At 49.0% G+C, this 56,744-nt stretch carries 60 protein-coding genes, 1 pseudogene and 1 other annotated feature (1 of these 62 running past the window's edge); of the genes and pseudogenes, 30 read left to right on the top strand and 31 right to left on the bottom strand.

The window, feature by feature from the left end; genetic code table 11:
- Nucleotides 1-197 carry the beginning of a TetR/AcrR family transcriptional regulator gene (locus ACJHX7_RS16880; protein ID WP_000202113.1) on the bottom strand. 370 nt of this gene lie to the left of the window's left edge, so only the first 197 of its 567 coding nucleotides appear in the window; the start codon lies at nt 195-197; its stop codon lies beyond the left edge, outside the window.
- A gap of 477 nt (nt 198-674) precedes the next feature.
- Here ACJHX7_RS16880 and fabI point away from each other — a divergent pair, with 477 nt between their 5' ends.
- From fabI to rnb, 3 genes are all read left to right on the top strand, one after another.
- Nucleotides 675-1,463 carry an enoyl-ACP reductase FabI gene (fabI, locus tag ACJHX7_RS16875; protein WP_000506492.1) on the top strand — a complete coding sequence of 263 codons (789 nt, stop codon included), beginning with the start codon at nt 675-677 and terminating at the stop codon, nt 1,461-1,463.
- 143 nt (nt 1,464-1,606) lie between these two features.
- On the top strand, nt 1,607-2,734 hold the full coding sequence (locus tag ACJHX7_RS16870) for a carboxymuconolactone decarboxylase family protein (protein ID WP_012602331.1): 1,128 nt from the start codon (nt 1,607-1,609) through the stop codon (nt 2,732-2,734).
- Nucleotides 2,735-2,801: 67 nt separating this feature from the next.
- Complete coding sequence (gene rnb, locus ACJHX7_RS16865) at nt 2,802-4,736, top strand: exoribonuclease II (RefSeq protein WP_088170545.1); 1,935 nt, start codon at nt 2,802-2,804, stop codon at nt 4,734-4,736.
- Nucleotides 4,737-4,813: 77 nt separating this feature from the next.
- Here rnb and ACJHX7_RS16860 read toward each other — a convergent pair whose 3' ends face one another.
- Nucleotides 4,814-4,918 carry a hypothetical protein gene (locus ACJHX7_RS16860; protein WP_000221855.1) on the bottom strand — a complete coding sequence of 35 codons (105 nt, stop codon included), beginning with the start codon at nt 4,916-4,918 and terminating at the stop codon, nt 4,814-4,816.
- A 53-nt stretch (nt 4,919-4,971) separates the two neighbouring features.
- Here ACJHX7_RS16860 and pdeR point away from each other — a divergent pair, with 53 nt between their 5' ends.
- Nucleotides 4,972-6,957 carry a cyclic di-GMP phosphodiesterase gene (gene pdeR, locus ACJHX7_RS16855; RefSeq protein ID WP_061092957.1) on the top strand — a complete coding sequence of 662 codons (1,986 nt, stop codon included), beginning with the start codon at nt 4,972-4,974 and terminating at the stop codon, nt 6,955-6,957.
- On the opposite strand, the gene ymiD is transcribed toward pdeR, so the two are convergent.
- Nucleotides 6,939-7,067, bottom strand: coding sequence for a protein YmiD (gene ymiD, locus ACJHX7_RS16850; protein WP_023143869.1), 129 nt, complete (start codon nt 7,065-7,067; stop codon nt 6,939-6,941). The genes pdeR and ymiD overlap by 19 nt on opposite strands.
- Before the next feature lie 36 nt (nt 7,068-7,103).
- Between ymiD and yciZ the strand changes: the two genes are divergently transcribed.
- The 3 genes from yciZ to osmB all read left to right on the top strand — a co-directional run bounded on the left by yciZ (nt 7,104) and on the right by osmB (nt 8,603).
- A complete protein-coding gene (yciZ, locus tag ACJHX7_RS16845) occupies nt 7,104-7,277 on the top strand; it encodes a protein YciZ (RefSeq protein ID WP_001288368.1) in 174 nt (57 codons plus the stop codon).
- A gap of 89 nt (nt 7,278-7,366) precedes the next feature.
- The gene (locus tag ACJHX7_RS16840; RefSeq protein WP_001088621.1) at nt 7,367-8,116 is read left to right on the top strand and encodes a DNA-binding transcriptional regulator YciT; all 750 of its coding nucleotides are present in this window, start codon (nt 7,367-7,369) and stop codon (nt 8,114-8,116) included.
- A gap of 268 nt (nt 8,117-8,384) precedes the next feature.
- Nucleotides 8,385-8,603, top strand: a complete 219-nt coding sequence (gene osmB / locus ACJHX7_RS16835; RefSeq protein WP_000498251.1) for an osmotically-inducible lipoprotein OsmB — start codon at nt 8,385-8,387, stop codon at nt 8,601-8,603.
- A gap of 125 nt (nt 8,604-8,728) precedes the next feature.
- On the opposite strand, the gene yciH is transcribed toward osmB, so the two are convergent.
- From yciH to pgpB, 5 genes are all read right to left on the bottom strand, one after another.
- A complete protein-coding gene (gene yciH, locus ACJHX7_RS16830; protein ID WP_001353236.1) occupies nt 8,729-9,055 on the bottom strand; it encodes a stress response translation initiation inhibitor YciH in 327 nt (108 codons plus the stop codon).
- Complete coding sequence (gene pyrF / locus ACJHX7_RS16825) at nt 9,055-9,792, bottom strand: orotidine-5'-phosphate decarboxylase (RefSeq protein WP_024181815.1); 738 nt, start codon at nt 9,790-9,792, stop codon at nt 9,055-9,057. Before pyrF ends, yciH begins: the two co-directional genes overlap by 1 nt.
- A 191-nt stretch (nt 9,793-9,983) precedes the next feature.
- Nucleotides 9,984-11,153: a lipopolysaccharide assembly protein LapB gene (gene lapB, locus ACJHX7_RS16820; protein ID WP_000891338.1), complete on the bottom strand. Its 1,170-nt coding sequence runs from the start codon at nt 11,151-11,153 to the stop codon at nt 9,984-9,986.
- 6 nt (nt 11,154-11,159) lie between these two features.
- The gene (lapA, locus tag ACJHX7_RS16815; protein WP_000876284.1) at nt 11,160-11,468 is read right to left on the bottom strand and encodes a lipopolysaccharide assembly protein LapA; all 309 of its coding nucleotides are present in this window, start codon (nt 11,466-11,468) and stop codon (nt 11,160-11,162) included.
- Between the two features lie 148 nt (nt 11,469-11,616).
- A complete protein-coding gene (gene pgpB / locus ACJHX7_RS16810; RefSeq protein ID WP_094030120.1) occupies nt 11,617-12,381 on the bottom strand; it encodes a phosphatidylglycerophosphatase B in 765 nt (254 codons plus the stop codon).
- A gap of 169 nt (nt 12,382-12,550) precedes the next feature.
- On the opposite strand from pgpB, the gene ribA reads away from it, so the two are divergent.
- Nucleotides 12,551-13,141 (top strand): GTP cyclohydrolase II, encoded by a 591-nt coding sequence (gene ribA, locus ACJHX7_RS16805; protein ID WP_001176295.1) that lies wholly within the window; start codon nt 12,551-12,553, stop codon nt 13,139-13,141.
- A gap of 63 nt (nt 13,142-13,204) precedes the next feature.
- Here the strand turns inward: ribA and acnA are convergent, their stop codons facing one another.
- From acnA to topA, 6 genes are all read right to left on the bottom strand, one after another.
- Nucleotides 13,205-15,880, bottom strand: a complete 2,676-nt coding sequence (acnA, locus tag ACJHX7_RS16800; protein ID WP_094030121.1) for an aconitate hydratase AcnA — start codon at nt 15,878-15,880, stop codon at nt 13,205-13,207.
- Between the two features lie 163 nt (nt 15,881-16,043).
- The gene (gene ymiC, locus ACJHX7_RS16795) at nt 16,044-16,139 is read right to left on the bottom strand and encodes a small membrane protein YmiC (protein WP_001310756.1); all 96 of its coding nucleotides are present in this window, start codon (nt 16,137-16,139) and stop codon (nt 16,044-16,046) included.
- Nucleotides 16,140-16,252: 113 nt separating this feature from the next.
- A complete protein-coding gene (yciX, locus tag ACJHX7_RS16790; RefSeq protein ID WP_094030122.1) occupies nt 16,253-16,420 on the bottom strand; it encodes a protein YciX in 168 nt (55 codons plus the stop codon).
- Between the two features lie 2 nt (nt 16,421-16,422).
- A complete protein-coding gene (locus tag ACJHX7_RS16785) occupies nt 16,423-16,563 on the bottom strand; it encodes a YmiA family putative membrane protein (protein WP_001300896.1) in 141 nt (46 codons plus the stop codon).
- Nucleotides 16,564-16,881: 318 nt separating this feature from the next.
- On the bottom strand, nt 16,882-17,856 hold the full coding sequence (gene cysB, locus ACJHX7_RS16780) for an HTH-type transcriptional regulator CysB (RefSeq protein WP_000776252.1): 975 nt from the start codon (nt 17,854-17,856) through the stop codon (nt 16,882-16,884).
- Between the two features lie 209 nt (nt 17,857-18,065).
- On the bottom strand, nt 18,066-20,663 hold the full coding sequence (gene topA / locus ACJHX7_RS16775) for a type I DNA topoisomerase (protein ID WP_001361672.1): 2,598 nt from the start codon (nt 20,661-20,663) through the stop codon (nt 18,066-18,068).
- A 379-nt stretch (nt 20,664-21,042) separates the two neighbouring features.
- Here topA and ACJHX7_RS16770 point away from each other — a divergent pair, with 379 nt between their 5' ends.
- Nucleotides 21,043-21,294 (top strand): YciN family protein, encoded by a 252-nt coding sequence (locus ACJHX7_RS16770; RefSeq protein WP_001031530.1) that lies wholly within the window; start codon nt 21,043-21,045, stop codon nt 21,292-21,294.
- A 35-nt stretch (nt 21,295-21,329) separates the two neighbouring features.
- Here ACJHX7_RS16770 and sohB read toward each other — a convergent pair whose 3' ends face one another.
- A complete protein-coding gene (sohB, locus tag ACJHX7_RS16765; protein WP_000422045.1) occupies nt 21,330-22,379 on the bottom strand; it encodes a protease SohB in 1,050 nt (349 codons plus the stop codon).
- Nucleotides 22,380-22,598: 219 nt separating this feature from the next.
- Here sohB and ACJHX7_RS16760 point away from each other — a divergent pair, with 219 nt between their 5' ends.
- Together ACJHX7_RS16760 and cobO are read left to right on the top strand one after the other, a co-directional pair.
- Entirely contained in the window at nt 22,599-23,357 is a 759-nt protein-coding gene (locus tag ACJHX7_RS16760) for a YciK family oxidoreductase (protein WP_000559302.1), read from the top strand.
- A complete protein-coding gene (cobO, locus tag ACJHX7_RS16755; protein ID WP_001278895.1) occupies nt 23,354-23,944 on the top strand; it encodes a cob(I)yrinic acid a,c-diamide adenosyltransferase in 591 nt (196 codons plus the stop codon). The genes ACJHX7_RS16760 and cobO overlap by 4 nt, the downstream gene beginning before the upstream one ends.
- Nucleotides 23,945-24,000: 56 nt before the next feature.
- Here cobO and ACJHX7_RS16750 read toward each other — a convergent pair whose 3' ends face one another.
- From ACJHX7_RS16750 to rnm, 6 genes are all read right to left on the bottom strand, one after another.
- A complete protein-coding gene (locus tag ACJHX7_RS16750; RefSeq protein ID WP_001000715.1) occupies nt 24,001-24,309 on the bottom strand; it encodes a hypothetical protein in 309 nt (102 codons plus the stop codon).
- Nucleotides 24,310-24,318: 9 nt separating this feature from the next.
- Entirely contained in the window at nt 24,319-25,341 is a 1,023-nt protein-coding gene (locus tag ACJHX7_RS16745) for a hypothetical protein (RefSeq protein WP_000622020.1), read from the bottom strand.
- A 169-nt stretch (nt 25,342-25,510) separates the two neighbouring features.
- Nucleotides 25,511-26,386: a 23S rRNA pseudouridine(2605) synthase RluB gene (gene rluB, locus ACJHX7_RS16740; RefSeq protein WP_001291217.1), complete on the bottom strand. Its 876-nt coding sequence runs from the start codon at nt 26,384-26,386 to the stop codon at nt 25,511-25,513.
- Nucleotides 26,387-26,596: 210 nt separating this feature from the next.
- Nucleotides 26,597-28,492 (bottom strand): DUF2207 domain-containing protein, encoded by a 1,896-nt coding sequence (locus tag ACJHX7_RS16735; RefSeq protein WP_094030123.1) that lies wholly within the window; start codon nt 28,490-28,492, stop codon nt 26,597-26,599.
- A 27-nt stretch (nt 28,493-28,519) separates the two neighbouring features.
- Nucleotides 28,520-29,140, bottom strand: a complete 621-nt coding sequence (locus ACJHX7_RS16730) for an L-threonylcarbamoyladenylate synthase (RefSeq protein ID WP_001295575.1) — start codon at nt 29,138-29,140, stop codon at nt 28,520-28,522.
- Entirely contained in the window at nt 29,137-30,018 is an 882-nt protein-coding gene (gene rnm, locus ACJHX7_RS16725) for an RNase RNM (RefSeq protein WP_094030124.1), read from the bottom strand. The genes ACJHX7_RS16730 and rnm overlap by 4 nt, the downstream gene beginning before the upstream one ends.
- Nucleotides 30,019-30,155: 137 nt before the next feature.
- Here rnm and trpL point away from each other — a divergent pair, with 137 nt between their 5' ends.
- From trpL to ACJHX7_RS16680, 9 genes are all read left to right on the top strand, one after another.
- Complete coding sequence (gene trpL / locus ACJHX7_RS16720) at nt 30,156-30,200, top strand: trp operon leader peptide (RefSeq protein WP_001700591.1); 45 nt, start codon at nt 30,156-30,158, stop codon at nt 30,198-30,200.
- Nucleotides 30,177-30,270, top strand: a sequence feature (Trp leader region). Its footprint overlaps the gene before it by 24 nt.
- Nucleotides 30,271-30,291: 21 nt before the next feature.
- A complete protein-coding gene (gene trpE / locus ACJHX7_RS16715) occupies nt 30,292-31,854 on the top strand; it encodes an anthranilate synthase component I (RefSeq protein ID WP_094030125.1) in 1,563 nt (520 codons plus the stop codon).
- Nucleotides 31,854-33,449 (top strand): bifunctional anthranilate synthase glutamate amidotransferase component TrpG/anthranilate phosphoribosyltransferase TrpD, encoded by a 1,596-nt coding sequence (gene trpD / locus ACJHX7_RS16710; protein ID WP_000763524.1) that lies wholly within the window; start codon nt 31,854-31,856, stop codon nt 33,447-33,449. Before trpE ends, trpD begins: the two co-directional genes overlap by 1 nt.
- A complete protein-coding gene (gene trpCF, locus ACJHX7_RS16705) occupies nt 33,450-34,811 on the top strand; it encodes a bifunctional indole-3-glycerol-phosphate synthase TrpC/phosphoribosylanthranilate isomerase TrpF (protein ID WP_172837109.1) in 1,362 nt (453 codons plus the stop codon).
- An 11-nt stretch (nt 34,812-34,822) separates the two neighbouring features.
- Nucleotides 34,823-36,016, top strand: a complete 1,194-nt coding sequence (gene trpB / locus ACJHX7_RS16700) for a tryptophan synthase subunit beta (protein ID WP_000209520.1) — start codon at nt 34,823-34,825, stop codon at nt 36,014-36,016.
- A complete protein-coding gene (gene trpA, locus ACJHX7_RS16695; RefSeq protein ID WP_075331349.1) occupies nt 36,016-36,822 on the top strand; it encodes a tryptophan synthase subunit alpha in 807 nt (268 codons plus the stop codon). The genes trpB and trpA overlap by 1 nt, the downstream gene beginning before the upstream one ends.
- A gap of 380 nt (nt 36,823-37,202) precedes the next feature.
- The gene (locus tag ACJHX7_RS16690) at nt 37,203-37,382 is read left to right on the top strand and encodes a general stress protein (RefSeq protein ID WP_000807651.1); all 180 of its coding nucleotides are present in this window, start codon (nt 37,203-37,205) and stop codon (nt 37,380-37,382) included.
- 85 nt (nt 37,383-37,467) lie between these two features.
- Nucleotides 37,468-37,968 carry a ferritin-like domain-containing protein gene (locus ACJHX7_RS16685; RefSeq protein WP_001056491.1) on the top strand — a complete coding sequence of 167 codons (501 nt, stop codon included), beginning with the start codon at nt 37,468-37,470 and terminating at the stop codon, nt 37,966-37,968.
- Nucleotides 37,969-38,013: 45 nt separating this feature from the next.
- Complete coding sequence (locus ACJHX7_RS16680; RefSeq protein WP_094030126.1) at nt 38,014-38,520, top strand: ferritin-like domain-containing protein; 507 nt, start codon at nt 38,014-38,016, stop codon at nt 38,518-38,520.
- A 59-nt stretch (nt 38,521-38,579) separates the two neighbouring features.
- Here the strand turns inward: ACJHX7_RS16680 and ompW are convergent, their stop codons facing one another.
- The gene (ompW, locus tag ACJHX7_RS16675; RefSeq protein WP_000737226.1) at nt 38,580-39,218 is read right to left on the bottom strand and encodes an outer membrane protein OmpW; all 639 of its coding nucleotides are present in this window, start codon (nt 39,216-39,218) and stop codon (nt 38,580-38,582) included.
- A gap of 239 nt (nt 39,219-39,457) precedes the next feature.
- On the opposite strand from ompW, the pseudogene ACJHX7_RS16670 reads away from it, so the two are divergent.
- The 4 genes and pseudogenes from ACJHX7_RS16670 to yciA form a co-directional block, all read left to right on the top strand.
- Nucleotides 39,458-39,547 (top strand): annotated as a pseudogene (locus ACJHX7_RS16670) (YkgJ family cysteine cluster protein); the annotation flags it as partial.
- A gap of 27 nt (nt 39,548-39,574) precedes the next feature.
- Nucleotides 39,575-40,318 (top strand): YciC family protein, encoded by a 744-nt coding sequence (locus ACJHX7_RS16665; protein WP_000028546.1) that lies wholly within the window; start codon nt 39,575-39,577, stop codon nt 40,316-40,318.
- A gap of 29 nt (nt 40,319-40,347) precedes the next feature.
- Nucleotides 40,348-40,887: a septation protein A gene (locus tag ACJHX7_RS16660; protein WP_000808672.1), complete on the top strand. Its 540-nt coding sequence runs from the start codon at nt 40,348-40,350 to the stop codon at nt 40,885-40,887.
- Nucleotides 40,888-40,991: 104 nt separating this feature from the next.
- Nucleotides 40,992-41,390 carry an acyl-CoA thioester hydrolase YciA gene (gene yciA, locus ACJHX7_RS16655; protein ID WP_000108160.1) on the top strand — a complete coding sequence of 133 codons (399 nt, stop codon included), beginning with the start codon at nt 40,992-40,994 and terminating at the stop codon, nt 41,388-41,390.
- Between the two features lie 39 nt (nt 41,391-41,429).
- On the opposite strand, the gene tonB is transcribed toward yciA, so the two are convergent.
- The gene (gene tonB / locus ACJHX7_RS16650) at nt 41,430-42,149 is read right to left on the bottom strand and encodes a TonB system transport protein TonB (protein ID WP_000171276.1); all 720 of its coding nucleotides are present in this window, start codon (nt 42,147-42,149) and stop codon (nt 41,430-41,432) included.
- 223 nt (nt 42,150-42,372) lie between these two features.
- Here tonB and ACJHX7_RS16645 point away from each other — a divergent pair, with 223 nt between their 5' ends.
- Together ACJHX7_RS16645 and kch are read left to right on the top strand one after the other, a co-directional pair.
- Nucleotides 42,373-42,669: a YciI family protein gene (locus tag ACJHX7_RS16645; RefSeq protein ID WP_410231663.1), complete on the top strand. Its 297-nt coding sequence runs from the start codon at nt 42,373-42,375 to the stop codon at nt 42,667-42,669.
- Between the two features lie 299 nt (nt 42,670-42,968).
- The gene (gene kch / locus ACJHX7_RS16640) at nt 42,969-44,222 is read left to right on the top strand and encodes a voltage-gated potassium channel protein (protein WP_001330021.1); all 1,254 of its coding nucleotides are present in this window, start codon (nt 42,969-42,971) and stop codon (nt 44,220-44,222) included.
- Nucleotides 44,223-44,276: 54 nt separating this feature from the next.
- Here kch and ACJHX7_RS16635 read toward each other — a convergent pair whose 3' ends face one another.
- Nucleotides 44,277-44,450, bottom strand: a complete 174-nt coding sequence (locus tag ACJHX7_RS16635; protein WP_001309467.1) for a YciY family protein — start codon at nt 44,448-44,450, stop codon at nt 44,277-44,279.
- Nucleotides 44,451-44,592: 142 nt separating this feature from the next.
- On the opposite strand from ACJHX7_RS16635, the gene cls reads away from it, so the two are divergent.
- Together cls and ACJHX7_RS16625 are read left to right on the top strand one after the other, a co-directional pair.
- Complete coding sequence (gene cls, locus ACJHX7_RS16630) at nt 44,593-46,053, top strand: cardiolipin synthase (protein ID WP_000214516.1); 1,461 nt, start codon at nt 44,593-44,595, stop codon at nt 46,051-46,053.
- 34 nt (nt 46,054-46,087) lie between these two features.
- The gene (locus ACJHX7_RS16625) at nt 46,088-46,417 is read left to right on the top strand and encodes an HI1450 family dsDNA-mimic protein (RefSeq protein ID WP_000366959.1); all 330 of its coding nucleotides are present in this window, start codon (nt 46,088-46,090) and stop codon (nt 46,415-46,417) included.
- 52 nt (nt 46,418-46,469) lie between these two features.
- Here ACJHX7_RS16625 and oppF read toward each other — a convergent pair whose 3' ends face one another.
- From oppF to oppA, 5 genes are all read right to left on the bottom strand, one after another.
- Entirely contained in the window at nt 46,470-47,474 is a 1,005-nt protein-coding gene (gene oppF, locus ACJHX7_RS16620; RefSeq protein ID WP_000994905.1) for a murein tripeptide/oligopeptide ABC transporter ATP-binding protein OppF, read from the bottom strand.
- On the bottom strand, nt 47,471-48,484 hold the full coding sequence (gene oppD / locus ACJHX7_RS16615) for a murein tripeptide/oligopeptide ABC transporter ATP-binding protein OppD (RefSeq protein ID WP_000110931.1): 1,014 nt from the start codon (nt 48,482-48,484) through the stop codon (nt 47,471-47,473). The genes oppF and oppD overlap by 4 nt, the downstream gene beginning before the upstream one ends.
- Nucleotides 48,485-48,495: 11 nt before the next feature.
- A complete protein-coding gene (gene oppC, locus ACJHX7_RS16610) occupies nt 48,496-49,404 on the bottom strand; it encodes an oligopeptide ABC transporter permease OppC (protein ID WP_000979659.1) in 909 nt (302 codons plus the stop codon).
- A gap of 14 nt (nt 49,405-49,418) precedes the next feature.
- Nucleotides 49,419-50,339, bottom strand: coding sequence for an oligopeptide ABC transporter permease OppB (oppB, locus tag ACJHX7_RS16605; protein ID WP_089722445.1), 921 nt, complete (start codon nt 50,337-50,339; stop codon nt 49,419-49,421).
- Between the two features lie 85 nt (nt 50,340-50,424).
- On the bottom strand, nt 50,425-52,056 hold the full coding sequence (gene oppA / locus ACJHX7_RS16600; RefSeq protein WP_000182039.1) for an oligopeptide ABC transporter substrate-binding protein OppA: 1,632 nt from the start codon (nt 52,054-52,056) through the stop codon (nt 50,425-50,427).
- Between the two features lie 418 nt (nt 52,057-52,474).
- Here oppA and ACJHX7_RS16595 point away from each other — a divergent pair, with 418 nt between their 5' ends.
- Nucleotides 52,475-52,636, top strand: coding sequence for a hypothetical protein (locus ACJHX7_RS16595; protein WP_157908350.1), 162 nt, complete (start codon nt 52,475-52,477; stop codon nt 52,634-52,636).
- A gap of 157 nt (nt 52,637-52,793) precedes the next feature.
- Here the strand turns inward: ACJHX7_RS16595 and ychE (ACJHX7_RS16590) are convergent, their stop codons facing one another.
- Nucleotides 52,794-53,441, bottom strand: a complete 648-nt coding sequence (gene ychE, locus ACJHX7_RS16590) for an NAAT family transporter YchE (protein ID WP_000616773.1) — start codon at nt 53,439-53,441, stop codon at nt 52,794-52,796.
- A gap of 30 nt (nt 53,442-53,471) precedes the next feature.
- Nucleotides 53,472-53,525: a hypothetical protein gene (ychE, locus tag ACJHX7_RS16585; RefSeq protein WP_212735952.1), complete on the bottom strand. Its 54-nt coding sequence runs from the start codon at nt 53,523-53,525 to the stop codon at nt 53,472-53,474.
- Nucleotides 53,526-53,917: 392 nt separating this feature from the next.
- Between ychE (ACJHX7_RS16585) and adhE the strand changes: the two genes are divergently transcribed.
- Nucleotides 53,918-56,593, top strand: a complete 2,676-nt coding sequence (gene adhE, locus ACJHX7_RS16580) for a bifunctional acetaldehyde-CoA/alcohol dehydrogenase (RefSeq protein WP_000301651.1) — start codon at nt 53,918-53,920, stop codon at nt 56,591-56,593.
- The last annotated feature ends 151 nt before the right edge of the window (nt 56,594-56,744 follow it).

Genomic DNA, 56,744 nt, shown 5'->3' with positions numbered 1-56,744 from the left:
ATACGGCGAACCATCTCTTCAATAATGGCGTCTTTGTTGGCGAAGTAACGATATATCTGACCCACGCTAAGCTGAGCTTCGCTGGCAATTTGCGACATACTGGCGGCATGAAATCCGCAGCGACGAAAACACCGACGGGCGGCGTTAATGATTTCATCCTGACGCTGTTTGTGGCGTATCTCCAGCTTGCTGGTCATTTCTGTCTCCTGGCCTATCACTTGGTGAGAATGATCGTTCTCATTTTTGCTGATTATACGTTTCTCCAAAGTAATGGAAAGTATTTTTATCTTATTCATGGTGCATATTCTGATAATGAAGAGATTGTGGAGATTCTGTGAAGATAGTTGACAATATTAAGTTGGGGTCAATTCATCAGAAAGGCAGCGACTTGTTGTCGCCAGTTCTGTTTTCATCATCAAACTTATCGGAGCTAATACGAATAGTTTCATAGTCAGATTCTATAAGATATTTCCCCAACCTACCCCTTGCAGGCATCAAGAGTAGATAACGCAAAATGCTCTGTACCGCAGCTTCTCTCCGCTACAGAAAGCGCAACTATAGCCACCCACAGCCAGGTTGATTATAATAACCGTTTATCTGTTCGTACTGTTTACTAAAACGACGAATCGCCTGATTTTCAGGCACAACAAGCATCAACAATAAGGATTAAAGCTATGGGTTTTCTTTCCGGTAAGCGCATTCTGGTAACCGGTGTTGCCAGCAAACTGTCCATCGCCTACGGTATCGCTCAGGCGATGCACCGCGAAGGAGCTGAACTGGCATTCACCTACCAGAACGACAAACTGAAAGGCCGCGTAGAAGAATTTGCCGCTCAATTGGGTTCTGACATCGTTCTGCAGTGCGATGTTGCCGAAGATACCAGCATCGACACCATGTTCGCTGAACTGGGGAAAGTTTGGCCGAAATTTGACGGTTTCGTACACTCTATTGGTTTTGCACCTGGCGATCAGCTGGATGGTGACTATGTTAACGCCGTTACTCGTGAAGGCTTCAAAATTGCCCACGACATCAGCTCCTACAGCTTCGTTGCAATGGCAAAAGCTTGCCGCTCCATGCTGAATCCGGGTTCTGCCCTGCTGACCCTTTCCTACCTTGGCGCTGAGCGCGCTATCCCGAACTACAACGTTATGGGTCTGGCAAAAGCGTCTCTGGAAGCGAACGTGCGCTATATGGCGAACGCGATGGGTCCGGAAGGTGTGCGTGTTAACGCCATCTCTGCGGGTCCGATCCGTACTCTGGCGGCTTCCGGTATCAAAGACTTCCGCAAAATGCTGGCTCATTGCGAAGCCGTTACCCCGATTCGCCGTACCGTTACTATTGAAGATGTGGGTAACTCCGCGGCATTCCTGTGCTCCGATCTCTCTGCCGGTATCTCCGGTGAAGTGGTCCACGTTGACGGCGGTTTCAGCATCGCTGCAATGAACGAACTCGAACTGAAATAATCGTTCTGTTGGTAAAGATGGGCGGCGTTCTGCCGCCCGTTATCTCTGTTATACCTTTCTGATATTTGTTATCGCCGATCCGTCTTTCTCCCCTTCCCGCCTTGCGTCAGGATAACGATTTCCTTTACGACCAAGGAGCGCCCATGGAACAACGCCACATCACCGGCAAAAGCCACTGGTATCATGAAACGCAATCCAGTACTGCGGAGTATGACGTTCTGCCTCTGGTCCCGGAAGCCGCAAAGGTCAGCGATCCCTTTCTGCTCGACGTGATCCTTGATGAAGAAACGCTGGCACCCTTCCTTTCATGGCTGGTCCCTGCGCGCGTTCTTGCAGTAGAGTTGTTCCCTGACCAGCTTACCGTGACCCGTTCACAGACCTTCACCGCTTATGAACGCTTGTCGACGGCCCTGACGGTTGCTCAGGTTTGCGGCGTCCAACGGTTATGTAACTACTATTCGGCGCGACTTACGCCGCTCCCCGGGCCTGATTCCTCCAGGGAAAGTAATCATCGGTTAGCACAAATCACGCAATATGCCCGCCAACTGGCTAGCTCGCCTTCTATTATCGACAACCGATCGCGCCAGCATCTGAATGACGTCGGCCTAACTGCCTGGGACTGTGTAATCATTAACCAAATCATTGGTTTTATTGGCTTTCAGGCGCGGTCAATTGCGACATTTCAGGCTTATCTCGGGCATCCGGTACGCTGGTTACCCGGTCTGGAGATACAAAACTATGCCGACGCGTCACTGTTTGCTGATGAATCAATACGCTGGCGAAGCAGCTATGAGGTGGAAAAACTCCCTGAAGAGCACACAAAAAGTTCAACTGCAGAACTTTGCCAACTGGCCGAAACACTCTCTCTCCACCCTATTTCACTTTCCCTTCTCGAAAAGTTGCTAAACAGCACACGGGTCAATACACAGCCGGATAATCAGCTTGCGGCGTTGTTATGCGCGCGGATAAATGGCAGTCCTGCTTGTTTTGCCACCTGTATGGATTCATCAAATGAATATAAAAAAATCAGCGCCCTTCTGCGCAAGGGCGAAAATGAAATTAACCAATGGGCTGACCGTCATTCTGTTGAGCGCGCTACCGTTCAGGCGATACAATGGCTGACCCGAGCACCCGATCGCTTTAGCGCCGCCCAGTTCAGCCCATTACTCGAACACGAAAAATCATCAACGCAGATTATTAATCTGCTGGTATGGAGCGGGCTGTGTGGCTGGATAAATCGCTTAAAAATCGCGTTGGGTGAGACATATTAACCTTGCCGCGTCAGACAGATTCGCGTAAAACTGTCAGCCGCTCTAATGGCCACCAAAATAGACAATTATGTTTCAGGACAACCCGCTGCTAGCGCAGCTTAAACAGCAACTGCATTCCCAGACGCCACGCGCTGAAGGGGTGGTAAAAGCCACAGAAAAAGGCTTTGGCTTCCTGGAAGTCGACGCGCAAAAAAGTTATTTCATTCCGCCGCCGCAGATGAAAAAAGTCATGCATGGCGACCGAATTATCGCGGTGATCCACAGTGAAAAAGAACGTGAATCCGCAGAGCCAGAAGAACTGGTTGAACCGTTCCTGACTCGTTTCGTGGGTAAAGTTCAGGGCAAAAATGACCGTCTGGCCATCGTTCCTGATCATCCACTCTTAAAAGACGCCATTCCTTGCCGCGCAGCCCGTGGCCTGAACCACGAGTTTAAAGAAGGCGACTGGGCGGTTGCCGAAATGCGCCGTCATCCGCTGAAAGGCGATCGTTCTTTCTATGCTGAACTGACACAATACATCACTTTTGGTGACGATCACTTTGTACCGTGGTGGGTTACCCTTGCGCGCCATAATCTGGAAAAAGAAGCACCAGACGGCGTCGCTACCGAAATGCTCGATGAAGGTCTGGTTCGTGAAGATCTGACTGCGCTGGATTTTGTCACCATCGACAGTGCCAGCACAGAAGATATGGATGACGCCCTTTTCGCTAAGGCGTTGCCGGATGACAAACTTCAGCTGATTGTGGCGATTGCCGATCCAACCGCGTGGATTGCTGAAGGCAGCAAGCTGGACAAAGCCGCGAAAATTCGCGCATTCACCAACTATCTGCCTGGCTTCAACATCCCTATGCTGCCTCGCGAGCTTTCTGACGATCTCTGCTCACTGCGCGCCAATGAAGTCCGCCCGGTACTGGCATGCCGCATGACGCTCTCCGCTGATGGCACCATTGAAGATAATATCGAATTCTTTGCCGCCACCATCGAATCCAAAGCGAAGCTGGTGTATGACCAGGTTTCTGACTGGCTGGAAAATACCGGTGACTGGCAGCCTGAAAGCGAAGCAATTGCCGAACAAGTCCGTTTGCTAGCGCAAATTTGCCAACGCCGCGGCGAGTGGCGTCATAACCACGCACTGGTGTTTAAAGATCGCCCGGATTACCGCTTTATTCTCGGTGAAAAAGGTGAAGTGCTGGATATCGTCGCCGAGCCTCGTCGCATTGCCAACCGTATCGTCGAAGAAGCGATGATTGCCGCTAACATTTGTGCGGCCCGCGTACTGCGCGATAAGCTCGGTTTTGGCATCTATAACGTGCATATGGGCTTTGATCCGGCGAATGCCGACGCGCTGGCAGCGTTGCTGAAAACCCACGGTCTGCATGTCGATGCCGAAGAAGTGCTCACGCTGGACGGTTTCTGCAAACTGCGTCGTGAACTGGATGCGCAACCAACTGGTTTCCTCGACAGCCGCATTCGTCGCTTCCAGTCATTTGCTGAAATTAGCACTGAACCCGGTCCTCACTTTGGCCTCGGTCTGGAGGCATACGCCACCTGGACTTCGCCGATCCGTAAATATGGCGACATGATCAACCACCGTCTGCTGAAAGCGGTTATCAAAGGCGAAACTGCGACGCGTCCGCAGGATGAAATCACTGTCCAAATGGCCGAGCGTCGCCGTCTCAACCGAATGGCAGAACGTGATGTTGGCGACTGGTTATACGCACGCTTCCTGAAAGACAAAGCCGGGACCGACACCCGTTTCGCGGCGGAAATTGTCGATATCAGCCGTGGCGGCATGCGTGTGCGTTTGGTTGATAACGGCGCTATCGCCTTTATTCCAGCACCTTTCTTACACGCTGTGCGCGATGAACTGGTTTGCAGCCAGGAAAACGGCACTGTACAAATTAAAGGTGAAACGGCTTACAAAGTGACTGACGTTATTGACGTCACCATTGCCGAAGTCCGCATGGAAACCCGCAGCATTATTGTGCGCCCGGTCGCGTAATCTCCTTTCACGGCCCATTCCTCATGAATGGGCCGTTTATTTCCCCGCTCCACCTTCGTCATATCCCGGCAGTTTTTTTAACTGACTTTCGTTTGAAAACTGGCGTTTTTCCAAAACTGGATTACAAATAAATATATAAAAAAAACAATGCGTTTAGCCGCCGTTAATTTCATGTAAGTCATGTTGTTCCTTTTATTTAACCGCGGACTCCGCTGTTAACCGGAGGATATGCATCATGAAAACCGTTAGGGAGTCCACAACGTTGTACAACTTTCTCGGATCGCACAATCCATACTGGCGGTTAACGGAAAGCAGCGATGTTTTGCGCTTTTCTACCACCGAAACCACAGAACCTGATCGTACTTTGCAGTTATCTGCCGAACAGGCTGCTCGCATCAGGGAAATGACGGTCATCACCTCCAGCCTGATGATGAGTCTGACCGTCGATGAAAGCGATCTTTCTGTGCATCTGGTAGGACGAAAAATCAATAAACGGGAATGGGCTGGCAACGCGTCTGCATGGCATGACACACCAGCAGTTGCTCGTGATTTATCACACGGACTTTCCTTTGCTGAGCAGGTAGTTTCTGAAGCACATTCCGCAATAGTGATTCTCGACAGCCGGGGGAATATCCAACGCTTCAATCGGTTATGTGAAGATTACACTGGGTTGAAAGAACATGACGTCATTGGGCAAAGCGTGTTTAAACTGTTTATGAGCCGTCGTGAAGCTGCGGCATCCAGGCGCAATAACCGTGTATTTTTTCGAAGCGGCAATGCATATGAAGTCGAACTGTGGATACCAACACGTAAAGGCCAGCGGCTGTTTCTGTTTCGCAATAAATTTGTCCACAGCGGCAGTGGCAAAAACGAGATTTTTTTAATCTGTTCCGGCACCGACATTACCGAAGAGCGCCGCGCTCAGGAGCGACTGCGTATTCTGGCAAATACCGACAGTATCACCGGACTGCCGAATCGTAACGCAATGCAGGAGTTAATCGATCACGCTATTAATCATGCAGATAACAATAAAGTTGGGGTTGTGTATCTTGATTTGGATAATTTTAAAAAGGTCAACGACGCCTATGGGCATTTGTTTGGTGACCAGTTATTACGCGACGTGTCATTGGCTATTTTAAGCTGTCTCGAACATGACCAGGTGTTGGCGCGTCCAGGTGGCGATGAGTTTCTGGTACTGGCATCCAATACCTCACAAAGCGCGCTGGAAGCAATGGCATCACGAATTTTGACCCGCTTACGACTCCCCTTCCGCATTGGTTTAATTGAAGTTTATACCAGCTGTTCAGTGGGTATTTCACTCTCTCCCGAACATGGTTCGGACAGCGCGGCTATTATTCGTCACGCCGACACAGCAATGTACACAGCGAAGGAAGGCGGACGAGGACAATTTTGCGTTTTTACTCCAGAAATGAATCAGCGGGTATTTGAATATCTCTGGCTGGATACCAACTTGCGTAAAGCACTGGAAAACGATCAGTTGGTTATTCACTATCAACCGAAAATCACCTGGCGTGGCGAAGTGCGCAGTCTGGAAGCACTAGTACGTTGGCAGTCACCTGAACGTGGGTTGATTCCACCGTTGGACTTCATTTCCTACGCCGAAGAGTCAGGGCTAATTGTGCCTTTAGGCCGTTGGGTGATTCTCGATGTCGTACGCCAGGTGGCAAAGTGGCGGGATAAAGGTATTAACCTGCGAGTGGCGGTAAACATTTCTGCACGTCAGCTCGCCGATCAAACCATTTTCACCGCCCTGAAACAGGTTCTCCAGGAACTCAATTTTGAATACTGCCCTATTGATGTTGAACTGACGGAGAGCTGCCTGATTGAGAATGATGAACTTGCACTGTCTGTTATTCAACAATTTAGCCAACTAGGTGCGCAAGTGCATCTGGACGATTTTGGTACCGGCTACTCTTCACTTTCGCAACTGGCGCGCTTTCCGATCGATGCCATCAAACTTGACCAGGTTTTTGTTCGGGATATTCACAAACAGCCTGTCTCGCAGTCACTGGTCCGGGCGATCGTCGCTGTGGCACAGGCATTGAATCTTCAGGTGATCGCTGAAGGTGTGGAGAGTAAAAAGGAAGATGCTTTTTTAACCAAGAACGGGATCAATGAGCGGCAAGGATTTTTGTTTGCCAAACCGATGCCCGCCGTCGCCTTCGAACGCTGGTATAAACGCTATCTGAAGCGCGCATAAGTAGATGAATATATATACTTAGCGATATATTCCGTCATTATATATCGTATTACTGGATGATAATTAGCCGTTGCTGTTAAACACTTCTCTTTTAGCGGCAATTTTTGCATTATTCCTTTTCCACTTTTGCTATAAGGATGTCCTTGATGTCTGAATTTGATGCCCAGCGCGTTGCCGAACGTATTGATATTGTGTTAGATATCCTTGTGGCAGGCGATTACCACTCTGCGATCCATAATCTCGAGATACTTAAAGCAGAACTCTTGCGCCAGGTTGCTGAATCTACGCCAGACATCCCGAAGGCACCGTGGGAGATTTAACAATCGTGCCTTCAGGTTTTCCTATTTGAGGATGCCCGGCGCGTCAGTATTTTTTTATTTAGTATTATAACGTTATAAGAATTACAGCGATGAATTCCCGACAACAAACTATTCTACAGATGGTCATTGACCAGGGTCAGGTTAGCGTAACCGATCTGGCAAAAGCCACTGGAGTTTCTGAAGTTACCATTCGCCAGGATCTCAACACCCTCGAAAAACTGAGTTACCTCCGCCGTGCACATGGCTTTGCAGTATCGCTTGATAGTGATGACGTCGAAACTCGTATGATGAGCAACTATACGCTGAAGCGTGAACTCGCCGAGTTTGCCGCGTCACTGGTTCAACCGGGCGAAACCATCTTTATCGAAAATGGCAGCAGCAATGCCCTGCTCGCCCGGACTCTGGGCGAGCAGAAGAAAAATGTCACGATCATCACGGTCAGCAGCTACATCGCGCATTTGCTGAAAGACGCGCCTTGTGAAGTTATTTTGCTCGGTGGCGTGTACCAGAAAAAAAGCGAAAGTATGGTTGGTCCTTTGACACGCCAGTGCATCCAACAGGTGCATTTCAGCAAAGCATTTATTGGTATTGATGGCTGGCAACCTGAAACTGGGTTTACCGGTCGCGATATGATGCGTACCGATGTGGTCAATGCCGTGCTGGAAAAAGAGTGCGAGGCGATAGTCCTGACTGACAGCTCGAAATTTGGTGCTGTACATTCATACTCCATCGGCCCCGTTGAGCGATTCAATCGCGTGATTACCGATTCGAAAATACGCGCCAGCGATCTGATGCATCTTGAGCACAGTAAACTCACCGTTCACGTCGTTGACATTTAACCATTTCCCTTCTCTACGGATGATTTGCAGTTTGGCAAATCATCCGCTCTAAGATGATTCCTGGTTGATAATTAAGACTATTTACCTGTTATTAACACTCTCAAGATATAAAATTATTATCAGCGATATAACAGGAAGTCATTATCACCTGCGTGATATAACCCTGCGCGCGAGCGGATTTCACGGAATAATTTCACTAGGCTTATTCTTAGCTATTATAGTTATAGAGAGCTTACTTCCGTGAATCATAAATTCAGGAGAGAGTATTATGTTTGTAACGAGCAAAAAAATGACCGCGGCTGTTCTGGCAATTACCCTGGCAATGTCTCTGAGTGCCTGTTCTAACTGGTCTAAACGAGACCGTAACACCGCAATTGGCGCGGGCGCAGGTGCATTAGGCGGTGCAGTACTGACCGATGGCAGTACGTTGGGTACATTAGGTGGTGCAGCCATCGGTGGTGTTATTGGTCACCAGGTCGGTAAATAATCGTAAATAAATGTCGATTATCGACTCGCAATTATAATACGCTTGATTCTGTTCAGTACGAAATAACTGAATAATACACACAGTAAAATATTCGAAAGCCACGGATATATCCGTGGCTTTTTATGTTAGCCGCCGGCGAGTTTTACCTTCATCCCTTTCGCTTCAAGCAGTGATTTTAATAAATCACGCTTATCGCCCTGGATTTCAATAATTCCATCTTTAACTGCTCCGCCGCAGCCGCATTTTTTCTTCAGTTCCGCTGCCAGTTTCGTCAGTTCGGCATCATCGAGATCGACACCGGTAATCAGGCAAACGCCCTTACCTTTACGTCCACTGGTCTGACGCTGAATACGCACCACACCGTCGCCTTTAGGGCGTACAGGGGCCGCTTTTGGCTCATCAATACGTCCGGTTTCCGTTGAGTAGACCAGACGGCTGTTGGAATCACTCATCATGCACTCCGCTGTAAAGAGGCGTTGATCGCTTTCAGCGTCTGCGCTGGATCTACCGATTGCGTTACCGGGCGACCAATCACCATATAATCAACACCAGCCGCCAACGCCTGTTCTGGCGTCATAATGCGGCGCTGGTCACCTGCTTCACTCCCCTGCGGACGAATGCCCGGTGTAACCAGTTTGAACGCCTGACCGAATACCTGTTTAAAGCGCACAGCTTCCTGAGCAGAACACACCACACCATCAAGGCCACATTTTTGCGTCAGTGCCGCCAGACGTTCTGCATAATCTGCAGGTGACAGTGTCACGCCAAGATCGGCCAGGTCGCTGGCTTCCATGCTGGTCAACACTGTCACAGCAATCAAAAGCGGTGCATCTTTGCCAAACGGAACCAGTGCCTCACGCGCTGCGGTCATCATACGCGCCCCACCAGAGGCATGAACATTCACCATCCACACACCTAAGTCAGCTGCAGCAGCGACAGCGTGCGCTGCAGTGTTGGGAATATCGTGAAATTTCAGGTCGAGGAAGATATCAAAACCACGCTGTTGAAGTTCGCGTACAAATTGAGGTCCAAACAGCGTAAACATCTCTTTGCCGACTTTCAGACGACAATCGCGTGGGTCGATCTTGTCGACAAAGGCCAGAGCGGCATCACGATTATGATAATCAAGGGCAACAACCACAGGAGAATTCGTAACAGCGCGGGAAGAAGATGAAGCAGTTAACGTCATGACCAGACCTTCTTGATGATGGGCACCGGAAGTGGCGCGAAACAGGTAAACGGCGAGCATTCTACCCGTGGAAATAAAAAATTAACAGTTGCGATTTCTCCCCTGGCAGGCTTTTATGCGCCTGAGTTACCGGAGCACAATGGAACATCAACAATTAGTATGTTGTAACTAAAGTCGGATTTTTTTAAAAATTACAGGCCATCAAGACCGCGAATCGGTTTAATGGTTGACCAGGCCCGACAAGACGGACAATGCCAGTAGAGAGTGTATGCGGTAAAACCACATTTCTGGCAGCGATAACGAGGCTTACTCCGCACCTTCTCGCCAACCATGTCACGCAGCACCATCAGACTCTCTTTGGCACGCCCTTCTTCCGCTTCATTTAAGTGGTAATCCATTAGCTTATGGAACACACGCATGGTCGGATGACGCTGAAGCTGACGCGTAATATAGACCTGTGCGGCCTCACTACCGTCGCGCGCTTCGATGATGTCCGCAAGCATCAGTTCAGCATCGGCACCGGTGTTCTCTTCCACCGCGCGCTGCAGGAACTCTGCCCATTCGGCAGTTTTACCCAACTGCTGGTAGCAGGTTTGCAGCATTTCCAGCGTTTCGCTGACCAGTTCTCTGTCCTGGGATATCACGCGTTGCAGACTTTCGACGGCTTTGGCGTATTCTCCTTTCGCCATAAATACGCGTCCCATCATGATGGATACGCGGGCGCTGTTTTTATCTGCCGCCGCACCTTTTTTTAACAAGGCCATGGCACGATCGAGATCGTCGCTGGCCATATGCTGTAGGGCTAACTCGCAGTAGAAATGAGCAATTTCGACGCGCTGCTTATCTTTACCCAGCTTCACCAGGCGTTCGGCAACATCAATTGCTTTCTGCCACTCGCTGGTAGCCTGGTAGATTTGTAGCAACTGTTGCAGCGCGCCAATGCGGAAGTCAGTTTCATCGGTCAGTTGATTGAACATGTCTTCCGCGCGGTCGTATAACCCGGCGGCCATATAATCACGCCCCAGTTGTTGAATCGCCAACAGACGCTGTTCATAGGTCAGCGAGGCGCTTTCCATTAGGGTCTGATGGATGCGAATAGCGCGATCAACTTCGCCACGCGAACGGAACAGGTTTCCGAGCGTAAGGTGGGCTTCAACGGTACCCGTATCCTCTTTAAGCATATCGAGAAACAGGTCTACCGCTTTATCCTGTTGATTACTAAGCAGAAAGTTAACCCCCGCTACGTAATCACGCGACAAGCGGTTGGCTTCATCTTGCTTGTTTTGTTGCGCACTTCTGCGGCCCATATACCAGCCATAGGCAGCGGCTACAGGCAAAAGCAGAAACAACAACTCCAGCATAGAAAGTTATTCCTTCGCCGCTGACGAATGCGGCGCTACAGCCACGTCAGTCGCGGGTGAAAGCTGGTTTTCCAGTCGCTTTATTTTACGTTCAGCGCGCGCCAGGGAAACACGAACTCGCAGCCAGAACAGGCCGCAAATCAGCCAACCGATAGCAAACCCCGCAGCAAACAATACCGCCAGCAATGTGGAAATACGGTACTCCCCTTGCGCTAACAGATAATTAAACGTCACCTGTTGATCGTTCTGCGCACCTAACGTAACCGAAATCACGAAGATCGCTAACACCAGTAAGAAAATGAGTAAATATTTCACATTACTTCCCGTTATGTGGTTAGAGCGAATAAATTATGGTCAACTTACCGCAATAGCCCTTTAAAGTACCATTTTCGCGCCGTCTGCGAAATGGCATCCACGCGCATTGTTGATGATTTAAGGCCTAAATTCGGAAAATCAACCAGCGTTAACTTTCTTGTTCTCGTTGTGCAATTTCGCGATTTTCTTCCGCAGGTGGTGTTAATGGCCCACAAATTCGTTGCGCAAGCCACGTTGCCACCGCCACCAGCGCCCACGAAATCAACGTAGCTACCACCAGATCGCGTGGCCAATGCATCCCGAGCAGCAGGCGGCTTCCCATGACTCCCGTTGCCCAGACCAACAAGATAGCAATGGTAAACGTTCGCCGACGCGGCCACAGCAAACCAACGGCCAGCAGTGCCCAACTGGCAGCAAACATCGTGTGACCGGAAGGAAAGGCAAACCCCGTCTCTTTCTGCCAGTGTGAACGCAAATATTGTGGGATATTTTTCTCTTCAGCCAACTGTTCTTTCACCAGATTTCCGCGTTCTGCTCGCTTTAAAGTGTAGAACTCATCAACCGGAATATGATGTGTTTTTTCCAGCCAGATAACAAAAGGTCGTGGTTCCTGGACTTTGTCTTTGATCCAGGATTTAACGCCTTGTCCCACAAGAATTGCCGCCGCCAGAATGGCAAATAACATAATGGCAGCCTTAATGCGAAAACGCAGACACCAGAGAAACCAGCCGAATAAAATCAAATGTGTAATGACGCCCCAGGGCTGGGTGACAGTTTCAGTAACCCAAAAAGCCGCTTTTAGTAGCCAACTTTGTTCTCCAGGTTGCCAACGCCAGCCAGAAATCCATACGGCTACTGGCATAACAAGCAATAGTGCAGTTCCCACTGCGGTACGTCTGGCAATCGAACGCATGGCCTCTCCTTTTTGATAAGTCCCACAATCATAACTGAAAATGCCAGTTCCAGGAAAAATTGACAGATTTGTGCCATTCCGTGAACGATCGACGCGTCGTGATTAGGTGAACCCCTTCTCGTTATGGCAAAATAAGCCAATACAGAACCAGCATTATCTGGAGAATTTCATGCAGCTTAAACGTGTGGCAGAAGCCAAACTGCCAACCCCATGGGGCGATTTCCTGATGGTGGGATTTGAAGAACTGGCAACCGGACACGATCATGTCGCGCTAGTCTATGGCGATATTTCCGGGCATACCCCGGTACTTGCGCGCGTCCATTCCGAATGTCTGACCGGTGACGCCCTGTTCAGCTTGCGCTGCGATTGTGGCTTCCAGCTCGAAGCGGCACTGACGCAAATTGCCGAAGAAGGCCGTGGTATTTTGCTGTATCACCGTCAGGAAGGTCGTAACATTGGTCTGCTGAATAAAATCCGCGCTTACGCACTGCAGGATCAAGGTTACGATACCGTAGAGGCTAACCACCAGTTAGGCTTCGCCGCTGATGAGCGCGACTTCACTCTTTGCGCTGATATGTTCAAACTCCTTGGCGTCAATGAAGTCCGCTTGTTAACCAACAACCCGAAAAAAGTCGAAATTCTGACCGAAGCAGGGATTAATATTGTTGAACGCGTACCGTTGATTGTAGGTCGTAACCCCAATAACGAACATTATCTCGATACCAAAGCCGAGAAAATGGGTCATTTACTGAACAAATAACCCTCTTGCATTGTGTAATTAATTTGCTTGCCGGAAGCAAAATAACCGGCAAGCAAATACTTGTTACTTCAACATATTACGAATGACATAATGCAAAATGCCGTCGTTCTGGTAGTAGGTCAACTCCGTCGCGGTGTCGATACGACAACGGCAGGGTACGACCTCCTGGCTACCATCCGCGCGCGTAAGCGTCACCGGAACCGTCGCACCGGGCTGTAGATTTTGCAGATCGCCAATATCAATCTTCTCTTCCCCGGTTAGCCCTAACGTTTTACGCGTTACGCCTTGCGGAAATTCCAGCGGCAGGATGCCCATGCCAATTAAATTCGAACGGTGAATTCGTTCAAACGATTCGGCAATCACCACACGAATGCCAAGCAGACGCGGACCTTTTGCCGCCCAGTCACGGCTGGAGCCTGATCCATACTCTTTCCCGGCAATCACCGCCAGCGGCGTTTGCTCCTGCTTATAGCGCATCGCGGCATCATAAATAGAGATGACCTCGCTGTCAGGTAAATGCCGCGTCATCCCCCCTTCAACGCCAGGCACCATTTCATTACGGATGCGAATATTGGCGAAGGTGCCGCGCATCATCACTTCATGGTTACCACGCCGCGAACCGTAGGAGTTAAAGTCTTTGCGCTCAACACCCCGACCTTGTAGATATCGCCCCGCCGGGCTATCGGGCTTAATGCTGCCCGCCGGAGAGATATGGTCAGTGGTGACTGAATCCCCCAGCATTGCGAGGATCCGCGCACCGTGAATATCTTCCACAGGTGCTGGTGTTGCCTGCATTTCATCAAAGAAAGGCGATAAGCGAATATAAGTTGAATCTTCCTGCCAACCGTAGGTATCGGATCGTGTGACGTTAATTTCCTTCCACTCTGCTGTGCCTTCAAAAACTTCTGCGTACTCTTTGCGGAACATTTCTGTGGAGACTTGTTCTACCGCACGGGCAATTTCTTGTGCCGAGGGCCAGATATCTTTCAGATATACCGGGTCGCCTTTGCGATCGTGACCAATAGGCTCAGAAGCGAGGTTAATATTCATATTTCCCGCTAGCGCATAGGCAACCACCAGCGGCGGCGAGGCCAGCCAGTTAGTTTTAACCAGCGGATGGATACGGCCTTCAAAGTTACGGTTGCCGGACAGCACTGCACCGACGGTTAAATCGCCTTTTTTGATTGCCGTTTCGATAGGATCGGGCAGCGGCCCAGAGTTACCAATACAGGTGGTACAACCGTATCCCACAAGGTTAAACCCCAGTTCGTCGAGATACGGTGTCAATTTCGCTTTTGCCAGATAGTCAGAAACAACTTTCGAGCCTGGTGCCAGCGACGCTTTGACCCACGGTTGCCGCTTGAGGCCCAGAGTTACAGCTTTTTTCGCCAGCAAGCCTGCGGCCATCAGCACACTTGGGTTAGAGGTGTTGGTGCACGAGGTTATCGCAGCAATGACCACCGCGCCATCAGGTAACTGATACTGATGTCCGTTCATAACATAATCGACCGGCTGGCGATCTTTATGCGTGGCATTCACTTCCAGTTCGTTACTGGCGGCAAATGCTTTTGGTACATCGGGCAGTGCAACGCGATCCTGTGGGCGTTTAGGCCCTGCCAGGCTCGCTTCAACGTCATTCATATCCAGTTCTAACGTACTGGTAAAAATTGGTTCATCGCCCGGGTTACGCCACATGCCCTGCGCTTTGGCATATTTTTCGACCAACTCGACCTGATCTTCGCTGCGCCCGCTTAAACGCATGTAATCGAGGGTGACAGCATCGATTGGGAAGAAGCCACAGGTGGCACCATATTCTGGCGACATATTGGCAATGGTGGCGCGATCCGCCAGCGGTAGTGAATCCAGACCATCACCATAAAATTCGACGAATTTCCCCACCACGCCATGTTTGCGCAGCATTTGGGTAACGGTGAGAACCAGGTCTGTGGCGGTAATACCTTCACGTAATTTTCCGGTAAGTTTAAAGCCTACTACGTCCGGGATAAGCATGGAAACCGGCTGGCCTAACATTGCGGCTTCGGCTTCGATCCCACCAACGCCCCACCCCAGCACGCCAAGGCCGTTGATCATGGTGGTGTGCGAGTCAGTACCAACGAGTGTATCCGGATAAGCAATCCATTCACCGTCCTGCAATTCGCTCCACACTGCTTTGCCGAGATATTCGAGGTTAACCTGATGGCAAATGCCTGTGCCTGGCGGCACGACGCTAAAACGACTGAACGCCTGCTTTCCCCATTTCAGGAACACATAACGTTCGTGGTTGCGCTCCATTTCCAGGCGCACGTTTTCTTCAAATGCCTCATCATCACCAAAACGATCGACGGTCACCGAGTGGTCAATGACCAGGTCGACCGGTGAGAGCGGGTTAACCTTTGCAGTATCGCCGCCGAGGCGTTTAACCGCTTCGCGCATTGCCGCCAGATCAACAACGGCAGGTACGCCGGTAAAGTCCTGCATCAGCACTCTTGCCGGGCGGTAGGCAATTTCACGGTCAGCATGGGCATTTTTCAGCCATCCCGCCAGCGCGTAGATATCCTCTTCGGTAACCGAGTTACCATCCTGCCAGCGCAGCAGGTTTTCGAGCAAAACTTTGAGTGACTTGGGCAGACGGGTGATATCGCCCAGTGATTTGGCAGCAAGCGGCAGGCTGTAGTAGTGGTAAGTTTTATCTTTGGCCTGCAACGTGTCCTTACTGGCTTCTCGTAGGGTTGACGACATAGCTCCTCCTTAATGACAGGGTTGCGACGCCCTGATTCTCTTCAGGGTGAATATTAAAGATAACACAAACATCGCGTAACGATTTGATAACAACCCAAATTGATAAAAGAGGAGAAACCTTGTGGAAAGCAAATGAAAACCCCCGCCGCAGAGGGGTCAGGGATCAGTGAGTAATGATCCAGAGGAGTTCGGCCCAGAAGAGCATTGACAGAGAAAACGCGCCCATCCAGGACCAATATTTCATATTTGTGTTGATCATAGGCTACACCCTTAACGGTTATTACTTTGTGTTGAGATAACTCAACCTGTTATTGCTGCGGTGTATTAAAAGCCCTGTAATTCATTAAAAATGGGTAATAAGAATGATGATAATTATTGTTTCGGCTGATCATCTTCAGCAAACAGTTCTATAAAGGCTTGCTGCTGCGATGTTAGTTGCCAGTCGTCTGGAATAACGACGGAACATTCCCGTTTCGTTTCTGGTTCATTATCACTATGCTGACATAATAGTGACGACTCCAGTTGCTCCTGACCGACCATAGTTATCCCCACACTTTCCAAATCAGCAGTGCGACAACCACCCAGAAAAGTGCAGAACCAAGAAAAACCGCCAGCCAGGCTTTACGTTTTAATTCAGGATCGCGGCGGGGTTCCTGATTTCCAGAAGGCATTGCTAACCTCATATAATCGCCATCACTTATCAGCAAGACGTTGAACGATTGGTGCAATTAATCATACGATGAGACAAATCCTAAAGAAACTTTAGTCAAAAATCCAGCGAATTTACGAATCGTCTCCAGTGAATAATTCAATCTTTTGACCTGAAATAGATATTTGAAAACTGGAGTTTGCGAGGCGGGTAATTAGACACTACTTTACAGGTAATTTACCCTATAAATATGAGGGGTAAAAATATTGTGCACGGTATAGAAATAAGTAACAAAAGAGAATATATTCCGGCACCTTCGCTACATAAAAGGTGCCGAAAATAACGCAAGAAATTATTTTTCCGGCAGTTTTATATCTTTAAACATGGCCTCAATTTCTTCATTAGAGCGCAATGCGACAGCCGCATCAACGACATCACGCGTTAAATGCGGTGCAAAACGCTGAATGAAATCATACATATAACTGCGCAAAAAAGTACTACGGCGAAAACCAATTTTGGTTGTACTGTGGCTGAAGATATCGTGAGCATCAACGCGCACAAGGTCGGGATCGGCGACCGGATCCACCGCCATGCTGGCAATGACCCCTACCCCCAGCCCTAACCGGACGTAAGTTTTAATGACGTCAGCATCCGTTGCCGTGAAGACGATACGCGGCGTTAACCCTGCGCGGTTAAAGGCAGTATCCAGCTCTGAACGTCCGGTAAAGCCGAAGGTATATGTCACCAACGGATATTGCGCCAGTTCTTCAATGGTAATGGCTTTTTTGCCTGCCAGCGGGTGATCCGGAGTGACTACAATAGCCCGATTCCAGTGGTAGCACGGTAACATCACTAAATCTTCATACAGATGCAGCGCTTCTGTGGCGATAGCGAAATCGGCATTGCCTTTAGAGACGGCATCAGCAATTTGTGTCGGCGAGCCCTGGTGCATATGCAAAGAAACGCGAGGATAACGCTCAATAAAGCCTTTGATAACGTTTGGTAAAGCGTAGCGTGCCTGGGTATGCGTGGTGGCGATATACAGCGAGCCTTTATCCGGCCAGGTGTGCTCTCCGGCGACCGATTTTATGGCATCGACTTTCGACAGGACTTCGCGAGCGATACGAATTATTTCTTGTCCTGCTGGCGTTACCTGCGTCAGGTGCTTGCCGCTTCGGGAAAAAATTTGAATGCCTAGCTCGTCTTCCAGCATTCTGACTTGTTTACTGATCCCGGGTTGTGATGTGTAAAGTCCTTCCGCTGTTGATGAGACATTCAGGTTATGATTGACCACCTCAACAATATAGCGAAGTTGTTGTAATTTCATGTTAAACCATCCACTTAGACGCCATCAGAACATCGTTTTTTCGTCACGCCAGGCGGGTGACTAATACGATTTAATAATAAAAAAGGGGCTAACTATAACCACTATATCATTTATAGCCTTAGTGTATAGGTGTGAAGAAAAAATAATATGCAATAAAAAAGGGCCGCTTTCGCGACCCTTTGTTTATAAAAACCTGACAAAATTAAAGGTTATTTTTTCCCTTCAACCCATTTGCCATCAACATAAAATGCTGACCAGCCAGTCGCCTTTCCGTCTTTTTCCGAAGAGACATATTGCTGTTTGGTTTTACGGCTAAAGCGAACCATGGTCTTATTACCTTCCGGATCCTGCTGTGGCGCATCGGCCAGATAACGCAGTTTTTCCGGCAGACGGTCGCGGAAGCGATAAAGCTCTTCCACCAGTGGCGCACGTGTTTCACGCGATTTCGGGAAAGTGTTGGCAGCCAGGAACACACCGGCAGCACCGTCACGCAGCACGAAATAAGCATCTGATTTTTCGCACGGCAGCTCAGGTAATGGCACCGGATCTTCTTTCGGTGGTGCTACTTCGCCGTTACGTAAAATCTTACGTGTGTTTTTACACTCTTCGTTGGTGCAGGCCATGTATTTACCGAAACGCCCCATTTTCAGGTGCATTTCAGAACCACATTTTTCACACTCAACGATCGGGCCGTCATAACCTTTAATGCGGAATTCGCCCTCTTCGATCTCGTAACCGTCGCAGGTTGGGTTATTACCACAGACATGCAACTTACGTTTCGGATCGATGAGATAGCTGTCCATCGCCGTGCCGCATTTCGGGCAACGACGTTTTGCGCGCAGCGCGTTGGTTTCAGCGTCTTCGCCTTCCAGCACGTTCAGCACTTCGTTTTCCGGCACCAGGTTAATGGTGGTTTTGCAACGCTCTTTCGGCGGCAGCGCATAACCAGAACAGCCAAGGAATACCCCGGTGCTCGCTGTGCGAATCCCCATTTTGCGACCACAAGTCGGGCAGTCAATGCTGGTCAGAACCATCTGGTTCGGGCGCATACCACCCTCTTCCGGATCTTTTTCAGCTTTATCTAACTGCTGAGTGAAATCCGAGAAGAAGTGATCCAGTACAGTTTTCCACTCTGCTTCGTGATTTGCCACCTGGTCGAGGCTGTTTTCCATCTGCGCGGTGAAGTCGTAGTTCATTAACTCACGGAAATTCTCTTCCAGGCGATCGGTGACGATTTCACCCATTTTTTCCGCATAGAAACGACGATTTTCTACTCGCACATAGCCACGATCCTGAATGGTCGAAATGATCGACGCATAGGTAGAAGGACGACCGATACCGCGTTTTTCCAGTTCTTTAACCAGCGATGCTTCACTGAAACGGGCTGGAGGCTTGGTAAAGTGCTGGGCTGGTGTCAGTTCAACGAGCGTCAGAGCATCGCCTTTATCGACTGCCGGTAAGATACGATCTTCATCGCCTTTACGCAGTGCAGGCATCACTTTCGTCCAGCCATCAAAGCGTAAAATACGACCGCGTGCTTTCAGGCGGAAATCGCCCGCACCAACGGTCAGCGTCGTGGAGTCATATTTCGCTGGGGTCATCTGGCAGGCAACGAACTGACGCCAGATTAACTGGTACAGTTTTTGCGCATCTGCTTCCATATCCTTCAGCGATTCCGCCATCACATTGACGTCAGAAGGACGAATCGCTTCGTGCGCTTCCTGTGAGTTTTCTTTGCTGGCGTACTGATTCGGACTTTCCGGCAGATATTTCTTACCAAAATTATCGCTGATATAACCGCGAACCATATTTACCGCGTCCTGACTCAGGTTAGTGGAGTCGGTACGCATGTAAGTGATATAGCCTGCTTCATACAAACGCTGCGCCATCATCATGGTTTTTTTCACGCCAAATCCAAGACGGGTGCTGGCAGCTTGTTGCAGCGTAGAGGTAATAAAAGGAGCGCCAGGTTTACTGGTTGTCGGTTTGTCTTCACGTTCCAGCACGCTGTAGCGCGCTTTTTCCAGCAGACTTACCGCAGCCTGAGTTTGTTCTTTGTTGACCGGACGGAACGGTTTGTCGTTCTGATGAGTGACCTGTAACGCCAACGCTTCACCAGATGGCGTGGTCGTGCTGGCATCGACTTCCCAGAACTCTTCCGGCACGAACGCTTTAATTTCACGCTCACGCTCGACCACCAGGCGGACCGCCACCGACTGCACACGACCGGCAGACAGACCACGAGCGATCTTTTTCCATAGCAGCGGCGAAACCATATACCCCACCACGCGGTCCATAAAGCGACGCGCCTGCTGGGCATTAACACGATCAATATTCAGCTCACCCGGTTTGTTAAATGCCTGGCGGATCGCGTTTTTAGTAATTTCGTTAAACACCACTCGGCTATAGCGCGCATCATCACCACCAATCACTTCCCGCAGGTGCCATGCAATGGCTTCCCCTTCGCGGTCAAGGTCGGTTGCGAGATAGATGTGGTCGGCTTTTTCAGCCAGTTGTTTCAGTTCAGAGACGACCTTCTCTTTACCAGGCAACACTTCATAGTGCGCCTCCCAATTGTGCCACGGGTCAACCCCCATACGGTTGACGAGAGCGCCACGTTCATCCTTTTTAGGCTTTTTAGCCGTCTTGGTGGAGGTAGAGTCGGCACTCTTTTTGGCAGCTGAGCCACTGGTCGGCAAATCGCGGATGTGACCGACGCTGGATTTCACCACGTAGTCACTACCCAGATACTTGTTGATCGTTTTGGCTTTTGCCGGGGACTCAACGATGACAAGAGCTTTACCCATATTCACCTTACCTAATTTGATTCTTCCAGGAATGCGTCGCACGTTGATAAACCTTCCACTGGCAACGAGTTACCGATATGGACTCGCTCTCTGCGGATATCAACCCCTTGTCGTGACTCTGTTCACGAAAATTCAGGTGACTGAGTTAACAGGTCTTGGCCTACAGGCGCTATAGCACGACGGAATTTTGGTCGAATGTCAAGCAAATCTATTGCCAGATTGACGAAAGCGTCACACTGTACCTGATAAAATCCGATACGCAACTTTATTAGCATGCAAAATCCAAAGTTGCCAGTAAGGCGCTCTTGCCACCAGCGTGGTATATTTGTCTGCAAGCCATGCCTGGCGTAGACTAATGTCCTTGTTTAAGGAGTAAATAATGAACAAAGAGACACAACCCATCGACCGCGAGACGCTGTTGAAAGAGGCCAACAAAATCATTCGTGAGCATGAGGATACGCTCGCAGGGATTGAAGCCACCGGCGTCACGCAGCGTAATGGCGTGCTGGTATTTACCGGCGACTACTTTTTAGATGAACAAGGATTGCCAACAGCCAAAAGCACCGCGGTGTTTAATATGTTCAAACACCTGGCCCATGTGCTTTCAGAAAAATATCACCTGGTTGATTAAAGCAAAACGCGAGGTCTTAGCCTCGCGTTTGTCTTTTACATCAATGGCTTTTGACCCCGCTGCCACCAGCGTAGCAACAATCGATCGGCGCTCTCTGCCGCGCTGCCGGTGAATCGGTCAATGAGTCGTTTACGCTGCATATAGCGTACATTGACCACTTCACGGCCTTCCATCAGGCTAAGAATAACTTCATCACTGGTGTTGATTTCATCAACCAGGCCTTTCTCTACCGCCTGTTGTCCGTACCAGTGTTCACCCGTTGCCACCTGTTCAATATCCAGAGACGGACGCATACGCTTCACAAAATCTTTAAATAACTGATGCGTTTCGTTCAGCTCTTCGCGGAATTTCTCCCGCCCTTCTTCGGTGTTTTCACCCAGCAAGGTCAGCGTGCGCTTATACTGCCCGGCGGTGTGCAGTTCGATATCAATATCTTTGCTTTTCAGGAAGCGGTTAAAGTTGGGCATTTGTGCCACCACGCCAATGGAACCCACAATAGCAAACGGTGCGGAAACAATTTTGTCCGCCACACAGGCCATCATGTAACCGCCGCTGGCAGCGACTTTGTCTACCGTAACAGTTAAAGGAATGTTTTTATCACGCAGACGCTGCAGCTGCGAAGCCGCCAACCCGTAACCATGCACCATGCCACCAGGGCTTTCCAGACGGAGCACAACCTGATCCTGCGGTTTGAATGCTGCGAGTACCGCCGTTATCTCTTCACGTAGCGAGTTCACTTCATGGGCGTCCATGCTGCCTTTAAAATCCAGCACCCAGACGCGAGGTTTACTGTCAGTTGCCACCTCGCCCAGTTTGGCTTTCGCTTTTGCTGCTTTCGCTTCTTGCTTGTGCTTTTTCTTCTGCGCTTTGTGCCACTGTTTTTGCTGATGTGAGTCCATCAGCGCCGCGGCCAGTTCTTCTTTCATCTCCTTATACTGTTCGCTGAGATTGTTGACCCGTAACTCGCCACGCTGGCGTTTATTACGTTGAGCAACATTGACTATAATGGCGGCAATCGCCGCAATCGCTAGCACAACGGTAACGATTTTCGCCAAAAACAAACCATATTCAGACAACAATTCCACGAGTCCCCACCTTGGTTAAACAACGCTTTGGCTCACAGTTTACAACAGGCATGTTAAGCCGTCTCGCAGAGATGTTATTGCAGCGAAAGTATGACAAAGTATCCATTTTGCGGTGTTATCGCCCCAGGCTGATTGAAATGCCCTTCTGTTTCAGGCATAAAGCCCCAAAGTCTTAAAGTACACTGGCAGCGCGACAGACAACGTCGTTGAGGAGTAGCCATGCATTACCAGCCAAAACAAGATTTACTCAATGATCGCATTATCCTGGTGACGGGAGCCAGCAATGGTATTGGTCGTGAAGCCGCGATGACGTATGCACGCTATGGTGCGACAGTGATTCTGTTGGGCCGTAATGAAGAAAAATTACGTCAGGTAGCCAGCCACATAAACGAAGAAACTGGGCGTCAGCCACAGTGGTTTATTCTCGATTTGCTGACCTGCACGTCCGAAGATTGCCAACAACTGGCACAGCGCATTGCCGTTAATTATCCGCGTCTGGATGGTGTTTTGCATAATGCCGGATTGCTCGGCGATGTTTGTCCAATGAGCGAACAAAATCCACAGGTCTGGCAGGACGTCATACAGGTCAACGTTAATGCCACCTTTATGCTCACCCAGGCACTGCTTCCTTTATTACTCAAATCGGACGCCGGTTCACTGGTCTTTACTTCATCAAGCGTTGGACGTCAGGGACGAGCCAACTGGGGCGCATATGCAGCGTCGAAATTTGCCACCGAAGGGATGATGCAGGTACTGGCCGATGAATATCAGCAGCGCCTGCGCGTCAACTGCATTAACCCAGGCGGTACGCGCACCGCAATGCGTGCCAGCGCCTTCCCGACCGAAGATCCACAGAAACTTAAAACCCCCGCTGATATCATGCCGCTCTACCTCTGGCTGATGGGCGATGACAGCCGCCGTAAAACCGGCATGACCTTTGACGCCCAACCGGGCCGTAAACCAGGAATTTCCCAATGAGTGATGAACGCTACCAACAGCGTCAGCAGCGAGTGAAAGAAAAAGTAGATGCCCGTGTGGCCCAGGCCCAGGATGAACGCGGTATTATCATCGTCTTTACCGGCAATGGAAAAGGCAAAACCACCGCAGCATTTGGTACGGCAACACGCGCAGTTGGTCACGGAAAAAAAGTGGGCGTCGTGCAGTTTATTAAAGGCACCTGGCCTAATGGCGAACGAAATCTGCTGGAACCACACGGCGTTGAATTTCAGGTGATGGCAACGGGCTTTACCTGGGATACGCAAAACCGCGAATCTGATACCGCCGCCTGCCGCGAAGTCTGGCAACATGCCAAACGGATGTTGGCAGATCCCTCACTGGATATGGTTTTGCTCGATGAGCTGACTTATATGGTCGCGTATGACTATTTGCCACCTGAAGAAGTGATTCAGGCGTTAAATGAACGTCCACATCAGCAAACCGTCATTATTACGGGTCGAGGCTGTCATCGGGATATACTCGAACTGGCGGATACGGTAAGTGAGTTACGCCCCGTGAAACATGCGTTTGATGCTGGCGTAAAAGCACAGATAGGGATTGATTACTAAGTGAAAGCACCTCAAAAGATCGCCTCTTGAGGTGCTAATTTTAGATACTGAATGGCTTAATTAGCCACGGCAAAATTAAGAAGAGCTTGAATTTTATTCAAGTGTGCGGGATATTCCATGTCATTATCCGCATTGACGTCTTCAATAAACAGTATTAATTCAGTGATCAAATCATTAGCATCTTCATAACTAATACCAGTCAGTTCTGGTGACGTTTGCGAGCCATAATTAATTGTCAGATTATTCATTACCGACAAAACCAGAATAAAATATTTGTGACATATATCGCAAGTTGTTCGGTTTCCTAAGGCATAGTACAGCATATTGAGCAATGCCAGTATTCGTCGATTTTGCACATCGTTCATAATGACCTCCTATAACATAACTCCGCTGGCAATAAGAAGTTTTGCCAGCTCCTCTGACGCCTGAAGACCACTAATAACTTGAGCACGCAGGATCTCATTCCTACGCTCTAAATCCGCTTTTGAAAGAGATTTATTAGAGTATAAATCTTGTAGATGATTTCCTTTATCCATGAAGGCATTAATAGCTTGTATTGCTGGAGCCGCCGGATCAGATGAACGCAATCTGCTTTCATTAAGATTAATTACTGCACTCAAAAATTCCTGCCTGCTCTTTAATGTCTTAAATTCTATATTTTTAGTATTTTCCCGGGCCTTATTATAGTAATAAAAATTATTACTGATGTTCGCAAAATTATTCCGATCCATTTGCTGCTGTTTCGTTGCTATATCATCAAGTAAATCTTGTAAATTTCTTTGAAGTCGTGGCCAGTCACTACCTACCGCTTTACCAACATTTTCTGATTTAATCTTCTCTTTGTATAATCCATTGAAATATTGAACTAAATCTTTAACAGCCACAGCTGACTTAGTCAGTTCTTCACCTTCTGAAAAGCCAAGTAGTTTTTGGGCGTTGTTTGCGTGATCGAGCGCCTGATTAAGTAATATAATTTGTTTACTATCCTCAACATCCATACCCACCGTCAACAACTCCACATAGGAGCTCATACTGTTAACGACCTCAAGTGAAGCCAGTAGTTTTTGTTTTTCTGTTGTTGCCAATTGAATTTTAGTAATATCTTTATACGATGTTTTGCCCCCTTTCTCTGATTGCAAACATAAGGACTCTTTATTAGTATTATTTTCCATAATCGTTTCATAATCAGGTCGCAATGCACAATCCGGATTAGTCGCATAAAAATTAACAAGGAAGTTTTCACGAGAAGCATAGTATTGTTTAAAGAAACTTGCATTCGCCGCAACCGCCTTGTTACCCGCAGTAATAACAGTTTCAGCTTGTTCATTCTTCAATGCTTCGGTTGCACAACCTGAAAGCATTAACAGCGATAGAAATATTCCACTATATCTAATCATAACCCACCTCTTGACGTTGAGTTTATCTCAGATAATTAAATAGTAATGTGGCTATTTCCTGGTAATATTCATAAGCAAGTATGAAATTAAATTAAAATACTGCGACTATTTATCATACTTCAAATGAAGAAAAGGCCCCGCAGGGCCTTTATTTTATACTTAACTTAAATTAACCGTTATTATTACGTCCACCAGAACGACGACCGCCGCTGACCTGGCTGTGACGTTTCACCGCACGACGAATTTGATTCGCCTTCATACGACGACGGTCTTTTTCTACAGCAACTTTAGAGCTGGTTTCTGGCGGTAGTTCCACCAGCTCACGCAGATAGTTAGTCTGGGCGAGGTCCAGCTCCGTCCAGCCACCGCGTGGCAGACCTTTTGGCAGTGGGATATCACCGTAACGAACACGGATCAGGCGGCTCACCTGCACACCAACAGCTTCCCAAAGACGACGAACTTCACGGTTACGGCCTTCGGTCAGAGTAACGTTGTACCACTGGTTGATCCCTTCGCCGCCGCTGAACTTGATGGTTTTAAAGGCTGCCGGACCATCTTCCAACTGCACGCCACGACTCAAATCACGCAGTTTCGCGTCGTCAACCTGACCAAATACACGCACGGCATATTCACGTTCAACTTCACGGCTTGGGTGCATTAAACGGTTTGCCAGTTCACCATCGGTGGTGAACAGCAGCAGACCACAGGTGTTAACGTCCAGGCGACCCACGGCAATCCAGCGTGCGCCACGCAGTTTTGGCAGACGGTCAAACACCGTTGGACGTCCTTCCGGATCGTTACGGGTACACAACTCACCTTCCGGTTTGTAATAGGCCAGAACGCGACAAATTTGTTCAGCGGACTCACGTACCGAAATCAGGTGACCATCGATACGGATTTTCAATCCAGGGGTAACTTCAACGCGATCGCCGAGTTTAGCAATTTTGCCATCAACACTCACACGACCGGCTTCAATAATAGATTCGATTTCACGGCGAGAGCCGTGGCCGGCACGCGCCAGCACTTTCTGTAGCTTTTCGCTCATAGAGCTTCCTTTTGGTGTCGCCTTCCCAGGCGTCTGATATGCTTTTGTGCAACAGTGAGTCAGAACTTACATCTGACTCACTGATAGTAAAGTCTGTTTGAACTCTTCAGGCCTTAAGTAAACGACTCGACGTTTATCGGCCTGGCTTTGAGGCGCAACATACTACACTATCTTTATGGTTAAAGCTTGTTTCGATTAACATCAGCTTAATTACCAGCCACCACCGCCTCCGCCACCCGCCCCGCCGCCAGCACCACCACCGGAATAACTTCGCCCCAACAAACTGGTATTGGCCCCCAGGCTCAGGTGCATCTGTAATGAAAACAAAACGCCACTACGGGTAATTTCCGGGGCGTGAACAGCCGCTGTGAGTGATGGGGTGATACGTGCTGCCCATTCTTTTCCAAGGTTTGCCGAGACTGCCCAACCTAGCAACGCGTAATCCAGTTTCCGTGTTTCCCCTTTCCGCCGCCGCCCACTGTGTGTTGCTGCCTCTTTACGCGCAAGATAGTTAACGATAGCTTCACCGTGGGCATAACGTTGCTGCCCAGTTTGGGTAAACTTTGGCAGAAAAATATACCCCATGCCAGTGAGATAACCGGTCAGGAAAACAGCGCTAAAATAACCCGCTGGCATATACCAGTAAAAGAATACATCTCCGACATTGATATAGAGAGAATAAAAGGCCACGCCTGAACAAATCAGCGGTAAAAACAAAGTGATGATTACACGATTAACGCAAGGCTTGTCATCATCGCGGGCAAACAAAAGCTCAAGGGAACAAAATAAAAAAGGAAGAAGCCAGCAGATCATAATAAACATATCGCCAACCAGACTCATTCCTGCCCAACCTACGGGACTCAGGTTACCGTAGAGAATGACCGCCAATATTGCCAGTCCACCCCATTGCAAAAACGCATCTGGTCGATAAAACGAAGACTTTTTACGCGGCAGATAAAATTTCTGCATCCGTAAAAATGCCCTGCGTAAGACTATGTTGCGTCTCCCCGTAAGAACGACCTTATCGCCTTTACGAAATAACGCTTCCAGTAATAACTGCTCTGCGGGCAGTAATACCGCATTATTTCTGGTCGCGCCTTCATTAACACGAATCAGGATTTGCTGGTTCTTATCATACTGATCTTCCAGATGAATTTTTCCTTTCACAATCAGATTTACGATATCGGCACAAAAACCTTTATCGTCGTAAACCAGCTTCGCATCGAGACGTAACATGCCGGGCGTGTAATCTGGCGGAATGACATCGGTTTCAATCACATCTACCGGCGTAAATTGCGGCCTGCGCTTCCAGAGATATAACCATCCACAAACCAGGAATAGACAAGGAAACCAAATTAACAACGATGACGTGGAGGGTAAAAGAAGATGGCTGAAAATATTCGTCGTTTGTGGAGCCGGGGCATTGCTAAGTAAAGCGTGAGGCCAGCGGTAGAGTACCGTGAAATCTTCACGATAAAACGGATCGCGGGATTCAATTCTTCCGTCCTCAAGGATGCGGCCATTTCGATATGTGTCGCCCTCTTCTCCAGTAAAGAGATCGATTTCGCTAAATGGATTACCCGCAATATCAGGCAACTTGAGTGAAAATAGGGTCTTATAAATTTCAAACGGCCAGTGGTTACCGGTCACGTTCCAGATTAGCAGATCAGAATCCCCTTCACGCAGGAAAGCATTTTTAACCTGATAATGAATTTGATAATGATAGTCGCCTTGAGGCAAGAAACGTTGTTTATCGCCCACGACAATACTCATTAACCCGATATGCCAGTCAAGATGCCAGGGTTCAGGAATACCATCACGGGTGACGCCAACAATATGATAGTTCAGCAGTGCAGCGTCCCCATCAGGCTGCATCCAGAGTCGTGGTAAATCACGATAAAATCCGTGCTTAATCTGCTGATTTCGCGCCTGAAAATGAATATTTTCTTTGATGTCGAGCACCCCATCCGGTTGCAGAGTGGCTTCAACATCAAAGAGCGAGATCCCTTCTTCATAAGAAGGGATCTCCGTGTTTTCTGCATAACTTAGAAATGATACAAACAGCCCTGCTATCAACAGCAAAATGCAGCGAAACTTCCCTGCCATAGTCTTCCATCCGTGGAACGCAATTTGTTATAAGAAAGGCTTCACATCACCTACGCCTTCACGCACCACGACCGGCGTATCATCGGTAAGATCAATAACCGTTGTTGGTTTCTGCCCGAGATAGCCGCCGTGAATAATCAAATCTACCTGTTTTTCCAGACGGTCTTTAATTTCTTCGGGATCGGATTCGGTAAATTCGCTGCCTGGCAGCATTAGCGAAGTGGAAAGCATCGGTTCGCCCAGTGCTTCAAGCAACGCCTGCGCAATCGGGTTAGACGGCACACGCATACCGATTGTTTTGCGTTTTTCCTGCAACAGACGGCGTGGCACCTCCTTCGTCCCCTTCAGGATGAAGGTATAGTTGCCCGGCGTGTTGTTTTTCATTAAACGAAACGCAACGTTATCGACAAATGAATAGGTCGAGAGTTCAGAAAGATCGCGACACATCAGGGTAAAGTTGTGACCGTCCGGCAGTTGGCGAATACGACAAATACGCTCCATCGCGTTTTTATCTTCAATTTTACAGCCGAGCGCATAGCCGGAATCAGTTGGATAAACAATCACCCCGCCTTTACGCACGATCTCCACCGCCTGGTTGATCAGACGTTGCTGCGGGTTATCAGGATGAATATAAAAAAACTGGCTCATAATTCCCTCTCTGTGGTGTTCTGCGGCTGTTCCCATAGCTGCCAGACGCCTTCAACGCCTGCGGGCAGCCAGAGTTTACGACCCAGTTCGATCCACGGGCATGGCTGATGAAAATCAGATCCTTGTGATGCCCATAAATGATGCTGACGCGCAAGTGTCGCCAGCTGGGTGCGTTCATTGGGCGATTGCTGGCACTGCGCGACTTCCATCGCGTCGCCGTGGTGTTCGGCAAAATGCGCAACCAATCTTTTCAGCCATTTAGCACTAAGATTGTACCGCCCAGGATGAGCTAGCACCGCCTTACCGCCAGAATGATGAATGACATCAATAGCTTGTTCTATTGTACACCACTGTGGCGGAACGTATCCGGTTTTCCCGCGCGCCAGATACTTTTTAAAGACATCCGCCATTGAACTGGCTTTGCCGCACTCAACAAGGAAACGCGCAAAATGACCGCGCGTCACTGCGCCGCCCTGCGCCAGTCGTTGTGCGCCTTCCAGCGCCCCAGGTATTTGCGCTTTTTCAAGTCTTTCGGCAATTTGCTGCGCCCGCTGATTGCGCCGTTCTGTCTGCTGCGCGAGGAGCTCACACATTAGCGGATGAGTAATATCAATATTCAGCCCGACAACATGAATTTCATGATTTTCCCAGACCGTGGAAATTTCCACGCCGGGAATAAGATTCAGCGCCAGTCCCGAACGTGAAATTTCCTCTCTTGCTGGTGCAATTGCAGCTGTGGTGTCATGGTCGGTGATCGCCAGGGTGCCGACGCGCATCTCGACTGCACGGTGCACCAATGCTTCTGGCGTCAGGCAGCCATCGGAAGCTGTGGTATGGCTGTGCAGGTCGTAAATCACTGCGTAATTCGTGTCGCTCAAGGCGCACTCCCGTTCTGGATAATGTTTTTTGCGCCGACATCATAACGGTTCTGGCAAATATTCTGAAATGAGCTGTTGACAATTAATCATCGAACTAGTTAACTAGTACGCAAGTTCACGTAAAAAGGGTATCGACAATGAAAGCAATTTTCGTACTGAAAGGTTGGTGGCGCACTTCCTGAAACGGGCAGTGTATTCACCATGCGTAAAGCAATCAGATACCCAGCCCGCCTAATGAGCGGGCTTTTTTTTGAACAAAATTAGAGAATAACAATGCAAACACAAAAACCGACTCTCGAACTGCTAACTTGCAAAGGCGCTTATCGCGACAACCCGACTGCGCTTTTTCACCAGTTGTGTGGGGATCGTCCGGCAACGCTGCTGCTGGAATCCGCAGATATCGACAGCAAAGATGATTTAAAAAGTCTATTGCTAGTGGACAGTGCGCTGCGCATTACAGCTTTAGGTGACACTGTCACAATCCAGGCACTTTCCGGCAACGGCGAAGCCCTGCTGACACTACTGGATAACGCCCTGCCTGCGGGTGTGGAAAACGAACAATTACCAAACTGCCGTGTGCTGCGCTTCCCCCCTGTCAGTCCACTGCTGGATGAAGATGCTCGCTTATGCTCCCTTTCGGTTTTTGACGCTTTCCGCTTATTACAGAATCTGTTGAATGTACCGAAGGAAGAACGAGAAGCAATGTTCTTCGGCGGCCTGTTCTCTTATGACCTTGTGGCGGGGTTTGAAGATTTACCGCAATTGTCAGCGGAAAATAACTGCCCTGATTTCTGTTTTTATCTCGCTGAAACGCTGATGGTGATTGACCATCAGAAGAAAAGCACCCGCATTCAGGCCAGCCTGTTTACTCCAAATGAAGAAGAAAAACAACGTCTCACTGCTCGCCTGAACGAACTTCGCCAGCAACTGACCGAAACCGCGCCACCGCTGCCGGTAGTTTCCGTGCCGCATATGCGTTGTGAATGTAACCAGAGCGATGAAGAGTTCGGTGGCGTAGTGCGTTCGTTGCAAAAAGCAATTCGCGCCGGAGAAATTTTCCAGGTGGTGCCATCTCGCCGTTTCTCTCTGCCCTGCCCGTCACCACTGGCGGCCTATTACGTGCTGAAAAAGAGTAATCCCAGCCCGTACATGTTTTTTATGCAGGATAATGATTTCACCCTGTTTGGCGCGTCGCCGGAAAGTTCGCTCAAGTATGACGCCACCAGCCGCCAGATTGAGATTTACCCGATTGCCGGAACACGTCCACGCGGTCGTTGTGCCGATGGTTCACTGGACAGAGACCTCGACAGCCGCATCGAACTGGAAATGCGTACCGATCATAAAGAGCTTTCTGAACATCTGATGCTGGTGGATCTCGCCCGTAATGATCTGGCACGCATTTGCACGCCCGGCAGCCGCTACGTCGCCGATCTTACCAAAGTTGACCGTTACTCTTACGTGATGCACCTGGTCTCCCGCGTGGTCGGTGAGCTGCGCCACGATCTCGACGCCCTGCACGCTTACCGCGCCTGTATGAATATGGGGACGTTAAGCGGTGCGCCGAAAGTACGCGCTATGCAGTTAATTGCCGAGGCTGAAGGTCGTCGCCGTGGCAGCTACGGCGGCGCGGTAGGTTATTTCACCGCGCATGGCGATCTCGACACCTGCATTGTGATCCGCTCGGCGCTCGTGGAAAACGGTATCGCCACCGTGCAAGCCGGTGCTGGCGTAGTCCTTGATTCTGTTCCGCAGTCGGAAGCCGACGAAACCCGTAATAAAGCCCGCGCTGTACTGCGCGCTATTGCCACCGCGCATCATGCACAGGAGACTTTCTGATGGCTGACATTCTGCTACTCGATAATATCGACTCTTTTACGTACAACCTGGCAGATCAGTTGCGCAGCAATGGTCATAACGTGGTGATTTACCGCAACCATATTCCGGCGCAGACCTTAATTGAACGCCTGGCGACGATGAGCAATCCGGTGCTGATGCTCTCTCCTGGCCCCGGTGTGCCGAGCGAAGCCGGTTGTATGCCGGAACTCCTCACCCGCCTGCGCGGCAAGCTGCCAATTATTGGCATTTGCCTCGGTCATCAGGCGATTGTCGAAGCTTACGGGGGCTATGTCGGTCAGGCGGGCGAAATTCTTCACGGTAAAGCGTCGAGCATTGAACATGACGGTCAGGCGATGTTTGCCGGATTAACAAACCCGCTGCCAGTGGCGCGTTATCACTCGCTGGTTGGCAGTAATATTCCGGCCGGTTTAACCATCAACGCCCATTTTAATGGCATGGTGATGGCGGTGCGCCATGATGCGGATCGCGTTTGTGGATTCCAGTTCCATCCGGAATCCATTCTTACTACCCAGGGCGCTCGCCTGCTGGAACAAACGCTGGCCTGGGCGCAACAGAAACTAGAGCCAACCAACACGCTGCAACCGATTCTGGAAAAACTGTATCAGGCACAGACGCTTAGCCAACAAGAAAGCCACCAGCTGTTTTCAGCGGTGGTACGTGGCGAGCTGAAGCCGGAACAACTGGCGGCGGCGCTGGTGAGCATGAAAATTCGCGGTGAACACCCGAACGAGATCGCCGGGGCAGCAACCGCGCTACTGGAAAACGCCGCGCCATTCCCGCGCCCGGATTATCTGTTTGCCGATATCGTCGGTACTGGCGGTGACGGCAGCAACAGCATCAATATTTCTACCGCCAGTGCGTTTGTCGCCGCGGCCTGCGGGCTGAAAGTGGCGAAACACGGTAACCGCAGCGTCTCCAGTAAATCCGGCTCGTCGGATCTGCTGGCGGCATTCGGTATTAATCTTGATATGAACGCCGATAAATCGCGCCAGGCGCTGGATGAGTTAGGCGTCTGTTTCCTCTTTGCGCCGAAATATCACACCGGATTCCGCCATGCGATGCCGGTTCGCCAGCAACTGAAAACCCGCACTCTGTTCAACGTGCTGGGACCATTGATTAACCCGGCGCATCCGCCGCTGGCGCTAATTGGTGTTTATAGTCCGGAACTGGTGCTGCCGATTGCCGAAACCTTGCGCGTGCTGGGGTATCAACGCGCGGCAGTGGTGCACAGCGGCGGGATGGATGAAGTTTCATTACACGCGCCGACAATCGTTGCCGAACTACATGACGGCGAAATTAAGAGCTATCAATTGACCGCTGAAGATTTTGGCCTGACACCCTACCACCAGGAGCAATTGGCAGGCGGAACACCGGAAGAAAACCGTGACATTTTAACACGCTTGTTACAAGGTAAAGGCGACGCCGCCCATGAAGCAGCCGTCGCGGCGAATGTCGCCATGTTAATGCGCCTGCATGGCCATGAAGATCTGCAAGCCAATGCGCAAACCGTTCTTGAGGTACTGCGCAGTGGTTCCGCTTACGACAGAGTCACCGCACTGGCGGCACGAGGGTAAATGATGCAAACCGTTTTAGCGAAAATCGTCGCAGACAAGGCGATTTGGGTAGAAACCCGCAAAGAGCAGCAACCGCTGGCCAGTTTTCAGAATGAGGTTCAGCCGAGCACGCGACATTTTTATGATGCACTTCAGGGCGCACTCACGGCGTTTATTCTGGAGTGTAAAAAAGCGTCGCCGTCAAAAGGCGTGATCCGTGATGATTTCGATCCGGCACGCATTGCCGCCATTTATAAACATTACGCTTCGGCAATTTCAGTGCTGACTGATGAGAAATATTTTCAGGGGAGCTTTGATTTCCTCCCCATCGTCAGCCAAATCGCCCCGCAGCCGATTTTATGTAAAGACTTTATTATCGACCCTTACCAGATCTATCTGGCGCGCTATTACCAGGCCGATGCCTGCTTATTAATGCTTTCAGTACTGGATGACGAACAATATCGCCACCTTGCAGCCGTCGCCCACAGTCTGGAGATGGGTGTGCTGACCGAAGTCAGTAATGAAGAGGAACTGGAGCGCGCCATTGCATTGGGGGCAAAGGTCGTTGGCATCAACAACCGCGATCTGCGCGATTTGTCGATTGATCTCAACCGTACCCGCGAGCTTGCGCCGAAACTGGGGCACAACGTGACGGTAATCAGCGAATCCGGCATCAATACTTACGCTCAGGTGCGCGAGTTAAGCCACTTCGCTAACGGTTTTCTGATTGGTTCGGCGTTGATGGCCCATGACGATTTGAACGCCACCGTGCGCCGGGTGTTGCTGGGTGAGAATAAAGTGTGTGGCCTGACGCGTGGGCAAGATGCTAAAGCCGCTTATGACGCGGGCGCGATTTACGGTGGGTTGATTTTTGTTGCGACATCACCGCGTTGCGTCAACGTTGAACAGGCGCAGGAAGTGATGGCTGCGGCACCGTTGCAGTATGTTGGCGTGTTCCGCAATCACGATATTGCCGATGTGGTGGACAAAGCTAAGGTGTTATCGCTGGCGGCAGTGCAACTGCATGGTAATGAAGATCAGCTGTATATCGACACTCTGCGTGAGGCTCTGCCAGCACACGTCGCCATCTGGAAGGCTTTAAGTGTCGGTGAAACTCTTCCCGCGCGCGATTTTCAGCACATCGATAAATATGTATTCGACAACGGTCAGGGCGGGAGCGGACAACGTTTCGACTGGTCACTGTTAAACGGTCAATCGCTTGGCAACGTTCTGCTGGCGGGGGGCTTAGGCGCAGATAACTGCGTGGAAGCGGCACAAACCGGCTGCGCCGGACTTGATTTTAATTCTGCTGTAGAGTCGCAACCGGGCATCAAAGACGCACGTCTTTTGGCCTCGGTTTTCCAGACGCTGCGCGCATATTAAGGAAAGGAACAATGACAACATTACTTAACCCCTATTTTGGTGAGTTTGGCGGCATGTACGTGCCACAAATCCTGATGCCTGCTCTGCGCCAGCTGGAAGAAGCTTTTGTCAGTGCGCAAAAAGATCCTGAATTTCAGGCTCAGTTCAACGACCTGCTGAAAAACTATGCCGGGCGTCCAACCGCGCTGACCAAATGCCAGAACATTACAGCCGGGACGAACACCACGCTGTATCTGAAGCGCGAAGATTTGCTGCACGGCGGCGCGCATAAAACTAACCAGGTGCTGGGACAGGCGTTGCTGGCGAAGCGGATGGGTAAAACGGAAATCATCGCCGAAACCGGAGCCGGTCAGCATGGCGTGGCGTCGGCCCTTGCCAGCGCCCTGCTCGGCCTGAAATGCCGTATTTATATGGGTGCCAAAGACGTTGAACGCCAGTCGCCAAACGTTTTTCGTATGCGCTTAATGGGTGCGGAAGTGATCCCGGTACATAGCGGTTCCGCGACGCTGAAAGATGCCTGTAACGAGGCGCTGCGCGACTGGTCCGGCAGTTATGAAACCGCGCACTATATGCTGGGCACCGCAGCTGGCCCACATCCTTATCCGACCATTGTCCGTGAGTTTCAGCGAATGATTGGCGAAGAAACCAAAGCACAGATTCTGGAAAGAGAAGGTCGCCTGCCGGATGCGGTTATCGCCTGTGTTGGCGGCGGTTCGAATGCCATCGGCATGTTTGCAGATTTCATCAACGAAACCAACGTCGGCCTGATTGGTGTGGAGCCTGGCGGTCACGGTATCGAAACCGGCGAGCACGGCGCACCGTTAAAACATGGTCGCGTGGGCATCTATTTCGGTATGAAAGCGCCGATGATGCAAACCGAAGACGGGCAGATTGAAGAATCTTACTCCATTTCTGCCGGACTGGATTTCCCGTCTGTCGGCCCGCAACACGCGTATCTTAACAGCACTGGACGCGCTGATTACGTGTCAATTACCGATGATGAAGCACTGGAAGCCTTCAAAACGCTGTGCCTGCACGAAGGGATCATCCCGGCGCTGGAATCCTCCCACGCCCTGGCCCATGCGCTGAAAATGATGCGCGAAAACCCGGATAAAGAGCAGCTACTGGTGGTTAACCTTTCCGGTCGCGGCGATAAAGACATCTTCACCGTTCACGATATTTTGAAAGCACGAGGGGAAATCTGATGGAACGCTACGAATCTCTGTTTGCCCAGTTGAAGGAGCGCAAAGAAGGCGCATTCGTTCCTTTCGTCACGCTCGGTGATCCGGGCATTGAGCAGTCGCTGAAAATTATCGATGCGCTAATTGAAGCCGGTGCTGACGCGCTGGAGTTAGGCATCCCCTTCTCCGACCCACTGGCAGATGGCCCGACGATTCAAAACGCCACACTGCGTGCCTTTGCGGCTGGTGTGACCCCGGCGCAGTGCTTTGAGATGCTGGCACTCATTCGCCAGAAACACCCGACCATTCCCATTGGCCTGTTGATGTATGCCAATCTGGTGTTTAACAAAGGCATTGATGAGTTTTATGCCCAGTGCGAAAAAGTCGGCGTCGATTCGGTGCTGGTTGCCGATGTGCCAGTTGAAGAGTCCGCGCCCTTCCGCCAGGCCGCGTTGCGTCATAATGTCGCACCTATCTTCATCTGCCCGCCAAATGCCGATGACGACCTGCTGCGCCAGATAGCCTCTTACGGTCGTGGTTACACATATTTGCTGTCACGAGCGGGCGTGACCGGCGCAGAAAACCGCGCCGCGTTACCTCTCAATCATCTGGTTGCGAAGCTGAAAGAGTACAACGCTGCACCTCCATTGCAGGGATTTGGTATTTCCGCCCCGGATCAGGTAAAAGCAGCGATTGATGCAGGAGCTGCGGGCGCGATTTCTGGTTCGGCCATTGTTAAAATCATCGAGCAACATATTAATGAGCCAGAGAAAATGCTGGCGGCACTGAAAGCTTTTGTACAACCGATGAAAGCGGCGACGCGCAGTTAATCCCACAGCCGCCAGTTCCGCTGGCGGCATTTTAACTTTCTTTAACGAAGCCGGAAAAATCCTAAATTCATTTAATATTTATCTTTCTACCGTTTCGTTTACCCCTGTCGAACGTCAACTTACGTCATTTTTCCGCCCAACAGTAATATAATCAAACAAATTAATCCCGCAACATAACACCAGTAAAATCAATAATTCTCTCTAAGTCACTTATTCCTCAGGCAATTGTTAATATATCCAGAATGTTCCTCAAAATATATTTTCCCTCTTTTTTCTCGTTACGCTTAATTTGAATAATTCTCATTTTCGACTAATTTTAATGAGTGTCGACACACAACACTCATATTAATCAAACAATGCAACGCAACGGGAGAAATAACATGGCCGAACATCGTGGTGGTTCAGGAAATTTCGCCGAAGACCGTGAGAAGGCATCCGACGCAGGCCGTAAAGGCGGTCAGCATAGCGGCGGTAATTTTAAAAATGATCCGCAACGCGCATCTGAAGCGGGTAAAAAAGGCGGTCAACAAAGCGGTGGTAATAAATCAGGAAAATCCTGATTCACCGTTCATTATTAATATCAGCTGATAAAGATAATTGCATCTGCGGGCCGTATGGCTCGCAGTGATTTCACTGGAGAAAAATATGAATATGAAGACCATTGAAGATGTATTTATTCACCTGCTTTCAGATACCTACAGTGCAGAAAAACAATTAACCCGTGCACTGGCAAAACTCGCTAGAGCAACATCAAACGAAAAATTAAGTCAGGCTTTTCATGCGCACCTCGAGGAAACTCATGGACAGATTGAACGAATTGATCAAGTTGTGGAATCTGAATCGAACCTGAAAATTAAGCGCATGAAATGTGTGGCAATGGAAGGTCTTATTGAAGAAGCTAATGAGGTCATCGAAAGTACCGAGAAAAACGAAGTGCGTGATGCCGCATTGATTGCCGCTGCACAGAAAGTCGAGCACTATGAGATCGCCAGTTACGGGACATTAGCGACGCTGGCTGAACAATTAGGTTACCGTAAAGCAGCTAAGCTTCTGAAAGAAACTCTTGAAGAAGAAAAGGCCACCGACATCAAACTGACTGATCTGGCCCTTAATAACGTAAATAAGAAAGCCGAAAATAAAGCCTGAAATATGAACTTTAACTTTTAGTCATTTTATAAAGAGGACATTTTCATGAATCGTATTGAACATTATCATGACTGGTTACGTGACGCCCATGCAATGGAAAAGCAAGCCGAATCTATGCTTGAATCCATGGCCAGCCGTATAGATAATTATCCTGAACTACGCGCTCATATTGAACAACATCTTAGTGAAACCAAAAACCAGATTGTTCAACTGGAAACTATTCTTGATCGTAATGACATTTCACGTTCAGTCATTAAAGATTCCATGAGTAAAATGGCTGCGCTTGGGCAGTCAATCGGTGGTATATTCCCTTCTGATGAAATAGTCAAAGGCTCTATTAGCGGATATGTCTTCGAGCAATTTGAAATCGCCTGTTACACCTCACTCTTAGCAGCAGCAAAAAATGCCGGTGATACAGCTTCAATTCCAACCATCGAAGCGATTTTAAATGAGGAAAAGCAAATGTCCGACTGGCTGATTCAGCATATTCCGCAAACAACTGAGAAATTTTTAATTCGCTCTGAAACTGATGGCGTAGAAGCGAAGAAATAATACCCTTTATACCATGTCCTTATTGACCCCGTATATTACGGGGTCGTTTTTGTGCGGAATTAAAAACGATATCCTGCTGAGAACATAAACACCCACGGATCGAGGCGTACGCTATCGTGTTGCTGTGCACCGCCCAGTTTATAATTGGCGGTGGTATCGATATCCATGTACCACACTGACATGTTAACCAACCAGTCACGGTTAATCAGATAATCAACCCCCACCTGCCCGGCAGCTCCCCAGGAATCTTTCAGACTGAGATCGGAAAGCCCCGCCTCTTTGCCATGATCGTTAAATCCATTATCAAAGAAGGTGGTGTAGTTAATACCTGCCCCAACGTAAGGACGGAATTTGCTGCTGGCATCACCAAAATACCACTGCGCCATCAGTGTTGGCGGCAGATGATGAACGGTTGCAATATCGCCGGTCGCCCGGGTGCCGATTTTATGGCGGAACGGCGTCGCTGCCAGTAATTCCACACCAATGTTGTCGGTCGCCATATAAGTAAACGTCAAGCCCAGTTGCGTGTTATTGGTCACGCTGAATCCACCCAGACTTCCTAACGTACCACCAGCACCTTCTGTTGGACGTACGGTTGCAGAACCTGCACGCATAAAAAATTCGCCTGCTTCATGCGCAAAGGCACTGCCAGAGAGAAGAGTTGTTACTGCCAAAGCCGCCACTGTTAACTTTTTCATATCCGCTCCGTCGTTATGGTTATAAAAACGTGACGAATATACCTACATTGGAGTAACAAATGATCCTACATAGATCACATTACATATGATAATTCACCATTTATTGATCTGGATTAATTTAGAAGTTGCATTAAGAATCCTGGTTAATGTGATTCAAATCAATTTTTAAATATTTTCGCTACGCAAATATTAACTCGATCGCCACTTGCCGCGATTTGCCCACGTCTGAAGGCCAGCAATTACCTCCGCTTTACAAAGATATGCTTTTCCATACAAGACCTGATGCTGCCACCCGAGGCTTAACCAGGGTACAATTGCCCGCTAATTAACACCTGCATAAAACTCAAGGAGAGTGCATGTCTATCACGGCGCAGTCCGTATACCGTGACACCGGAAATTTCTTCCGCAATCAATTTATGACCATTCTGTTGGTATCGTTGCTATGTGCGTTTATCACAGTGGTGTTAGGGCATGTTTTCTCACCCAGTGATGCACAGCTTGCGCAGCTCAATGACGGCGTGCCCGTTAGCGGCAGTAGTGGCTTGTTCGACCTGGTTCAGAATATGTCACCGGAACAGCAACAAATTTTGCTGCAGGCTTCAGCGGCGTCCACTTTTTCAGGATTAATCGGTAACGCCATTCTCGCCGGAGGCGTAATATTAATTATCCAGCTGGTGTCTGCGGGTCAGAGAGTCAGTGCGCTTCGAGCTATTGGTGCCAGTGCGCCGATATTGCCAAAGTTATTTATTCTGATTTTTCTGACTACCCTTTTAGTACAGATTGGCATCATGCTGGTGGTCGTTCCGGGAATTATCATGGCCATTTTACTGGCCCTGGCACCGGTGATGTTGGTACAGGACAAAATGGGCGTTTTTGCCTCGATGCGTAGCAGTATGCGGCTGACATGGGCGAATATGCGTCTGGTGGCACCCGCAGTACTGAGCTGGTTGTTGGCAAAAACACTGTTGCTGCTTTTTGCCTCTTCTTTTGCCGCATTAACCCCGGAAATTGGTGCCGTACTGGCGAACACCTTGAGCAACCTGATTTCAGCCGTATTGCTCATCTATCTGTTCCGCCTGTATATGTTGATTCGCCAATAACCTTAAGCATTTGATTACGGAATCGTAAAATGAAGCAGTTTCTTGATTTTTTACCGCTGGTTGTCTTTTTCGCGTTTTACAAGATTTATGACATCTATGCGGCTACTGCGGCGCTCATCGTCGCCACGGCGATTGTGCTTATATATAGCTGGGTTCGCTTTCGTAAGGTTGAGAAGATGGCCCTGATCACTTTTGTTCTGGTGGTCGTCTTCGGTGGCTTGACGCTGTTCTTCCACAATGATGAGTTTATTAAATGGAAGGTTACTGTCATTTATGCCCTGTTTGCGGGTGCCCTGTTAGTCAGTCAATGGGTGATGAAAAAGCCGCTAATTCAGCGGATGCTGGGTAAAGAACTCACCCTGCCGCAATCGGTATGGTCGAAGCTGAATCTGGCCTGGGCTGTTTTCTTTATCCTTTGCGGCCTGGCAAACATCTACATCGCATTCTGGCTGCCGCAAAATATTTGGGTCAACTTTAAAGTCTTTGGCCTGACCGCCCTTACCTTAATCTTCACATTGTTAAGCGGTATCTATATCTACCGCCACATGCCGCAGGAAGATAAATCCTAACCAGACTGCCAGTCCTTCGGGGCTGGCGCTGTATCTCCTCTGTTCTCCTCAGGAAAATCATAGTAGCATCGCGCCTGTGATTTTCCTTTTAAGTCGGTTTTACCATGTCTACAACACATAACGTCCCTCAGGGCGATCTTGTTTTACGTACTTTAGCCATGCCCGCCGATACCAATGCCAATGGTGACATCTTTGGTGGTTGGTTAATGTCACAAATGGATATTGGCGGCGCTATTCTGGCGAAAGAAATTGCCCACGGTCGTGTAGTGACCGTGCGGGTTGAAGGAATGACTTTCTTACGGCCGGTTGCGGTCGGCGATGTGGTGTGCTGCTATGCACGCTGTGTCCAGAAAGGGACGACATCAGTCAGCATTAATATTGAAGTGTGGGTGAAAAAAGTGGCGTCTGAACCCATCGGGCAACGCTATAAAGCAACAGAAGCATTATTTAAGTATGTCGCGGTTGATCCCGAAGGAAAACCTCGCGCCTTACCTGTTGAGTAATAATCAAAAGCCTCCGGTCGGAGGCTTTTGACTTTCTGTTTACTGAATTTCGGTGGTGCCGTTAATTTTAAACAGGATATTCACCACAATCCCACTGCCTGGCTTACCCGGCTCATAACGCCATCTGCGCATCGCATTTTTCACCTCACGCTCAAACATGTTTGCAGGCTTGGCTGAGAGGATTTGTACGTTATCCACGCGACCATCTGGCGTGACATCAAATTTAACTTTAACCTGCCCTTCAATGCGCAATGCCTGTGCTCGTGCCGGATACTGCGGCTGATTACGGCTTAATGCGCGTGGTCCTGAAGCCACACTGGTAACCGGCTTGCTGGTTGCAGCCGTTGCCGTACTTGATGTCGGGCGCGCGGGTGCCGTATTTTCAAACGGTGATGCCGGACGCGACTCTACGGGTTTGACATCGCGTTTTGGCTGCTCCTGTACCTTTTTCACCGGCTTCGGTTTTGGCTTAGGTTTCGGCTTCGGCTTTTCAATGACCACCGGTGCTTCTTTTGGCGGTTCGGGGATCGGCTCAGGTTCCGGTTCTGGCTCTACCACCGGCTCCGGTGGTGGTTGAACGGCTTGTGGCGGTTCGAGATCCGCTGGCGCAACCATCGTGACAGAAATCGGCTGCGCGGGCGCAGGTAGTTCAATAACCTGATGTACCGAGGTATAGAGCAAACCCGCCACAACAGCACCATGAATGCAGACCGAAAGTAACGTCGGCCAGGGGAAGCGGCGAGGTAAATCAAGGGTCATTGAAGTCATAATCATTTCAGTAGAAAAACCAGGCCCCGATTTTAAATGCAAATAGCAATCATATTCAATAAGGCAAGACGATCAGGATCAGTGAAAATGTCATTTTTGGCGTAATTGACCTTACTTTATGCATGGTCTTAACAAAGACATCATCTTTCCGTTGCAGATCTTCGCCCTTTCAAATAACGTACTTTACAACTTTCCCGAACAAGGAGTTGTGCCTGTGTTGTATGTTATTTACGCTCAAGACAAAGATGATAGCCTCGAAAAACGCCTTTCCGTTCGTCCGGCACATTTAGCACGTTTACAGTTACTGCATGATGAAGGTCGTTTGTTGACCGCCGGTCCAATGCCAGCGGTAGACAGTAACGATCCAGGGGCTGCGGGATTTACTGGCTCAACCGTTATTGCTGAATTTGAGTCGCTGGAAGCAGCTCAGGCCTGGGCCGATGCTGACCCGTACGTAGCGGCAGGAGTCTATGAACACGTTTCAGTGAAACCATTTAAGAAAGTGTTCTGAATAGAAATTCAATATTTAAGGGCACGGTTTTTGCAACCGTGTTCTTGTTTGGCCTTTCCTTATAGGTCGGTCAGTGCATTCACCACCACAAGCAGATAATAACTTTATCTGTATTTCTTTATATGATGTGAACATATTCAGGAAAATGCCCTTTCCTGACGCAGAGTTGCTCACTCAAAACCTTTGATTACTGCGGATAAAGTCATCTACTATTGTTTAACACATTCACGCGCTGCATGTATGTTCAGAAAATGTGCACGTTGAGATAATTAAACAAAATTGTGGTTACAGAGGTATCAGTGAGTCACTGGACTACATTCAAACAAACAGCAACAAAGTTATGGGTGACCCTACGGCACGACATTCTCGCGCTGGCCGTCTTTTTAAATGGATTGCTTATTTTTAAAACAATCTATGGTATGTCGGTCAATTTGCTTGATATTTTCCATATCAAAGCATTTTCAGAGCTGGATCTCTCCTTGCTGGCAAACGCCCCACTATTTATGCTCGGCGTATTTCTTGTCCTGAACTCCATTGGCTTACTGTTCCGGGCAAAGCTCGCATGGGCAATCAGTATCATTTTGTTGTTGATAGCGCTAATTTACACCCTGCATTTTTATCCCTGGCTGAAATTTAGTATTGGATTTTGCATTTTTACGCTGGTGTTTTTGCTGATACTGCGCAAAGACTTCTCCCACAGTAGCGCCGCAGCCGGGACAATTTTCGCATTTATTAGTTTCACGACGTTACTGTTTTACTCCACCTACGGTGCGCTTTATTTAAGCGAAGGTTTTAATCCGCGAATAGAAAGTTTGATGACCGCGTTCTATTTTTCGATAGAAACCATGTCAACCGTCGGCTATGGCGATATTGTCCCTGTTTCTGAATCAGCACGATTGTTCACTATTTCGGTCATTATTTCCGGCATTACCGTTTTTGCCACCTCTATGACCTCAATTTTTGGTCCGCTTATCCGCGGGGGATTCAACAAACTTGTAAAAGGAAACAATCATACAATGCATCGTAAAGATCATTTTATTGTTTGCGGACATTCGATTCTCGCCATCAATACGATCCTGCAACTGAATCAACGCGGACAAAACGTTACGGTTATCAGCAACTTGCCTGAAGATGATATCAAGCAACTTGAGCAACGCTTAGGCGATAACGCTGATGTTATCCCCGGTGACAGTAATGACAGTTCAGTATTAAAGAAAGCGGGAATCGATCGATGCCGGGCCATTCTGGCGCTGAGTGATAACGATGCAGATAACGCGTTTGTTGTACTCTCGGCAAAAGATATGAGCAGTGATGTCAAAACAGTTCTCGCCGTCAGTGATAGCAAAAACCTGAATAAGATTAAGATGGTACATCCGGATATCATTCTCTCACCACAACTGTTTGGCAGCGAAATTCTGGCGCGAGTTTTAAATGGTGAAGAGATTAATAATGATATGCTCGTTTCAATGTTGTTGAACTCCGGTCATGGCATTTTCAGCGATAACGATGAACAAGAAACGAAAGCTGAAAGTAAAGAATCGGCGCAAAAATAGAGTTTAAAGACGGAAAAGTAAACTTATTGGGCACCGCAATGGTGCCCAGAACATTTAGATATTGTAGATCGCAAACAATAACGAGTTACGCTGTTTGTTTAGAATACACTTCCTGATGCTGTGGATACGCATATTTCGGCGCGACTGCCCCTCAAGCCAACGCGATTTACGTCGGCTAGCCTGACGCTGCATGCGCCAGCGCCCCACTTCCGTTCTACTCCGCTTCATGTTAACTACTCTATGCAATAACAGAATGGTCATTATACCCCCGCCCCCGACGCTGACCAGTGCTTTTCCCGCGTTTTTATTTGCCAGATGAATCCATATGCGTAAACTCATAACAATGCGCTTTCAAAAGGATTTCTAATCTATGACAACCGTTTATACGTTGGTGAGTTGGTTGGCCATTCTGGGATACTGGTTGCTCATTGCAGGCGTAACTTTACGCATTCTAATGAAACGACGCGCAGTTCCCTCCGCGATGGCCTGGCTGTTGATTATTTACATTCTGCCGTTAGTCGGAATTATTGCCTATCTTGCCGTTGGCGAGCTCCATTTAGGCAAACGCCGCGCTGAGCGCGCCAGAGCGATGTGGCCTTCCACCGCAAAATGGCTTAACGACCTTAAAGCCTGTAAGCATATCTTCGCCGAAGAAAATAGCAGTGTCGCTGCGCCATTATTCAAGCTTTGCGAGCGTCGTCAGGGGATCGCAGGGGTCAAAGGGAATCAGCTACAACTGATGACCGAGTCAGATGATGTGATGCAGGCGTTAATCCGCGACATCCAGCTCGCGCGCCATAATATTGAGATGGTGTTTTATATCTGGCAGCCCGGCGGCATGGCGGACCAGGTGGCTGAATCATTAATGGCCGCTGCACGGCGCGGTATTCATTGCCGATTGATGCTCGACTCCGCCGGGAGTGTGGCTTTTTTCCGCAGTCCGTGGCCCGAGCTAATGCGTAATGCTGGTATTGAAGTGGTCGAAGCCTTAAAGGTCAATCTGATGCGTGTGTTTTTACGCCGTATGGACCTGCGCCAACATCGCAAGATGATCATGATCGATAATTACATCGCGTACACCGGCAGCATGAATATGGTCGACCCTCGCTACTTCAAACAAGATGCGGGCGTAGGGCAATGGATTGATCTGATGGCGCGTATGGAAGGCCCCATCGCCACCGCGATGGGGATTATTTATTCCTGCGACTGGGAGATTGAAACCGGGAAACGTATTCTGCCGCCGCCACCAGATGTCAATATTATGCCGTTTGAGCAGGCCAGCGGTCACACCATTCACACAATTGCTTCTGGCCCCGGCTTTCCGGAAGATCTCATTCACCAGGCATTATTGACTGCTGCTTATTCGGCTCGTGAATATTTGATCATGACAACGCCCTATTTTGTGCCCAGCGATGATTTACTTCATGCGATTTGCACGGCGGCGCAGCGCGGGGTGGATGTCAGTATTATCCTTCCGCGAAAAAATGACTCGATGCTGGTCGGCTGGGCCAGTCGCGCATTCTTTACAGAACTGCTGGCTGCTGGGGTTAAAATTTATCAGTTTGAAGGCGGGTTACTGCATACCAAGAGCGTGCTGGTCGATGGTGAACTAAGTCTGGTTGGCACCGTTAACCTTGATATGCGTAGTCTGTGGCTAAATTTCGAGATTACCCTGGCAATCGACGATAAAGGTTTTGGTGCAGACCTCGCCGCCGTTCAGGACGATTATATTTCGCGTTCACGTCTGCTCGATGCCCGTTTATGGCTAAAACGTCCATTATGGCAACGTGTCGCCGAGCGACTGTTTTACTTCTTCAGTCCGTTGCTGTAAAACGTCGCCAACAGAGGTTAAACAGGTAGTGACTATGGATATGGATCTAAACAATCGCCTGACTGAAGATGAAACGCTTGAGCAGGCCTACGATATTTTTCTCGAACTGGCTGCCGACAATCTCGATCCAGCTGATGTTCTGCTGTTCAATCTTCAGTTTGAAGAGCGCGGCGGCGCGGAGTTATTCGATCCGGCGGAAGACTGGCAGGAACATGTTGATTTCGATTTGAACCCGGACTTTTTTGCCGAAGTGGTGATTGGTCTGGCGGACAGTGAAGATGGTGAAATCAACGATGTTTTCGCGCGTATTCTGTTATGCCGCGAAAAAGATCACAAACTTTGCCATATCATCTGGCGGGAATAAATAATCGCTTTCGGCGTGAAAAAGGGCTGACAACTGTCAGCCCTTATTGTGTTTAAAGCGGATCGACTTTCAGGCAAGAAACGGCGTGTCTGAAACTCCCCTCCAGAACAGGACGTGTTTTGGCGCACTCCGGACCGGCAATCGGGCAACGGGTACGGAAAACACAACCGGAAGGCGGGTTGATCGGCGACGGTAATTCCCCTTCCAGTAACTGGATGGTTTTGTTCTTCTCCAGATCCGGATCAGGTATGGGGACTGCCGACATCAATGCCCTGGTGTAAGGATGTAGTGGATTGTGGTAGACCTCATCATAGGTCCCCAGTTCTACCGCATGGCCGAGATACATCACCAGCACACGATCGGAAATGTGTTTTACCACGGCCAGGTCGTGAGCGATAAAAATTAATGACAATCCCATCTCGCGTTGCAGCTGCTGGAGCAGGTTGACCACCTGCGCCTGAATTGACACGTCCAGCGCCGACACCGGCTCATCACAGATAATCAGCTTCGGTTCAAGAATAAGAGCACGAGCAATCCCGATACGCTGGCACTGCCCACCAGAGAACTCATGCGGATAGCGGTTAATCAGGTTAGGCAATAACCCGACTTTCAGCATCATCGCTTTCACGCGCTCGCGAACTTCCTGGCGTGACATTTTCGGATGATAAGTACGCAGCGGTTCAGCGATAATCTCGCCGATGGTCATACGCGGGTTTAGCGATGCCAACGGATCCTGGAAAATCATCTGAATATCACTGCGAACGGCACGCCATTCATCGGGCTTCATGCCCAGCAACTCTTTACCTAACCAGGCAACATGACCGTCGGTCGCCTTGACCAAACCGATGATGGCGCGAGCAAAGGTGGACTTACCGCATCCCGATTCCCCTACCACACCTAATGTTTCCCCTTCATACAGGCGAAGAGTGACACCATCGACGGCTTTGAGCGTTTTCGGTGGTTGCCAGAACCACTGTTTGCCATCTTTGATTTCAAAGTGCACTTTCAGATCGGCGATTTCGAGGAGGACTTTTCTTCCTTCGGTTACAGCATTCATAACAGTTCCTCCACCGGTTTAAAGCAAGCACGCAGACGGCCAGGCGTAAACTCTTCCAGCGGCGGTGCGCTACTACAAATTTCCATCGCATGCGGACAACGTGGCTGGAACGGGCAACCTTTCGGTAATCGCAGCAGGTTTGGCGGATTACCAGGGATGGTCAACATTGTTTCACCTTCCGCATCGAGACGCGGCACCGCGTTGAGCAAACCGATAGAATAAGGATGAACGGGTTGATAAAAGACATCGCGCGCGTTGCCATATTCCATCGTGCGCCCGGCGTACATTACCAGCACTTTGTCGCAGATCCCCGCCACCACGCCAAGATCGTGGGTAATCATAATGATGGCGGTATTAAATTCCCGCTTCAGTTCATTCAATAGCGTCATGATCTGCGCCTGTACGGTGACGTCCAGCGCAGTAGTGGGTTCATCCGCAATCAGCAGCTTAGGTCGACATAGCAATGCCATCGCAATCATAACTCGCTGACGCATGCCGCCAGAAAATTCGTGCGGGTACATTTTCATGCGTTTACGCGCTTCCGGCATTTTTACCGCATCGAGCATCCGCACCGACTCTTCAAACGCCTCAGCTTTGCTCATGTTCTTATGCAGCATCAGCACTTCCATCAACTGCTCACCGACGCGCATATAGGGATTCAACGAAGTCATTGGGTCCTGAAAAATCATTGAGATTTGTTCAGCGCGCAGTTTATTGAGTTCACGCTCTGGCAAATTGAGGATTTCACGCCCATTGAAGGTTGCCGATCCGCCAATACGTCCGTTGGCAGCCAACAGGCCCATCAACGCAAATGCAGTTTGCGATTTACCCGAACCAGACTCACCTACAATGCCCAGCGTTTCTCCGGCACGTAGGGAAAAATTCAGATCATTGACCGCCGTGACGTCGCCGTCCGGGGTATTAAAGGTGACACGCAAATCTTTCACGTTCAGCAGTGCGTCAGCCTGTTGTTGTGCGAGCGGCACAGTTGCAGTTTCAATTACGCTCATGGCTGCACTCCTTAACGATCTTTCGGGTCGAGGGCATCACGCAAGCCATCGCCGATAAAGTTGAAACAAAATAGCGTCACCACGAGGAATCCCGCTGGGAACAACAGTAACCATGGAGAGACTTCCATCGAGTTCGCGCCATCACTCAGCAATGCGCCCCAGCTGCTTAACGGCTCTTGCGTCCCCAACCCCAGGAAGCTAAGGAAAGATTCAAAGAGGATCATGCTGGGCACCAATAGCGATGCGTAGACCACCACCACACCGAGTACGTTCGGCACAATGTGGCGAATAACAATGCCCGGCGTCGATACACCGCCAACTTGTGCCGCCTCAATAAACTCTTTGCGCTTCAGACTCAGGGTTTGCCCACGCACAATACGAGCCATATCCAGCCAGGAAACCATGCCAATCGCCACGAAAATCAGCAGGATGTTTTGACCGAAAAAGGTCACCAGCAAAATGACGAAGAACATGAATGGGAAGGAGTTGAGGATTTCCAGCAGACGCATCATTACCGAATCCACTTTACCGCCCAGATAACCGGAAAGCGAACCATAAAGTGTCCCCACGACCACTGCCACCAGTGCCGCAGCAACACCGACCATGAGTGAGATACGCCCGCCAATCGCAACGCGCACAAGCAGGTCGCGACCGGATGAGTCAGTACCAAAGTAGTGACCGGACTCCATATCCGGGGCGCTGGACATCATCGCCCAGTCAGTATCGTCATAGGCAAACTGCGAAAGCATCGGTGCCAGGATTACAAATAGCGCGATCAGCACCAGCACTATCAGACTGGCAACCGCCGCACGGTTATGCATAAAACGTCGACGTGCGTCCTGCCACAAGCTGCGCCCTTCGACCTCCAGCTTTTCACTGAAATTTTCCAGCGTCTCGCTGTTTTTCTTACTTAACATCATCGCGAGCTCCAGTATCAGTAACGGATTTTCGGGTCGATAACCGCATATAGCACATCGACAACGGCATTAAACAAAATGGTTAACGCGCCAACCAGAATGGTCAGACTTAACACTAAGGAATAGTCACGGTTCAATGCGCCATTAACGAACAGTTGCCCAATCCCCGGCAAACCATAAATGGTTTCGATAACCATAGAACCGGTAATAATGCCGACAAATGCGGGCCCCATATAGGAGAGCACGGGTAACAGAGCAGGTTTTAATGCGTGGCGTAAAATGATCCGCCGCATAGGTAACCCTTTCGCCCGGGCAGTACGAATAAAGTTGGAGTGTAAAACCTCAATCATAGAGCCACGGGTAATACGCGCAATACTGGCGATATAGGCGAGTGATAACGCCACCATTGGCAATATCATGAATTTAAGCGCTCCACCATTCCAGCCACCGCCCGGCAGCCAATGCAAAATGATCGCAAATATCATGACTAATAATGGCGCAACCACAAAACTGGGGATAACAACCCCGGTCATTGCCAGCCCCATCACGGTATAGTCCCATTTGGTGTTTTGCTTTAATGCGGCAATAACGCCAGCACTAACACCCAGTATTACCGCAAGAAAAAATGCTGCGGCTCCCAGTTTGGCAGAAACGGGAAAACTGGATGCAACCAGGTCATTGACCGAATAATCTTTATATTTAAACGATGGACCGAAATCGCCATGCGCCAGTTGTTTCAGGTAGCTGAAATACTGTGTCATGATCGGATCATTTAGATGATATTTCGCTTCGATATTGGCCATCACTTCCGGTGGTAAAGTACGTTCGCCGGTAAAAGGACTGCCCGGCGCGAGGCGCATCATAAAGAACGAAATAGTAATAAGAATAAATAGCGTCGGAATCGCTTCCAGACAGCGACGTAGAATAAATTTTAACATTGCCCTACCTTCTGGCCTGTGCCTTCTGTAATGCGATAAAAATCAGACACCGTGGAGCAGGACACGCCTGCCCCACGTATTGCCATTAGTGCTTCACAATGTACATATTCCGGGTGTAGGTATTATCCAGCGGATCTTTGCCGGTATAGCCACCAACCCACGGTTTCACCAAACGCGCATTCACGTAGTAATAAACAGGAACAATGGCCGAATCCTTATCCAGCTGTTGTTCTGCTTTAGTGTACAGAGCTGTGCGCTGTGCCTCGTCAGTCGCTTTCAGCGTTTCCGCCATAATGCTGTCAAAGGCCGGGCTCTTATAATGCGCGGTATTCATCGAGCTGTTCGACAGCATGGTGTTCAGGAAGGAAGTTGGTTCGTTGTAGTCTGCACACCAGCCTGCACGGGCCACATCAAAAGTGCCCTGGTGACGGGTGTCGAGGAACGTTTTCCACTCCTGGTTAACCAGTTTGACGTTTACACCAATGTTTTTCTTCCACAATGAAGAGGCAGCAATCGCCAGCTTTTTATGCAGATCGGAGGTGTTATACAACAGGTTGATGGTCAACGGTTTGTCTGCGGTATAACCCGCTTCAGCCAGCAGTTTTTTCGCTTCTTCGTTACGTTTTTCCTGACTCCAGCCAAACCATTCCGGCTGAGTCAATTTTGCGCCATCAGTATATGGTGGAGTGTAACCATAGGCGGGCATGTCGCCCTGCGCTTTCACTTTATTAACAATGATATCGCGGTCCATACCCAATTTCAGTGCGGTACGCACACGCACGTCATTAAATGGCGGTTTCTGGTTGTTAATTTCGTAATAGTAAGTGCACAGGTATGGATCAACGTGAACTTCGTCCGGGATCTCTTTTTTCAGCTTCTGGAACAATTCGATCGGCATGTTGTTATAAGTCATGTCGATTTCACCACTACGGTAGCGGTTGACATCGGTAACTTCAGAAGCAATAGGCAAATAGGTTACCTGGTTAATAACGGTTTTCGCGTTGTTCCAGTAGGTCGGGCTGCGTTCAAGAACGATTCGTTCGTTTACGACCCAATCTTTTAAGGTATAGGCACCGTTGGTGACGATATTACCAGGCTGGGTCCATTTTTCGCCGAATTTCTCGATAGCGGCTTTTGGCACCGGTGAAGTTGATGGGTGAACAAGTAATTTATAGAAGTACGGAACAGGTTCACTTAAGGTGACTTCTAATGTGTGATCATCAATAGCTTTCACGCCGAGATCGGTAATCGGTTTTTTCCCTTCAAGAATTTCATCAATACCGGCGATATGCCCATATTGCAGATAACTGGCATACGGAGAAGCAGTGTTTGGATCAACAGAACGTTGCCAGCTATACACAAAGTCTTGTGCTGTGACTGGCGTGCCATCAGACCATTTCGCATCTTTACGCAAATGGAAGGTCCAGACTTTCGCGTCTTTATTATCCCAGGATTCAGCGACGCCAGGTGCCGGATGACCGTCAAGATCGCTGACCAGTAAGCCTTCAAACAGGTCTCGGCTGATATTAGACTCCGGAACACCTTCAATTTTGTGCGGATCTAATGACTGAACTTCTGAACCATTGTTACGTACCAGCGTTTGTTTTTCCGCCAGTGTGACACCTGCGGGTACATCAGCTGCCAGCGCGACATTCCCTGCCATAAGCGCAGCCAAAACGCCAGCTGCTACTAAACTTCTCTTGGTGATGTTGGTCATTGTTTTTTGGACTCCCTCATTATAATTACTGGTATTAACCAGCATGTGTAATCCCGGATTGGGACCCTGCACAGGCTCGGAGACTTTCTGCTGTCAGGTTACTTTATCGTTACGTATTACTATCACCGACTTTATTTATTCTGGTGATTCAGACGATCACCTTATGTCGATTCGTACTGTGTCTCCCCTGTCGAGACACATTATTCTTTCGCGACGATCTTTAATTGTTAATTATTCTCATTACCAATAAAGAATCGCCTTGCGCTTGCCCGGAAAGTACCAAATGCGGTTCTTACTCGCCAATACATTTTGCAAAATTGTTAAGCAATTCTCTTTTATTGACCGTATCAGAATCTATAGCTTGCATCCATGCCTTAACAAACATCTTTCAATTCAATCAAATAGAGGTTGGTTAAGCATGTCTCTCTTTTCTGATTACAGTTCCAGTAGTGAAATGCACAATAATTTAACAATTGATTATTATTTAGCACTTTCCTCTAGCAAAGGCAGTGGAATTACTAATATCATTTCAATTATTCTTCAGCAAGCCCAGGATTATGATGTGGCGAAAATAACATGATGGTGAGGAGAAGCAGTTGAGGAAATCCTTATAACTAACTGTAATTTGAGAAGAATATTTTTACCTATTCCTTTTGCTTTTGATAACTGCGCAGGAACAAAGTAAAAATAATGACGAAGTAAACGGAGCATGGCAGCTCCGTTTCAATTGAAAGGAATTAATTAAGCAGGCCGGGGAAAATCCCCTTAATACCAGTAACGATAAATTCAATCCCCAATGCCATCAGCAATAGCCCCATAATACGCGTAATCACGTTGATGCCGGTCTGGCGTAAAACTCGTACAAGCCACGGTGCCATGCGGAACAATCCCCAGCAACATAAAGCGAACAATGCAATAGCCACAAAGAAACCAAACAGATAGCTAATGCTGTGATAACGCGTACCCCAGACGATGGTAGAACTGATCGCCCCTGGCCCCGCCATCAACGGCAACGCCAATGGCACCACACCAATGCTTTCACGTACCGCGGTTTCTGATTTTTCTTGCTTGTTCTGTTTATCCTCACCAAGCTTGCCGCTGATCATCGACATCGCTATTGTCACCACCAGGATGCCCCCGGCGATACGGAATGAATCAATTGATATACCAAAAAGTTGTAGAATCGTGTCGCCGAGAAAAAGCGAGATCCACAAGATAATGGCCACAGACAGGTTGGCTGTAAGGTTCGTTTTGTTTCGCGCTGCCGCTGTCTGATAACTGGTCATGCTGATAAAGACGGGAATAATCCCTACCGGGTTGACCAGCGCAAATAACCCGATGAAAAATTTGAAGTAAACGGGAAAATCAAAAAGGGTCTGAATCACGGTTAGCTCCGAAGCAAAAGCCGGATAATGTTAGCCATAAATAAGGTTGAAAAGACGCACTGACAATACGCCTTTTGACAGCATTTTTCACCTCCTAACTACTTAAAATTGCTATCATTCGTTATTGTTATCTAGTTGTGCAAAACATGCTAATGTAGCCAACAAATCATACTACAATTTATTAACTGTTAGCTATAATGGCGAAAAGCCATGCTGAAAGGTGTCAGCTTTGCAAAATTTTGATTTGGATCACGTAATCAGTACCCAGAAGTGAGTAATCTTGCTTACGCCACCTGGAAGTGACGCATTAGAGATAATAACTCTAATGTTTAAACTCTTTTAGTAAATCACAGTGAGTGTGAGCGCGAGTAAGCTTTTGATTTCCATCGGTTAAGCAAATCATCACCGCACTGACTATACTCTCGTATTCGAGCAGATGATTTACTAAAAAAGTTTAACATTATCAGGAGAGCATTATGGCTGTTACTAATGTCGCTGAACTTAACGCACTCGTAGAGCGTGTAAAAAAAGCCCAGCGTGAATATGCCAGTTTCACTCAAGAGCAAGTAGACAAAATCTTCCGCGCCGCCGCTCTGGCTGCTGCAGATGCTCGAATCCCACTCGCGAAAATGGCCGTTGCCGAATCCGGCATGGGTATCGTCGAAGATAAAGTGATCAAAAACCACTTTGCTTCTGAATATATCTACAACGCTTATAAAGATGAAAAAACCTGTGGTGTTCTGTCTGAAGACGACACTTTTGGTACCATCACTATCGCTGAACCCATCGGTATTATTTGCGGTATCGTTCCGACCACTAACCCGACTTCAACTGCTATCTTCAAATCGCTGATCAGCCTGAAGACCCGTAACGCCATTATCTTCTCCCCGCACCCGCGTGCAAAAGATGCAACCAACAAAGCGGCTGATATCGTTCTGCAGGCTGCTATCGCTGCCGGTGCTCCGAAAGATCTGATCGGCTGGATCGATCAACCTTCGGTTGAACTGTCTAACGCACTGATGCACCACCCAGACATCAACCTGATCCTCGCGACTGGTGGTCCGGGCATGGTTAAAGCCGCATACAGCTCCGGTAAACCAGCTATCGGCGTAGGCGCGGGCAACACTCCGGTTGTTATCGATGAAACTGCTGATATCAAACGTGCAGTTGCATCTGTACTGATGTCCAAAACCTTCGACAACGGCGTAATCTGTGCTTCTGAACAGTCTGTTGTTGTTGTTGACTCTGTTTATGACGCAGTACGTGAACGTTTCGCAACCCACGGCGGCTATCTGTTGCAGGGTAAAGAGCTGAAAGCTGTTCAGGACGTTATCCTGAAAAACGGTGCGCTGAACGCAGCTATCGTTGGTCAGCCAGCCTATAAAATTGCTGAACTGGCAGGCTTCTCTGTACCAGAAAACACCAAGATTCTGATCGGTGAAGTGACCGTTGTTGATGAAAGCGAACCGTTCGCACATGAAAAACTGTCCCCAACTCTGGCAATGTACCGCGCTAAAGATTTCGAAGACGCGGTAGAAAAAGCAGAGAAACTGGTTGCTATGGGCGGTATCGGTCATACCTCTTGCCTGTACACTGACCAGGATAACCAACCGGCTCGCGTTTCTTACTTCGGTCAGAAAATGAAAACGGCTCGTATCCTGATTAACACCCCGGCTTCTCAGGGTGGTATCGGTGACCTGTATAACTTCAAACTCGCACCTTCCCTGACTCTGGGTTGTGGTTCCTGGGGTGGTAACTCCATCTCTGAAAACGTTGGTCCGAAACACCTGATCAACAAGAAAACCGTTGCTAAGCGAGCTGAAAACATGTTGTGGCACAAACTTCCGAAATCTATCTACTTCCGCCGTGGCTCCCTGCCAATCGCGCTGGATGAAGTGATTACTGATGGCCACAAACGTGCGCTCATCGTGACTGACCGCTTCCTGTTTAACAATGGTTATGCTGATCAGATCACTTCCGTACTGAAAGCAGCAGGCGTTGAAACTGAAGTCTTCTTCGAAGTAGAAGCTGACCCGACCCTGAGCATCGTTCGTAAAGGTGCAGAACTGGCAAACTCCTTCAAACCAGACGTGATTATCGCGCTGGGTGGTGGTTCCCCGATGGACGCCGCGAAGATCATGTGGGTTATGTACGAACATCCGGAAACTCACTTCGAAGAGCTGGCGCTGCGCTTTATGGATATCCGTAAACGTATCTACAAGTTCCCGAAAATGGGCGTGAAAGCGAAAATGATCGCTGTCACCACCACTTCTGGTACAGGTTCTGAAGTCACTCCGTTTGCGGTTGTAACTGACGACGCTACTGGTCAGAAATATCCGCTGGCAGACTATGCGCTGACCCCGGATATGGCGATTGTCGATGCCAACCTGGTTATGGACATGCCGAAGTCCCTGTGTGCTTTCGGTGGTCTGGACGCAGTAACTCACGCCATGGAAGCTTATGTTTCTGTACTGGCATCTGAGTTCTCTGATGGTCAGGCTCTGCAGGCGCTGAAACTGCTGAAAGAATATCTGCCAGCGTCCTACCACGAAGGATCTAAAAATCCGGTAGCGCGTGAACGTGTTCACAGTGCAGCAACTATCGCGGGTATCGCGTTTGCGAACGCCTTCCTGGGTGTATGTCACTCAATGGCGCACAAACTGGGTTCCCAGTTCCATATTCCGCACGGTCTGGCAAACGCCCTGCTGATTTGTAACGTTATTCGCTACAACGCGAACGACAACCCGACCAAGCAGACTGCATTCAGCCAGTATGACCGTCCGCAGGCTCGCCGTCGTTATGCTGAAATTGCTGACCACCTGGGTCTGAGCGCACCGGGCGACCGTACTGCTGCTAAGATCGAGAAACTGCTGGCATGGCTGGAAACGCTGAAAGCTGAACTGGGTATTCCGAAATCTATCCGTGAAGCTGGCGTTCAGGAAGCAGACTTCCTGGCGAATGTGGATAAACTGTCTGAAGATGCATTCGATGACCAGTGCACCGGCGCTAACCCGCGTTACCCACTGATCTCCGAGCTGAAACAGATTCTGCTGGATACCTACTACGGTCGTGATTATGTAGAAGGTGAAACTGCAGCGAAAAAAGAAGCCGCTCCGGCTAAAGCTGAGAAAAAAGCGAAGAAATCCGCTTAATCAGTAGCGCTGTCTGGCAACATAAACGGTCCCTTCTGGGGTAATGCCGATCAGTTAAGGATCAGTTGACCGATCCAGTGGCTGTGTAAGAATCCGGAAACGCTCACTTGTTTCCGGATTTTTTTATGCACATTGGACAGGCTCTTGATCT

Origin of the sequence: Escherichia sp. WS1451 (assembly GCF_046487365.1) — a bacterium.
In the GTDB taxonomy this organism is placed as follows: Bacteria; Pseudomonadota; Gammaproteobacteria; order Enterobacterales; family Enterobacteriaceae; genus Escherichia; species Escherichia coli.
Note: the sequence above shows the minus strand (reverse complement) of the source record. Positions and strands in the feature narration are given on the sequence as shown.

Excerpts from the sequence above, each read along its gene's own strand:
- ACJHX7_RS16690 (WP_000807651.1), top strand. The coding sequence starts at position 37,203 with ATGGCCGAACATCGTGGTGGTTCAGGAAATTTCGCCGAAGACCGTGAG.
- oppD (WP_000110931.1), bottom strand. The coding sequence starts at position 48,484 with ATGAGCGTAATTGAAACTGCAACTGTGCCGCTCGCACAACAACAGGCT.
- ompW (WP_000737226.1), bottom strand. The coding sequence starts at position 39,218 with ATGAAAAAGTTAACAGTGGCGGCTTTGGCAGTAACAACTCTTCTCTCT.
- ACJHX7_RS16635 (WP_001309467.1), bottom strand. The coding sequence starts at position 44,450 with ATGAAGCGGAGTAGAACGGAAGTGGGGCGCTGGCGCATGCAGCGTCAG.
- cls (WP_000214516.1), top strand. The coding sequence starts at position 44,593 with ATGACAACCGTTTATACGTTGGTGAGTTGGTTGGCCATTCTGGGATAC.
- adhE (WP_000301651.1), top strand. The coding sequence starts at position 53,918 with ATGGCTGTTACTAATGTCGCTGAACTTAACGCACTCGTAGAGCGTGTA.
- pgpB (WP_094030120.1), bottom strand. The coding sequence starts at position 12,381 with ATGCGTTCGATTGCCAGACGTACCGCAGTGGGAACTGCACTATTGCTT.
- ACJHX7_RS16750 (WP_001000715.1), bottom strand. The coding sequence starts at position 24,309 with ATGAACGATGTGCAAAATCGACGAATACTGGCATTGCTCAATATGCTG.
- lapB (WP_000891338.1), bottom strand. The coding sequence starts at position 11,153 with ATGCTGGAGTTGTTGTTTCTGCTTTTGCCTGTAGCCGCTGCCTATGGC.
- ACJHX7_RS16735 (WP_094030123.1), bottom strand. The coding sequence starts at position 28,492 with ATGGCAGGGAAGTTTCGCTGCATTTTGCTGTTGATAGCAGGGCTGTTT.
- ACJHX7_RS16870 (WP_012602331.1), top strand. The coding sequence starts at position 1,607 with ATGGAACAACGCCACATCACCGGCAAAAGCCACTGGTATCATGAAACG.
- trpB (WP_000209520.1), top strand. The coding sequence starts at position 34,823 with ATGACAACATTACTTAACCCCTATTTTGGTGAGTTTGGCGGCATGTAC.
- ACJHX7_RS16840 (WP_001088621.1), top strand. The coding sequence starts at position 7,367 with ATGAATTCCCGACAACAAACTATTCTACAGATGGTCATTGACCAGGGT.
- ACJHX7_RS16660 (WP_000808672.1), top strand. The coding sequence starts at position 40,348 with ATGAAGCAGTTTCTTGATTTTTTACCGCTGGTTGTCTTTTTCGCGTTT.
- oppA (WP_000182039.1), bottom strand. The coding sequence starts at position 52,056 with ATGACCAACATCACCAAGAGAAGTTTAGTAGCAGCTGGCGTTTTGGCT.
- ymiD (WP_023143869.1), bottom strand. The coding sequence starts at position 7,067 with ATGCAAAAATTGCCGCTAAAAGAGAAGTGTTTAACAGCAACGGCTAAT.
- cobO (WP_001278895.1), top strand. The coding sequence starts at position 23,354 with ATGAGTGATGAACGCTACCAACAGCGTCAGCAGCGAGTGAAAGAAAAA.
- acnA (WP_094030121.1), bottom strand. The coding sequence starts at position 15,880 with ATGTCGTCAACCCTACGAGAAGCCAGTAAGGACACGTTGCAGGCCAAA.
- ACJHX7_RS16665 (WP_000028546.1), top strand. The coding sequence starts at position 39,575 with ATGTCTATCACGGCGCAGTCCGTATACCGTGACACCGGAAATTTCTTC.
- ACJHX7_RS16785 (WP_001300896.1), bottom strand. The coding sequence starts at position 16,563 with ATGAGGTTAGCAATGCCTTCTGGAAATCAGGAACCCCGCCGCGATCCT.
- yciX (WP_094030122.1), bottom strand. The coding sequence starts at position 16,420 with ATGGTCGGTCAGGAGCAACTGGAGTCGTCACTATTATGTCAGCATAGT.
- ACJHX7_RS16680 (WP_094030126.1), top strand. The coding sequence starts at position 38,014 with ATGAATCGTATTGAACATTATCATGACTGGTTACGTGACGCCCATGCA.
- trpA (WP_075331349.1), top strand. The coding sequence starts at position 36,016 with ATGGAACGCTACGAATCTCTGTTTGCCCAGTTGAAGGAGCGCAAAGAA.
- yciZ (WP_001288368.1), top strand. The coding sequence starts at position 7,104 with ATGTCTGAATTTGATGCCCAGCGCGTTGCCGAACGTATTGATATTGTG.
- osmB (WP_000498251.1), top strand. The coding sequence starts at position 8,385 with ATGTTTGTAACGAGCAAAAAAATGACCGCGGCTGTTCTGGCAATTACC.
- oppB (WP_089722445.1), bottom strand. The coding sequence starts at position 50,339 with ATGTTAAAATTTATTCTACGTCGCTGTCTGGAAGCGATTCCGACGCTA.
- rnb (WP_088170545.1), top strand. The coding sequence starts at position 2,802 with ATGTTTCAGGACAACCCGCTGCTAGCGCAGCTTAAACAGCAACTGCAT.
- cysB (WP_000776252.1), bottom strand. The coding sequence starts at position 17,856 with ATGAAATTACAACAACTTCGCTATATTGTTGAGGTGGTCAATCATAAC.
- ACJHX7_RS16625 (WP_000366959.1), top strand. The coding sequence starts at position 46,088 with ATGGATATGGATCTAAACAATCGCCTGACTGAAGATGAAACGCTTGAG.
- ymiC (WP_001310756.1), bottom strand. The coding sequence starts at position 16,139 with ATGATCAACACAAATATGAAATATTGGTCCTGGATGGGCGCGTTTTCT.
- fabI (WP_000506492.1), top strand. The coding sequence starts at position 675 with ATGGGTTTTCTTTCCGGTAAGCGCATTCTGGTAACCGGTGTTGCCAGC.
- ACJHX7_RS16770 (WP_001031530.1), top strand. The coding sequence starts at position 21,043 with ATGAACAAAGAGACACAACCCATCGACCGCGAGACGCTGTTGAAAGAG.
- ribA (WP_001176295.1), top strand. The coding sequence starts at position 12,551 with ATGCAGCTTAAACGTGTGGCAGAAGCCAAACTGCCAACCCCATGGGGC.
- yciA (WP_000108160.1), top strand. The coding sequence starts at position 40,992 with ATGTCTACAACACATAACGTCCCTCAGGGCGATCTTGTTTTACGTACT.
- ACJHX7_RS16595 (WP_157908350.1), top strand. The coding sequence starts at position 52,475 with ATGTCTCTCTTTTCTGATTACAGTTCCAGTAGTGAAATGCACAATAAT.
- trpE (WP_094030125.1), top strand. The coding sequence starts at position 30,292 with ATGCAAACACAAAAACCGACTCTCGAACTGCTAACTTGCAAAGGCGCT.
- ACJHX7_RS16685 (WP_001056491.1), top strand. The coding sequence starts at position 37,468 with ATGAATATGAAGACCATTGAAGATGTATTTATTCACCTGCTTTCAGAT.
- oppC (WP_000979659.1), bottom strand. The coding sequence starts at position 49,404 with ATGATGTTAAGTAAGAAAAACAGCGAGACGCTGGAAAATTTCAGTGAA.
- oppF (WP_000994905.1), bottom strand. The coding sequence starts at position 47,474 with ATGAATGCTGTAACCGAAGGAAGAAAAGTCCTCCTCGAAATCGCCGAT.
- ACJHX7_RS16760 (WP_000559302.1), top strand. The coding sequence starts at position 22,599 with ATGCATTACCAGCCAAAACAAGATTTACTCAATGATCGCATTATCCTG.
- tonB (WP_000171276.1), bottom strand. The coding sequence starts at position 42,149 with ATGACCCTTGATTTACCTCGCCGCTTCCCCTGGCCGACGTTACTTTCG.
- ACJHX7_RS16730 (WP_001295575.1), bottom strand. The coding sequence starts at position 29,140 with ATGAGCCAGTTTTTTTATATTCATCCTGATAACCCGCAGCAACGTCTG.
- trpCF (WP_172837109.1), top strand. The coding sequence starts at position 33,450 with ATGATGCAAACCGTTTTAGCGAAAATCGTCGCAGACAAGGCGATTTGG.
- yciH (WP_001353236.1), bottom strand. The coding sequence starts at position 9,055 with ATGAGTGATTCCAACAGCCGTCTGGTCTACTCAACGGAAACCGGACGT.
- ACJHX7_RS16860 (WP_000221855.1), bottom strand. The coding sequence starts at position 4,918 with ATGACTTACATGAAATTAACGGCGGCTAAACGCATTGTTTTTTTTATA.
- pdeR (WP_061092957.1), top strand. The coding sequence starts at position 4,972 with ATGAAAACCGTTAGGGAGTCCACAACGTTGTACAACTTTCTCGGATCG.
- ACJHX7_RS16745 (WP_000622020.1), bottom strand. The coding sequence starts at position 25,341 with ATGATTAGATATAGTGGAATATTTCTATCGCTGTTAATGCTTTCAGGT.
- pyrF (WP_024181815.1), bottom strand. The coding sequence starts at position 9,792 with ATGACGTTAACTGCTTCATCTTCTTCCCGCGCTGTTACGAATTCTCCT.
- rluB (WP_001291217.1), bottom strand. The coding sequence starts at position 26,386 with ATGAGCGAAAAGCTACAGAAAGTGCTGGCGCGTGCCGGCCACGGCTCT.
- topA (WP_001361672.1), bottom strand. The coding sequence starts at position 20,663 with ATGGGTAAAGCTCTTGTCATCGTTGAGTCCCCGGCAAAAGCCAAAACG.
- trpD (WP_000763524.1), top strand. The coding sequence starts at position 31,854 with ATGGCTGACATTCTGCTACTCGATAATATCGACTCTTTTACGTACAAC.